Here is a 57476-nt window from a genome sequence, read left to right as displayed (position 1 = left end):
GACGAGGATACCTTGCGCATCGCTCCGAGCATCATGCGCAATGTGGACCTCGAGGGAAGTTTGATGACCGAAGAGATTTTCGGTCCTATCCTGCCGGTGATCGAGGTGGAAACCTTCGAGGAAGCCCTCGAATTCATTGCCCGGCGGCCATCACCGCTGGCCGCTTACCTGATGAGCGAAAGTCCGCGCCTGCAGTCGATTTTCTCTGATCGGGTGCGGGCCGGCTCCATAGTGCACAATGCTCCGTTGGCCCAGATGATCGTTCCAACCCTGCCTTTTGGTGGCGTCGGACCGAGTGGAATGGGGGCTTACCACGGCAAACATGGATTCGAACGGCTTTCGCAGATGCGCTCGGAACTCAACAAAACGACCGTAGTTGACACCTTGAGCGCAATATATCCTCCGTATTCATGGGCTAAGCGAAAGATTATTGATCGCTTACTGTAGCGCGGTTCATAGCGTTATGGCTTGTCAGGGTGCTTGGATGGATAGGTTGGAAATTTTCAAGCATCAGGAGATGTAACGCATGACTGAGCCCGCACCGTCCCAGGACGGTCTGAAGCGTGGCCTCAAAGCTCGCCATATGCAGATGATTGCCATTGGCGGCTCGATTGGTACCGGACTATTCGTCGCGTCCGGCGGCACCATTGCCCAAGCTGGCCCAGGCGGTTCGCTGGTGGCCTACGCGCTGATCGGCATGATGGTGCTGCTCCTGATGCAGTCGTTGGGAGAAATGAGCGCCCGCCTTCCGGTCGCTGGTTCCTTCCAGACCTACGCAACGGTCTTCGTGAACCGCCACTTCGGCTTCGCAATCGGCTGGAACTACTGGTTCAACTGGGCCATCACCGTGGCTGCCGAGCTGGTAGCCGCCGGCATCATCATGTCCTACTGGTTCCCTGATGCCCCGGGGTGGATCTGGGCGGCCATCTTCCTGGTGCTGCTCACCGGCTTGAACGCGCTGTCCGCCAAGGCCTTTGGCGAGGGCGAATACTGGTTGGCCGCGATCAAGGTCATCACCGTGGTGGTCTTCTTGATCTGCGGTGTCGCGATGATCTTCGGCATCCTGGGTGATTCCACCCCGGGCTTCAGCAATTGGACCGATGGCGAAGCGCCATTTGTTGGCGGCTGGCTGTCCATCGTCTCGGTCTTCATGATTGCCGGCTTCTCCTTCCAAGGAACCGAACTGATCGGCCTGGCCGCCGGCGAAGCCGAGAACCCCCAGCGCGATATCCCACGCGCCATCAAGGCGATCTTCTGGCGCATCATGCTCTTCTACATCGGCGCGATCTTCGTCATTGGCATGCTGATCCCGTATATGGATCCATCGCTGCTCTCTTCCGAGGCATCGGATATCACCACCTCGCCATTCACCCTGGTCTTCGAGCGTGCGGGCGTAGCATTCGCCGCGGCCCTGATGAATGCGGTGATCCTCTCGGCCATCCTCTCCGCAGGCAATTCCGGGCTATATGCCTCTGCACGCATGCTTTATTCGATGGCGTTGGACGGCAAGGCGCCAAAGATTTTCGCCCGCTTGAACAAGCGCGGCGTGCCCATGCCGGCAATGCTGCTAACCGCCTCGGTAGGCCTTTTCGGCTTCCTGACCGCCATCATCGGCCAAGGCTCGGCATATACCTGGCTGCTGAACGTTTCGGGCCTCTCCGGCTTCATTGCCTGGGTGGGTATCGCGGTGTGCCACTACAAGTTCCGCAAGGCATACATTGCTAGCGGACAGGATCTCGCGAACCTGCCGTACAAGGCGCCGCTATTCCCGCTGGGCCCGATTCTGGCTTTCGTGATCCTGATCGTGGTGATCGCAGGCCAGAACTACCAGGCGATCGTGGATGGAAACCTGCTGCAGATGGCTTCCAGCTACATTGGCCTGCCAATCTTCCTGCTGCTGTGGCTGGGCCACTGGCTGGCCACCCGCAAGCAGCCAGCCGTGGCCATCGACCCATGGACTGCAAAGCTGAACTAGCCAGCCAGCGCAGCATCAACAATCACCCGAGCTTCAGCCAGCACCTGCTGCAGATGCTCGGGTGATTTTGTTGATTCTGCATAGATCTTGTAGATGTCTTCTGTGCCCGATGGGCGCGCGGCAAACCATGCGTGCTCGCTGGAAACCTTCAAGCCGCCAATGGGGAAGCCGGCCGCTTGCGTGGCCTTGGCGGTAATCGGATCCGATGCCAGTTCGGTAGCGGTGACCATCGATGGGTCCAGCTTGCCCAGTACGGCCTTCTGCTCGCGATTTGCGGGCGCGTCAAAGCGGTCGTAGAAGCTGGGGCCGTGGCGCTCTACCAGTTCGGCATGCAGCTGGCTGGGGCTCTTGCCGGTTACTGCGCGGATCTCGCTGGCCAGCAGGGCCAGCATCAGGCCGTCCTTGTCGGTGCTGAACGCCTTGCCGGAGAAGTCCAAGAAGCTCGCGCCGGCCGATTCCTCGCCGCAAAAAGCGACCCTGCCGGAAGCCAGCGGTTCAACGAAGTACTTGAAGCCCACCGGTACCTCGCGCAGGGTCCGGCCGTGGGAAGCCACCACCTTGTCGATGAGCACCGAGGAGACCAGGGTCTTGCCGATCTGGGCATCAGCCGGCCACTGCGGACGGTGGGTGAGCAGGTAGTCGATGGCCACGGCCAGGAAATGGTTCGGATTCATCAGGCCGGCATCCGGGGTGACAATGCCGTGGCGGTCAGCATCGGCATCGTTGCCGGTCGCGATGTCGTACTTCTCGCGATTGGCCACGAGGGAGGCCATTGCATGGGCGGAGGAGCAATCCATGCGGATCTTCCCGTCCTTGTCCAAGGTCATGAAGCCGAAGCGCGGATCCACGGACTCGTTGACCACTTCGAGGTTCAGGCCGTATCGGCGGCCGATTTCGCCCCAGTAGTGCACCGAAGCCCCGCCCAGCGGATCTGCGCCAATGGAAATGCCGGACTCGGCGATGGCCTTGAAGTCGATGACTTCAGCCAAATTGGCGATGTACAGTTCGCGGAAGTCGAAAGGCCGGGCATTCGGCTCGCCGCGCTTGACCGCTCCGCTGGCCAGCAATTCGTTGGCCCGTGCAGCGATGGGTCCGGTGATTCCGGATTCTGCCGGTCCGCCATGCGGCGGGTTGTACTTGATGCCGCCGTCGGTTGGCGGGTTGTGCGATGGGGTGATGATCAGGCCATCGGCCTGTTCGCCGCCGCTAGCGTTATGTACCAGGATTGCGTGGCTGACCGCTGGAGTGGGAGTCAGTCCGTCATCGGCGAGCACGGTGACGCCGTTGCCTGCCAAGACTTCAAGGGCGGTGCGGTATGCGGGCGCGGAGAGTGCGTGGCTGTCCTTGCCCACGTACATCGGGCCGGTGATCCCCGCACCGTTGCGGTAGTCGACCACGGCCTGGGTGATCGCAGCGATATGCGTTTCATTGAAGGTGGTGTTCAGGGAGCTTCCGCGATGTCCCGAGGTGCCGAAAATGACGGCCTGGTCGGGGTTGCCGCTGGAAGGAACCAGGGTGCTGTAGGCATCGAGTACCTCCTGCAAATTGATCAGGTCTGATTCTTGGGCTGGCTGGCCAGCTCGGAGGTGTGCCACAGATTGCCTTTCAGATTGATGCGCTTATCGCAGTTTCGTAGAAGAATGGTAGGCAAATGAGCTACTACCAGTATCCGCAGAACCCCTACCAACGACCGCCTGAATCCGCCGGCCTCTCGGTGGCTTCCCTGGTGCTTGGCATCTTGTCGTTGCTAGGCTTCACTGTCATTATCCTTGTTCCGCTGGCCGGAGTCATTACCGGGCACCTGGCCTACCGGCGTGAACCCAGCTCCCGGGGCTTGAGCCTGGCCGGGCTAATTACCTCATGGATTGGATTGGCACTAGCCATAGTCATTTATGCGGTAGCCATCTGGTTCTTCTGGGCATTGTCAACCGGGTTCGGCTACGACTCGTATTACGACAACGTGACCTTCTCACAAGGGCTTCTTCGATAATCCCCGGGCATGAAAAAAGCGGTTGGTTCAAATGAACCAACCGCTTTTCGCATGATCGAACGCCTAGAGGATCGGGCCCATCAGCTTCTTCAAGGCCGGGGTAGCTGCCATCATGGCAATACCCAGGACAACAGCGGTGCCGCCCATGGCGATGAAGTACGGGATCTCGTTGCCCTCGGTGTAGTAGCCGGCCAGCACACCCGACAGGGTGGTGCCCAGCGAAACCGACAGGAAGAACAAGGCGATCATCTGGGTGCCGAAGGCGGCTGGAGCCAGCTTGGTGGCAATTGCCTGGCCCACTGGCGAGAGCAGCAGCTCGGCAAAGGTGCACAGCAGCAGGATGCCGACCAGCGCCAGCAGCGGGGTCTTCACGAAGGATTCCAGCGGGATGAACAGCAAGAAGGCCGCACCCACAACCACCAGTGCCAGGCCGAACTTCATTGATGTGCGTGGCTGGCGCTTGCCCAGTTTGGTCCACAATGCGGCGAAGATACCGGCGAAGATGATGATGAAGACCGGGTTGATCGAGGTAACCCAGCTCGGTGGCATTTCCCAGCTGCCCAGGTGGCGGTCCAGGCGCTGATCCGAGTAAGCGGCAATGAAGGTGAACTGCTGCTGGAACAGGGCCCAGAAGGCAGCCGAACCGATGTAGAACGGAATGAATGCCCAGACTTGCTTGCGCTCGGTGGCGTCAACCTTCTTGCTGCGCAGGATCAACGCGAAGTAGATGATCGAAGCGGCGATCACCACGTAGGCGATGGTGCTTGCCAAATTCTCCGGAGTCACGATCTTGGATGCGAAAGCGGCAATGATCAGAACGATCACGGCAGCGAAGATGACCACATAGCGGTTGCGCTCAGAGGCAGGCAGCGGGTTGCTTGGGATGCGGCCGGAGTCCGGCAGCTTCTTGCGTCCAAGGGCATAGATCCCCAGGCCGATAGCCATGCCGACCGCGGCAGCGGCGAAGCCGATGTGGAAGCCGTACTGGACCTGCAGCCAACCGGTGAGCAGTGGGCCGAGCAGCCCGCCGATGTTCACGCCCATGTAGAACAGGGAGAAGCCGGCATCGATGCGCGGATCTTCCTTGGAGTACAGGGAGCCCACCAGGGCTACAGCGTTGGCCTTCAGGCCGCCGGAACCGACGGCAACGAAGATCAGGCCGATAACCAGTCCGGCATAGCCGGGCAGGAGCGCCAGGCCAATATGGCCGATCATGATCGCGATAGCCGAGAAGAACAGGACGCGTTCCGAGCCGAACAGGCGGTCGGAGAGCCACGCGCCCAGGATGGTGGACAGGTAGACAGCGCCGCCGTAGGCGCCGACCAGCGACAGAGCCAGACCCTGGTCCATGCCCAGGCCGCCGTCGGTGACCGAGTAGTACATGTAGTAAGCCAGCAAGCCCTGCATGCCGTAGAAGGAGAATCGTTCCCACATTTCCACGCTGAAGAGGCTTGCGAGCGCACCGGGGTGACCGAAGAAGGTCTTTCCGGAAGCTTTGGTGCTCGTTGTTGCAGTAGACATACGTAATATTTTTCGCCCTTGCCCACCCGAGTACCTACTTATATGGGAAAGGTCACACCTGTATCTGGGCTGCCAGCGCGAGCAGCAGTCCTTCGTCCGAGCGCGGGGAAATCAGCTGAATACTCATTGGTAACCCCTCGTTGGAGTGGCCTACCGGAACGGTGATGGCCGCTACTGAGGCGACGTTCACCATGGAAGTGTAGGGGGTGTACTGGCACTGCAACATATAATCCACATCGGCTGTGGATTGTGTATAGTGCCCGATCTTCGGCGGGATCGAGGCCATGGCAGGGGTGGCCACGACATCGTAGGCGGACCATTGGCGCACGAAGTCGGCCGCAATCTGCTTCAACCTCGAACCTGCCTGCAGGCTCTGTTCCAGCGAGCGGTCGGCGGCACGTCGGCGGAAATCCCTTGCCAAATCGCCGAGCAGCGAATCATCCGCGACCGGAACGTCCTTCAGCCCATTGGTCCACACCGCCGCGAAGGTTTCCGGATAGTCCGTGGCGTAGTGCAGGTTGGCCGGCTGGACGCGATGCCGTTCTCCAAGGCGTTCAAGGCCCTGGGCAAATGAAGCCCGGGCTTCTTGCGCCAGGGTAATTTCATAGACCGGTTCAAACGGGGAATGGATGCTGTACCCAATCTTCAGCCCGTCCAGGCGCTGGGGGTAGCTTCCCTGCAGCAACGGCAGATAGTGGTCCTTGCCGCGCATGGCGTCAAGCAGCAAAGCCGCATCCAAGGCATCATGGGCCAACGGTCCGCTAACCGCTAGCTTCGGTGCGCCCATGGGATCGGTGTAGCCATCAAGGATGTCGCTGGGAACGCGGCCCAAAGAAGGCTTCAGGCCTACCAGCCCGCAGGCGGCCGCGGGGATGCGAACCGAACCGCCGCCATCAGAGCCCGGACCCAGCGGAATCATGCCGGCGGCAATCGCCGCGGCCTGCCCGCCAGAGGAACCGCCCGACGAGCGCGTGGGATCAAAGGGATTGCGTGATGGGGGCGCCACGAGGTTCTCTGAATAGCTGCTCAGCCCGAATTCCGGAACCTGCGTCTTGCCCAGGACCACCACGCCCTCGGCGCGCAGCCTGGCCACCAAGGAGTGATCACGTTCAGCGACCATCGCAGGCATCGCCGCAGTGCCATAGGTGGTAGGCATCCCGGCCACGTCATTGAGGTCCTTGAACGCGGTGGGGAGCCCATGCAGGCGGCCAATGTCGCCACGGGCATGCGCCTGGTCCGCCGCTGCCGCGGCCTCCATCGCATTTTCTGCCACGTGGACGAAAGCACCTAGGTCCGCCTGCTCTTCGATGCGCTTGAGGTAGTGCTCGGTGACCTCGCGGCTTGAACGCTCGCCGCGGGCCAGCTCGTCTCGCAATTTCAGGGCGCTTGAGGGAAACATGTCGGCTTTCGACGCAGGAAATGACTAGTCTTATAAGCAAACACCCTATGTGAGAGGAATGCTAGCCGTGAGCGATTTTGAGACTGTTTCGGTCAATGATGTCCCGAAGGATGCCTTCATCCTTGACGTGCGCGAAGACTTCGAATGGGAAGCCGGCCGTGCTGCCGGAGCAACCCATATTCCCCTTGGCTCCTTGCCAGAGAAGATTTCCGAGCTTGACCCGGATGTAGACACCTACGTCATCTGCCGTACCGGTGGCCGTTCGGCCCAGGCCGCATCGTGGCTCACCGTGATGGGCTACACCGCCTTCAACGTCGCCGGCGGTTCCGATGCGTGGATCGAAGCGGGCTTGCCAATGGAAGCGGATAACGGCCAGGAGCCAACCGTACGATGAACTATGCCTATCTGGGACCTGCTGGCACTTTCACCGAGTCGGCCCTGCTGCAGGTTCCCGGGGCTGCCGAGGCGCAGCGGATCGCGGCCTCCAACGTCAACGTGGCGCTGACCATGGTGCGCGAGGGGACCGCGGACGCGGCGATGGTCCCGATCGAGAACTCGGTAGAAGGCGGCGTTTCGGCCACCTTGGACGCCATTGCGCAGGGCGAAGCCCTGCAGATTGTTTCCGAAATCCTGGTTCCGATCACTTTCGTGCTGGCGGTACGCCCCGGCATCGACTCGCTGGAGCAGATAAGGCAGATCTCCACCCACGGGCATGCCTGGGCGCAGTGCCGCTTATGGGCCGAAGCGAATATTCCCGGGGCCGCATTCACCCCGGCTTCTTCCACGGCAGCCGGCGCCCTGGCTCTCGAAGAGGACGAACCGCCGCATGATGCGGCGATCTGCTCTCCGCTGGTAGCCCAGGAGCGCGGCCTGAAGGTGCTGGCCAGCGGGGTCGAGGACAATATCGGCGCGGTGACCCGCTTCATCCTCGTGACTCGTCCGGGAAGGATTCCGCAGCCTACCGGCGTGGACAAGTCAACGCTGATCCTGCCGCTGCCCGAGGACCGTCCCGGTGCGCTGATGGAAATTCTTGAGCAATTCACCGCCCGCGGCGTGAACCTCTCGCGCATCGAATCGCGTCCTACAGGCAAGAGCCTGGGCGAGTACTTCTTCTCCGTCGATATCGAAGGCCACGTGGCCGAGGAACGCGTTGCCGCCGCCTTGTCGGGGCTGCACCGGCTGTCCCCGCACCTGCGCTTCCTCGGTTCCTACCCAGCCGCCCAAGGCCTGGAGCCGGCCGTGGATACCCATAATTCAGATGCGGCATTCAGTGAAGCCCGTGCCTGGGTGCAGTCGCTGCGCGACCGGCTTTAAGCAGGCAGCGCGAAGGCCCGGCCTAGCTCCCCGCAAGGGGAAATCGGCCGGGCCTTCGGCATGCGCTACGGGGTGCGCAGGCGCAGGGCGCTCGGGTTCACGGACACCTGCAGTTCGTTGACCTGGCCGGTGGGGTCCCCGTCGATCTGGGTATTCATCGGCTCATCGCAACGCAGCGATACGCCAGAGGTCTGGTAGAAGCTCATCACCGGAATCTTGTTCTTGGCGCGGAATGCGGTCTTGAGCAGGATCCAGGTCCAGCCGGCGGCCGAGCGGGGAGAAAGGATCACTGCGTCGAGCACGCCGTCGTCGATCTTGGCGTCGGGCACGAAATCCAGGCCCTGCAGCTTTCCGCAGTTGGCGAAGAGCACCGAACGGACCTTGCGGGTCTGCCAGCTCTCGTCGCCCGAGAGCTTGAAGCTGACCTTCTTGCGCTGGCCCGGCAACTGGCGCAGGCCGGCTTCCGAGTAGGCCAGCCAGCCAACCTTGGATTTCAGCTCTTCGTTGGTGTCGTCAAACAGGTCGGCGTCGGTGCCCACGCCGGCGATGACCAGGAAAGCATGATCCGCCTCCTTGCCGTCCAGCAGCTGCAGCTTCATGTGCCCGACGTCGATCCGGCGAACCATCCCGCGCACTGCCACCAGCGCCGCGGTGTGCAGGTCATCGAGCGGAATATCCACGTTGCGGGCCAGCAGGTTGCCAGTGCCCAGCGGCAGGATTCCCAGGGATGCGCCGGTGCCTTCGAGCACTTCCGCGACGGCGCGGATGGTTCCGTCGCCACCTGCGGCAATAATTGTGTCGCATTGCGCATCGAGTGCTTCACGGGCTGCATCCTGGCCGGCGTTGTCCTTGGTCGTTTCAAGGACCAGCGGTGCTTCCAGGCCCGCTTCAGCGCAGACGCGGACCACGGCTTCCCTTGCTTCGTCAGCACCTGACTTGGAAGGATTGATGACCAGGGCCACCTTGGTAGCCGCTGCCTGTTCAGCCGCTTCGGGCTGCTTGATCAGCGGTTTGCTGTAGTTCGAAAGCTTGCGCACCGAATACCAACTGGTCGCCGCGGCGGCAGCTGCAGCAGCCACGGCAGAGAAAACGATCACACGATTTGTCTGCATAATGCTCTCATCGTACTCATGATTGCTACCCTTAACATGTGATCGACCTGAAAATGCTCACCGAAAATCCGGATTTGTACCGTGCCTCGCAACGCGCGCGCGGTGCCGACGAGTCGTTAATTGACCAGCTGCTGGCAGCTGACACGGCACGTCGTGAAACCATCGCCACCTACGAGCGCCTGCGTGCCGAGCAGAATGCGTTCTCCAAGAAGGTCGGCAAGGCCAAGGGCGACGAGCGCGCCGCCCTGCTTGCCGAGGTCAAGGAGCTCGCTGCCGCGGTGAAGTCCGCCCAGGCCGAGTCCGACGCGGCCTCCGCCAAGTGCACCGCACTGCAGCGTTCCATCCCCAACCTGATCATCGACGGCATCCCGGCCGGCGGCGAGGATGACTTCACCGTCGTCAAGCACGTGGGCACCGCCCGCGACTTCAAGGCCGAGGGCTTCGAGCCGCTGGACCACCTGCAGATCGCCGAGAAGCTGGACGCCATCGACATGGAACGCGGCGCCAAGGTTTCCGGCTCGCGCTTCTACTTCCTCAAGGGCATCGGCGCCCGGCTGGAAATCGCGATGATGAACATGGCCCTGGATGTGGCCATGGCGCACGACTTCATCCCGATGATCACCCCGACCCTGGTCCGCCCCGAAACCATGCAGGGCACCGGCTTCGATGTCGAGCACGACGACGAGATCTACAAGCTCGAGCGCGACAACATGTACCTGGTCGGCACCTCGGAGGTGGCCCTGGCCGGCTACCACGCGGACGAGATCATGGATCTGGCCGACGGCCCGATCCGCTACGCCGGCTGGTCCTCCTGCTACCGCCGCGAGGCTGGTTCGGCTGGCAAGGACACCCGCGGCATCATCCGCGTGCACCAGTTCAACAAGCTGGAGATGTTCGTCTACGCCAGCGTCGAGGACGCCGAAGCAGAGCACCAGAAGCTGCTGGCCATGGAAGAGGACATGCTCGGGCGCATGGAACTTCCCTACCGCGTGATCGACACCGCCGCCGGGGATTTGGGCATGAGCGCCGCGCGCAAGTTCGACTGCGAAGCCTGGGTTCCTACCCAGGGCACCTTCCGCGAACTGACCTCGACCTCGAACTGCACCACCTTCCAGGCCCGCCGCCTGAATATCCGCGAACGCGAGATTATCGACGGCAAGGCCGGCAAGACCCGTTCGGTGGCGACGCTGAACGGCACCCTGGCGACCACCCGCTGGCTCGTGGCGATTCTGGAAAACCACCAGAACCCGGACGGTTCGGTCAACGTGCCCAAGGCGCTGCAGCCTTACCTTGGCGGACTCGAAGTACTCAAGTAGCCAATGACCGGCCATTTGCCGGCTGCCCCTCGCGGGCAGCCGGCAAATGCTTTTAACCGGTTGTTCACTTGGCGCTGTGCCTTGGGTCATCGCCAAAAACCCGCGGTGGTGGTTAACTTGAGCCATGACTGTTATGACTAAGCTCGGCAACGATGACCGGCTGACCAAGCAAAAATTGATGATTTGCCTTGACGTGGATGGCACCATCGTCAACCACCAGGGGGAAATGAGCCAGCGCGTGCGCGATGCCGCGCGGGCTGTAGTGGCCCAGGGCCATGAGGTAATCATCTCCACCGGCCGCTCCTTGGGTGCGGCCCTGCCCATCATGGCGGAACTGGGCATCGACCATGGCTATGTCGTGGTCAGCAACGGCGGCGTGCTCGCAAAGGTGTGCCAGGATGAAGTCGAGATCCTGCACCGCGAGATCTTCGACCCGTCGACAGCGCTCAAGGCGCTGCGCGACCAGCTTCCCAAAGCCAAGTACGCCTTGGAAAACGAGCGCGGCGAATTCCTTTCCAGCGAAACCTTCGGCGACATGAGCTTTGGCGCCGAGAGCAAGGTCGTTGATTTCGGCGAGCTGGTCAACAGCAAGGCCGTGCGCGTGGTGGTTTTCTCCACCGACAACACCGCCGAGGAATTCGGGCATGCCGTGCAGAGCCTGGGGCTCTCCGGGGTGACCTACTCGGTGGGCTGGACCGCTTGGCTGGATATTGCCGCCGAGGGTACCACCAAGGCCAGCGGCCTGGAGCGGCTGCGGGCGATCCTGAAGTTCGATTCGAAGGACTCGCTGGCAGTAGGCGATGGCCGCAATGACGTCGAAATGCTGCAGTGGGCCGGACATGGCGTGGCCATGGGCCAAGCGCCGGATGAGGTCAAGGCAGCGGCCGACGCCGTGACTGAAGGCGTTGACCAGGATGGCCTGGCCATCGTCCTGGAAGGGCTGCTGGGCAGCTAGCACCAGGGTCTAGAGCTGGTCGGTGTATTCCAGCAGCCGGGCGATCGCTGCCCGCGCGCCCAGCTCGTCGTTGTAGCCCGAACGCACGATCGCCGCAGATACTGCCTGGGGAGTGATTCCCAGGATCCCGGCGACCGCTTTTTGCTGCCCGCGCACACCGGGAGTCAACAGGTCAACGACGGACCATTCGGCCTCGGTGCGGGTGCGGATCCACTGTCCGAGCATGCGCAGCAGGCCCTCGAGCTCGCCGTCCATCTCGTCATTGCCCGAGGAAACGCAGATCGGGACCCTTTCGCCGCGGTGGCTGGCCGCCTCCAGCGCGCCGAGCGCGCGCCGCGCCGCCCTGCCCTCGACCAGGTCGGCCTCTGCGGGCACCGGCTCGTACAGGCTGCCGATGCCCAGCCCGATATTGCAGAAGTTCAGCCGTGCCACGCGCAGCAGCGCGTCGACGGCGGCATCGGGGTCACTGGGCACTCCGAGCAGCAGCTGCCCGCTGAGCGCGGTGAACGGCGCGTGGGTGTCGACTTGTTCCAGCTGGTGCCAGAGCTGCTCGCTGGCGGCGGCAACATCGGTGACCGAGCGGGGCCGGGGGCTGAGCGCAACGACAAACATGATTCAAGTATTGCGTGTGCAACCGGGTTTGTCGTGCACTGTGCGGCACTTGGCGGCTAACGGTGCTGCTCCAGCCTGATGCTGGTCCGCCGGCTGGCGGGATCAGGAGGAACTAGGACAGGGTGCTGCTGGGCGCGCCCTGCTGGGCGGGCAGCGCAACGGTCGTGTACTTGAAGAAGAACTGCGTAGCGGGGCCAATCAGCAGCGCATAAGCCACCGTGCCCACGCCCACCGGACCGCCGAGCAACCAGCCGATCCCCAGCACGCACACCTCGATAATGGTGCGCAGCAGGCGGATCGATTTGCCGGTGCGCAAATGCAGCCCGGTCATCAGGCCGTCGCGCGGGCCGGGGCCGAAATGGCAGCCGATGTACAGGGCGCCGCCAAGGCCATTGACGGCGATGGCGCCAACCAGGGTCAGGATCTGCCAGCCCAACCCGTGGACATCAGGGATGAGCCAGAGAAAGAAGTCCAGGCCAAGCCCGATGAGCAGCACATTGGCGACGGTGCCCAATCCTGGCCACTGCTTGAGCGGAATCCAGGCCAGCAGCACCACGACGCCGACGATGATCACTATCGTTCCCAGCGACAGCGGAATGTAGTTGGCCAGGCCCAGGTGAAGCACATCCCACGGATCCACGCCGAGCTGGGCGCGGATCAGCAGTGCCATGGCCAGCGCAAAAAGCATGAGGCCGATGAACAGATTTGCAAGACGCAGGGGGAGCTTTCCGGCACGCAGCTGATCGAGCGGAGTGAGATTATGCAGGGTCATGATGCTTCAAGGCTAGCCCTGCGCTGAACCCCGGCAGTAATCCCGCAAGTATCAGATGGTCACATTCCTAGTCCCAGTCCAGCCATGGTGCAGCGAGCCCCGAGACAACCAGGGCGAAAGCTCCGATGAAAAGAAAGCCGATGGCAAGCGAAAAAAGAACCATCCAGCGGGTGGGACTGCTATTCATTATCGGATCCAGGCTTTCGTTTCATCATGATCCCGGTCAAGCGGGCCACCGAGTAGACGGCGCCAAACAGGGGAATAGGCATGGCTAGGGCCAGCGGTATGGCGGTGCGCACACAGCGTTCGCGGAGGAACTGCACCAGCACAAAGAGCGTGCCCAGCGCCCACAGCACCAGAATGCCAACTTCCAGGCCGTCCAGTGCCATTACCGCTTCCATGAAAGCAGTCTATCCACCGGGGGCGAGGCTTCCCAGTATCGCAATGCCCAGGGCCGACGATAGCTGGCTCAGGTCCCCGGGCCGAGGTTGGCTGGCCGATGCGTCGGTTTCAGCACCAACCGTGGCTTGAACCCCTGGCGGGCGCAGTGCGGGAACATGGATGAACAATGCCGGGACCGGTTGGGAATACGCCAAATACGCAATGTGGTTGCACACGAAACGCCCGGCATCCTCGGAGACCCTTGCCTCATAGCCTGCGGCGAGCAGGGCGCGGACGGCCGCTGCTGGATCAAGTGTGGCATCCAAGCGTCCCGGCGCATTCGCCTTGATGGCCGCTGACCGTGGCTGGGCGCCATCATTGTCGGGGATGCGGGCATCATCTTCGTTAAAAGCCCATCGCTCCGGCGTGATTGCATTCCGGCCGCCGGCTTCGCCGACGCAAATCAGCGCATCGGGCTGGTGCTTCGCCAAGAGCGATTCGAGTGCTTTGCCGGAGGCCGCGAAGGACACCGGAAGCATGGCGGTGAGGACCTGATGCTCGCCCAGCTGCCTGGGAAGGCTGGAAACGGCTTCCTGGCTGGCATTGAATTCGTCGTTGCCGAACGGCTCGAAACCGGTGACCAAAATATGCATGGACCCATTATGGACCCAAACTGTCGGTGTCCGCTGATAGGACTGAGGCAATGGTCCGCTCGACAGTTCTTGGTTAGGTGCTCATGGTAATCGCGGTTTTTGTACTCGTCATCCTGAATATTCTGGCAACGGCATGTATTGCCTTGCTGCTGGTGCGCAGGACATCCGGCTCTGATGGCACCCAGATCCAGGACTCGGTGCGTGCTGCTAATGCGGAGCTCCGGCAGGAACTGGGGACCCAGCGCACCGAACTGCGCCAGGGGATGGGCGAAGTGCGTACCGAGATCGACGCCAAGCTGACCGCGATGGCAGAAGCCAATGCGAACCGCCATCTGCAGGTCCAGGGGCTGCTCCAGCAGGAAATGGAGAAACTGCGCTCGGGCAATGAAGCCAAACTCGAGAAGATGCGCGAGACGGTGGACGAGAAGCTCCAGGGGACCTTGGAGAAGCGGCTGGGCGAATCCTTTGAACTGGTCAGCAAGCGGCTGGAAATGGTGCAGAAGGGGCTGGGGGAAATGCAGAGCCTGGCCCAGGATGTCGGCGGGCTGAAACGCGTGCTCACCAACGTGAAGAGCCGTGGTTCATGGGGCGAAGTGCAGCTTTCGCGCCAGCTGGAAGACATCCTCACCGCAGAGCAGTACGAGCAGAACGTGGCGGTCGTGCCCGGCAGCCGCGAGGTCGTGGAGTTCGCGGTGATCCTGCCCGGGCGGGATGCCGGAACGATCTATCTGCCAATCGACTCCAAGCTGCCGCAAGAGGACTACCAGCGCCTGCTCGATGCCCAGGAGCACGGCGACAAGGCCGTCATCGCCGCTGCGGGCAAGGCGCTGGACCGGGCGATCCTTGAGCAGGCCAAGCTGATCTCCAGCAAGTACATCGCCCCGCCGTACAGCACCGACTTCGCCATCATGTACCTGCCCACCGAGGGGCTGTTCGCCGAGGTTGTGCGCAGCCCGGGGCTGGCCAGCAAGCTGCAGGCCGAGCACCGGGTGCTGGTCACGGGGCCGACCACCCTGATGAGCCTGCTGAACTCCTTGCAAATGGGTTTCCGGACACTGGCCATTGAGAAGCGCAGCAGCGAGGTATGGCAGGTGCTCTCGGCGGCCAAGGAAGAGTTCCGCAAGTACGGAGATGTCTGGGACAAGCTGGGCAAGCAGCTGGCCACAGCGCAGAACACGGTGCGCGATGCCGGTACCCGGACCCGTGCGGTGGAGCGGAAACTCAAGGACGTGCAGACCCTGGAAGTTTCCGCGCAGGAAGATGTGCTCAGCGGAATGCTGCCTGAAGCCTAGCGCCGGGCAGGTCCGGGTCTCCGGCAGTGAACCGGCAGCAAAAGCAATGGCGGCGACCCCCGATTCGGGGGTCGCCGCCATGTTCGGCTTGAGCCTAGTGGCTAGGCCTTGAAACGCTCGATGGAGCGAGCCAGCTCGGCTTCGGCAGCCTCGCGGCCTTCCCAACCCTCGGCCTTGACCCACTTGCCTGGTTCCAGGTCCTTGTAGCGGGTGAAGAAGTGCTCGATCTCCTTGATCAGCCATTCGTCGATGTCTTCAAGTTCCTTGATGTGGTCAAAGCGCTTGTCGGCAGGAACGCACAGCAGCTTGGCATCGCCACCGCCATCGTCGGTCATGTTGAATACGCCAATTGGGCGTGCTTCGACAACAACACCTGGGATCAGGTCAACACCCGGGATGAAGACCATGGCGTCCAATGGATCGCCATCTTCGCCCAGAGTATCGTCGAAGTAGCCGTAGTGGGTTGGGTACTGCATCGAGGTGAACAGCACGCGATCCAGGCGCAGGCGGTGGGTCTCGTGGTCGATCTCGTACTTGACGCGCGATCCGGTGGGGATCTCGATGGTCACGTCGTGGCTCATGAAAAGCACACTCCTAAACTAGTCTTAGGGATATCCGCTAATAAGGGTATCGCCCCATTGCGCCTGATGGATAAAACTGCGAGAGGAATGTAACCATATGAACACTGCCGCCCGACGCGCTATTACGCTGGGGGTGGCGATTGTTGCCATGGTTGCAGTGATTGCCGCGATGCTGCTGGCCCCGCGATTCTTCACCGGAGAGCCCGAGGCTTCCTACACCCCGGCCAGCGCGCAGCTGGCCGATAAATCCCCAGTCGCCGTGCGGGACCTGGACCCCAACGCCGCGCAACCGGACCCCGGGATCCTCGCCGCGAAGCTGGATGGCATCCTGGCGGACAAGCCCGACCGGACGTCCTTCAACGCCCAGGTGGTCGACGTGGCCACGGGCACAGTCCTGTATGACAGGAACTCCGAAATAAATGGCACCCCGGCCTCCAGCCTGAAGGTAGTCACCGCCATCGCGGCCCTCGATGCCCTCGGCGGCGACACCCAGCTGTCCACCAGCGTGCTGCTCGATGGCGGCACATTGATCCTGCGCGGCGGGGGAGATGTGCTGCTGGGCGACGGGGAATCGGACCCGGCGCACCCCAAGGGCTATGCAGGACTGGCAACCCTGGCTAAGCAGACCGCCGAAGAACTTGAAAAGCGCGGCATCAGCGAGGTCAAGCTGTGGCTGGACGACTCGCTGTTCGGCGATGCGCACAGCAACCCCGCCTGGGACAAGTCGCTGTTCACCTCCAATAACATTGGCCAGGTCTACCCGATTGCGCACTACGCCGGGCGTGCCGGGGAAAGCACCAGCACCGCCTACCAGTCCGACCCGGCCGCGCAGGTCCGCAAGGTCTTCGCCCAAGCCCTGGGCGAGCAGGTCAAGGTGGATGAGGGTGGCCGCGGCCCCTATGCGGGGGGCGAGCAGATCACCGAGGTGAAGTCGGCACCGCTGCGCGATGTCATCAAGCACATGCTGCTGGTTTCGGATAACTACATTGCCGAATCCATGGGCCGCCTGGTGGCGCTGGACCGCCAGATGCCCGGGGAGCAGGCAGGGGCCGCCGTCGCTGCTGTGGCCCAGGCCCATGGGGCTGCTGGCCACACGCTCGTGGACACCAGCGGCCTGGCTGCCAGGAACCGGATTTCGCCCGCGGCGCTGACCGCGGTACTGCGCTCGGCCGCCACCAGCAAGAAGCCGGAATTGCGCGAGGTCGTCTACTCGCTGCCGGTCGCCGGCTACAACGGCACCTTGATGAACCGCCTGGGCGGTGCCGGAACACTTGGCCTGGTCCGCGCCAAGACCGGCTCGCTCACCGGCGTGGCCACGCTGACGGGCATGGCCATGACCGAAGACGGGCGCCTGCTCGCCTTCTCGATCTATGCCGATCAGCCCAACGGAACACTCGCACCCCACAAGCCAACCATTGACTCTGCTGTCACCGCCATCCGTGGCTGTGGCTGCCGGAGCTGAACGCCGCAGGAGCAGCAAATGAACCAGTTCGTCGATTGGAAGCTGGCGGCCAAGGCCGCGAAAACCCTGATGCCCGCCGGGCCGGGGATCCAGGCCCAGGATGCCGCGCGGATCATCGAGGAACTGCGCATCGCCGCCGGCGAAGGCCTGGTGGAGGCCGAGAAGGTTTCCAAGCTGGCTGCTTCCGCGCCCTCGCAGACCCTGGTGGTGGACCGGTCCGGCTGGGCCAAGGCCGTCAGCCAGAATTTCGCGGCCCTGCTCCCGGCAGCGCGTCAGGACGTCCCCGGGGTGGTCCCCTTGATTGCCGGCGCAGAACTTGGCGCGGTGCTCTCGGTGCTGGGCACCCGGGTGCTGGGCCAGTTCGACCCGTTCGTCGGCCCGCGCCTGCTGCTCAACGCCCCGACCATCACCCAGATCCGCGGCGAGCTGAATGTGAACGCCCGCGACTTCTACCTGTGGATCGCCACCCACGAGCAGACCCACCGCCTGCAATTCGAGCACGCTGCCTGGATTCCCGGGGTCATGAAGCAGACCCTGGCCGAGGCTTTCGAGCCGCTGGCCGGCACCACCCACTCCATGGGCGAACTGGGTGAACGCCTGAAGTCCATGAAGTCCGAGGTCAGCGAACTGACCAGCATCATGTCGGTGCTCGAAGGCCACGCCATGGTCGTGATGAACGATGTCACCTCGATCCGCAGCATCAAGACCATCCGCCGCCGCTTCGAAGCCCGTGGCGAGAACCGTTCGGCCCTGGCGATCTTGCTGGGCAAGCTGCTGGGATTGGATGCCAAGGCGCTGCAGTACAAACGCGGGGCAAAATTCGTGCGGCATATCGTCGACGCGATCGGCTACGAGGGCTTCAACGAAATCTTCACCGCCCGCGAGATGTTCCCGAGCGCCGGGGAACTCGATGACCCGGAACGCTGGCTGGCCCGCACCCGATGAGCCGCGCCCTTCACCTTGCCCGCGCCGCCATCAGTGCCAGCAGCGCGCCCGGGCTGAACCTGATCGGGGTTTCCGGCGGTGCCGACTCGCTAGCCCTGGCCATTGCCGCGGCGACGCTGCCCGCTTCCTTCGGCGCCGTGGTTATCGATCACGGCCTGCAGCCCGGCAGCGCCCAGGCGGCCGAACGAGCCGCCGGGCAATGCCGCGAGCTGGGATTGGACCCGGTGGCGGTGCTCCAGGTCGAGACCTCGGATGACGAGGCTTCGGCCCGCACGGCCAGGTACCAGGCCTTTGAAGCAGCCCTGCAGCAGTTCAACGCGCAGGCATTGATGCTCGCCCACACCCGCGACGACCAGGCCGAGCAGGTGCTGCTGGGGCTGCTGCGCGGATCGGGAACCCGCTCGCTGGCCGGCATCCCTGCCCGGCGCGGAGCCTACCGGCGCCCCCTGCTGGAACTGTCCCGGGCGCAAACCGAGGAAATCTGCCGGCAGGCGGGGCTTGGCTACTGGGAAGATCCGAGCAACGCGGACACCGGGTACAAGCGCAACCTCATCCGCCATAGGATCCTGCCCTTCTTGCGCGAGGAACTTGGCGAGCATGTTCCCGAAGCACTGGCGCGCACCGCCAGCCTGGCCGCCGCCGACGCCCAAGCCCTCGACGAATGGGCCCAAGCGGCCAAGGACGAGCACGGGTTGGCGATCCCGGACCTGGCCAAGCTGCCGGTGGCCATCAGCTCGCGAGTATTACGCCTGGCCGCCATGGAAGCCGGGGCCAGGAATGTGGGCCATGAGCGAACGGCGGCGCTGTGCGCGCTGGCCGGGCTCGGCGTCCCCAAGTCCAAATCAGCTGGTCCTGTGCAGCTGGATGGCAGGATCAGCGCCTTCCGGCGGCAATCGGTGATCGTTTTCACCACAACCGGCTAAACAACCTTCCGCTAAATGTGGCACTCTAGGTAAGTACCACACCTCTAGAATCAGGAGAATTCTCGTGGATTCCAATGCAGTCAAAGCCGATCTTGCGCACGTTCTGTACACCAAGGAAGAAATCCAGGCCCGCGTGGAAGAACTTGCCGCGCAGATCGACAAGGATTACGAAGGCCGCGACATCCTCGTGGTAGGTGTGCTCAAGGGCGCCGTGATGATCATGGCTGACCTGGTTCGCGCACTGAACTCCCACCTGACCATGGACTGGATGGCAGTGTCCTCCTACGGTTCGGGTACCCAGTCCTCCGGTGTGGTGCGCATCCTCAAGGACCTGGATTCCGACCTCATGGGCAAGCACGTGCTGATCGTCGAGGACATCATCGATTCCGGCCTGACCTTGTCCTGGCTGAAGTCCAACCTGGAATCCCGCGGCCCGGCCTCGGTGGAAATCTGCACCCTGCTGCGCAAGCCGGAAGCAGCCAAGGTGGAAATCGACGTCAAGTACGTCGGCATGGACATCCCGAACGAATTCGTGGTGGGCTACGGCCTGGACTTCGCGGAAAAGTACCGCAACCTTGATTGCGTGGGCACCTTGGCCCCGCATATTTACCAGTAGGGAACTTTTCTCGCCAATGGGGCGTTGAGAAATATCGAAGGTGGCGTGACCCGGACGCCAGAGCAGTGCGTGAGGGGGATGCGCCAGGCGCGGGGCCTGTCGGATCAATGAAAACGAAGAAGCTTTTTAACAGCTGGATCATTTGGGTCCTGGTCGGCGTAGTCGCCGTGGTGTTGTTCCTGCCGATGGTCTTCGGCAATAACTCGGCCAAGGTGGACACTTCCGTAGGCCTGCACCAGCTCACCAGCGGCAATGTCACCGAAGCGAAGATGTTCGACGGCGACCAGCGCGTGGATCTGAAGCTGCGCGACTCGCTGAAGGTCGATGGCGTGGACAAGGGCACCTCGGTGAGCTTCTACTACTCCACCGCCCGTGCCGAACTGGTGGTCGATGAGATCAACAAGGCCAACCTGGGCAAGTTCACCGACCAGCCGGTGGAAAGCAACTGGCTGCTGTCGATGCTCGGGATCATCATCCCGTTCCTGCTGATCGCCGGCATCTTCTGGTTCATCCTCGCCCGCTCCCAAGGCGGCGGCTCCAAGGTCATGCAGTTCGGCAAGTCCAAGGCGAAGCTGATCACCAAGGATATGCCGCAGGTGACCTTCAAGGATGTCGCCGGCGCCGACGAGGCCGTGGAGGAACTCCACGAAATCAAGGAATTCCTTCAGGAACCAGTCAAATTCCAGGCCCTGGGCGCGAAGATCCCCAAGGGCGTGCTGCTCTACGGCCCTCCGGGCACCGGCAAGACCCTGCTGGCCAAGGCCGTAGCCGGCGAGGCGGCGGTACCGTTCTACTCGATCTCCGGTTCGGACTTCGTGGAGATGTTCGTCGGCGTGGGCGCCTCGCGCGTTCGCGACTTGTTCGAGCAGGCAAAGACCAACTCCCCGGCGATCATCTTCGTTGACGAAATCGACGCCGTCGGCCGCCATCGCGGCGCCGGCATCGGCGGCGGCAACGATGAGCGCGAGCAGACCCTGAACCAGCTGCTGGTGGAGATGGACGGCTTCGACGCCACCACCAACGTCATCCTGATTGCCGCGACCAACCGCCCCGACGTGCTGGACCCGGCGCTGCTGCGCCCGGGCCGCTTCGACCGCCAGATCCCGGTGGAGGCACCGGATCTGAAGGGCCGCGAGCAGATCCTGGCCGTGCACGTGAAGGGCAAGCCGATGGATGCCACCGTGGACCTGAACGCCGTCGCGAAGAAGACCCCGGGCTACACCGGTGCCGACTTGGCCAACGTGCTCAACGAGGCCGCGCTGCTCACCGCCCGCTCCAACGCTAACCTGATCGACGACCGCGCCCTGGACGAGGCCATCGACCGGGTCATGGCCGGCCCGCAGAAGCGCACCCGCCTGATGGACGAGCACGAGCGCAAGGTCACCGCCTACCACGAGGGCGGCCACGCGCTGGTGGCCGCGGCCATGAACCAGACCGCACCGGTCACCAAGATCACCATCCTGCCGCGCGGCCGCGCGCTGGGCTACACCATGGTGGTTCCCGAATCCGACAAGTACTCGGTCACCCGCAACGAGCTGCTGGACCAGATGGCCTACGCCATGGGCGGGCGCGTCGCCGAGGAGATCGTCTTCCACGATCCGTCCACCGGTGCCAGCAACGACATCGAGAAGGCCACCGCCACCGCGCGCAAGATGGTCACCGAATACGGCATGAGCGAGAAGGTGGGCGCCGTGCGCCTGGCCGGCTCGGCTGCCGAGCAGGGCATGGGCACCGCCTCCCGCGACTTCTCCGACGAAATGGCCCACCTGGTGGACCAGGAAGTGCGCGAGCTGATCGAGCAGGCGCACAACGACGCCTACCAGGCGCTGATGGCCAACCGCCATGTGCTCGACCGCCTGGCCCTGGCGCTGCTGGAGCGCGAGACGCTGAACCAGAAGGAGATCGCCGAGATCTTCTCCGACCTGGTAAAGCGCGACAAGCGCGAAGTCTGGCTGAGCAACGAGGCCCGTCCGGTGCACCAAGAGGGCCCGATATTAAGCCCCAAGGAGCGCGCAGCTTCCTCGACCGACTAGGATCGAAGCGTGAGTGAACTACAAGAGATTGATCAGCCGCGGATCGCGGCAGCCGTGCGCGAGATCCTGGAAGCCATTGGCGAGGATCCCGACCGCGACGGCCTGGTAGACACCCCGAAGCGGGTGGCCAAGGCCTATGCGGAGTTCTTCGCCGGCTTGCACCAGAAAGCGGCAGACCACTTGTCCACCACCTTCGACATCGAGCACGATGAGATGGTGCTGGTCAAGGACATCCCGTTCTACTCGACCTGCGAGCACCACCTGGTGCCCTTCTACGGTTCGGCGCATATCGGCTACATCCCGGGCAAGGGCGGCAAGGTCACCGGCCTGTCCAAGCTGGCCCGGCTGGTCGAGGTGTACGCCCGCCGCCCGCAGGTCCAGGAGCGCCTGACCACCCAGATCGTCGATGCCCTCGTGGAGCACCTGAACCCCTCCGGTGCGATCGTCGTCGTTGAATGCGAGCACATGTGCATGTCCATGCGCGGGGTGCAGAAGCCCGGCGCGAAGACCGTGACCAGTGCGGTGCGCGGGCAGCTGCGGGAAACCGCCACCCGTGCCGAAGCCATGAGCCTGATCCTCGGAAAGTAGGAACCCCCATGTCGCTTGGAGCGATCCCGGGCACCGGCCCGAACACCAGCCCATTGCCGGTGATCCGCAAGTCCAGCAAGAAGACCATGGCCGACCTGCCAACCGGCCGCACCCTGGTCATGGGCATCCTGAACGTCACCGAGGACTCCTTCTCGGATGGCGGGAAGTACCTGTCCGCCGATGCCGCGATCGACCAGGGCCTGAAGCTGCTGTACTCGGGTGCCGACATCATCGACGTGGGCGGCGAATCCACCCGCCCGGGCGCCACGAACGTGGATCCTGCCCTGGAGCGCGAGCGCATCATCCCGGTCATCGAAGCCCTGGTGAAGGCCGGCGCGGTGATCTCCGTGGACACCATGCATGTCTCCACCGCCCGCGCGGCCATCGCCGCCGGCGCGCACCTCATCAACGACGTTTCCGGCCTGACCTATGAGCCGGGCATGCCGGAGCTGATCGCGGAAACCGGCGTCCCCTACGTATTGATGCACCGCCGCGGCACCGCGCAGGACATGGTTTCCGAGGCGAACTACCAGGACGTGGTCACCGAGGTCATCGCAGAATTGCGCATGCTGCGCGATGAATTCGTCGCCAAGGGCGTGGCCCCGGAGCAGATCATCATCGATCCGGGACTGGGCTTCGCCAAGGATGCGCAGCACAACTGGGCGCTGCTGGCCAACGTCCCTGCCATCGAGAAGCTGGGCCACCGGGTGCTGATCGGCACCAGCCGCAAGCGCTTCCTGGGCGAACTGCTGGCCGAAGGCTCCAAGAGCCGCGCGCCGATGGAACGCGATTCCGCGACCGCCGCGACCACCGTGCTGGGCGCCCGCGACAAGGTCTGGGCAGTGCGCGTGCACGATGTCACCGGCAACCGCGACGCCATTGAAGTCGTGCAGGCCTATGGATCGCATTAGCATCTACGGAATTTCGGCCACCGGCTACCATGGCGTTTTCGACCATGAGAAGCGCGACGGCCAGGAATTCATCATTGACGTGGTGCTGCACGTGGATATCTCACGTGCGGCAGCCAGCGACAATGTTCTTGACACGGTGCACTACGGCGAAGTCAGCGAGCTGGTAGTCCAGCAGATCCAGGCCGGCCCGTGGGACCTGATCGAGAAGCTGGGCAGCGAAATCGCCGAGGCGATCCTCGCCGCCTACCCGGGCGTGTTCACCATCGACGTGGTGGTGCACAAGCCGCAGGCTCCAATCCCGGTACCGTTCACCGATGTCACCATCTCGCTGACGCGGCACCAGAAGCAGCACACCGCGATCATCGCGTTGGGCGCCAACCTGGGTGATCCGCAGGCTACCCTGGCCGCCGCGGTTCAGGACCTCGGCGCAGAAGTCGAGCTGCTCAAGGTTTCCCCGCTGGCCATCACCAAGCCGGTAGGCGGTCCGCCGGAACAGCCCGATTACACCAACCAGGTCGTCCAAGTGCGTACCCGGCTGGCCCCGCATGAGCTGCTGGATCTGTGCCAGTGGATAGAAGCCAAGCACCACCGCACCCGCGAGGTGCGCTGGGAAGCGCGCACGCTGGATCTGGACCTGATCGCCTACGACCAGCTGAACCTGGATGATGAGCGGCTGACCCTGCCTCATCCGCGCGCCGCGATCCGCGGCTTCGTGCTGGCCCCGTGGAGCTGGATGGATCCGGACGCGGTGCTGAACGGGCAACTGGTTTCCCGTTTGGCCGCCGAAGCTGCCGATACGAAGGACATCATCCGGCTATGGCCAAGCTGAAGCTGCGCTGGCTGCTCTGGTGCGCCGGGCTCGGGGCCGTGGCCGGCTGGATCGCGTTGCGCCTGCTCACCGCGGCAGGCAGGTACGCGCCGGTGCTGGACTACTCCGCCCTGTACTCGCTGGGCGCGGTCTGCGCGGTGATCCTGTTCCTGGGGATCCGCGTGAAGCGCTCCACCTTGGGCAAATCGGACTTCGAGCCGATCGCCGCAGCTCGTACCCTGGTTCTGGCCCAGGCCTCGGCGTATGCTGGTGCGGTGATTGCCGGTTGGCATGTTCCGGCCATCATCACCCTCTGGGCGGCCACTGGGATCACCCCCACCCTGACCCGCGGCCTGGTGCTGACTGGTGCTGGTGTCCTCATGGTGATTATTGGGTATATTGTTCAGCAACTGTGCAAACTACCTCCAGAGGATACCGATGGCAACAGCGACTCCGTGGTCACCGAATAAATTCACCCCAGCCCACCGGGACTACGCCAAGGTCAAGTTCACCACCTGGGCAATCACCTGGGGCCTGTTCCTGCTGGCGACCCTGGTCCCTGCCGTGCTGGCAGTCACCGGCGTCGGCATCCCGCTGTGGCTGGTGCTTTCCCCGGTCCTGCTGGTGCTGGCGATCGCGTTGCCGGCATTGCGCATCATCCGCCGCCAGGTCGCCGCACTGGGCTATCTCGAACGCGAAGAAGACTTCATCGTCCGCTCCGGGGTGATGTGGCGCAAGCAGGTGGTCATTCCCTACGGCCGCATGCAATACGTCGAGGTCAACAGCGGGCCGCTGGAGCGCCGCTATGGGCTATGCCAGCTAACGCTGAACACCGCCGGCAGCGCTGCCACCGCGCACGTCTACGGGTTGCCCGAGCGCGAAGGGCAGGCCCTGCGCGAACGGCTTGTGGCCGCCGGCGAAGAGAAAATGCTATGAGCCAGGCCGAAGAACTGGCCACCGGAGACAGTGCCGAGCCATGGCAGCGGGTGCATCCAGCCAGCCCGTTCGTCCACGGCTGGCTGGCCATCATCGGCCTGGGCTACATCTACTGGCAGAACACCGACGACCTGTCCTGGGCGGAGCGCTTCTCCGGCACCAGGCTGATGTGGACCGTCGCGGGCGCCGGCATCGCACTGGCCGTGGTGCTCATCTTCTACTTCCTTTCCTGGTACTTCACCCGCTATAAGCTCACCAGCACCCACGTGTACGTGAATTCCGGGATGCTATTCCGCAGCCAGAAGCAGGCGCGCATCGACAAGGTGCAAGGCATAGACATTGCCCAGCCACTGGTAGCCCGGCTGCTGGGTCTCGCCGAACTGCGCTTTGACGTGGCCGATTCCTCCGAGTCGGTGCTGCGCCTTTCCTTCCTGCGCAAGGCCGATGCCCACGCGCTGCGCGTGGTCATCCTGGAGCGGGCCCGCGGCGAAGAACCTGCCGCTGCCCAAGAAAGCGGCTCCCACGACGCGGCGGATCGCGCGGCAGCCCAGCCGCAGGCCGCCGCGGTCGCATTGCCGCTGATGGCCAACGTGCCCATTGGGCGCCTGATTGGCTCCATGTTCCTGCAATTGCCGGTGATGTTCGGGGTGCTCGCATGCCTGGCGATGCTGGTGCTTTGGCTTGCCGGGGTCGACGGAATCATCGCGGCCCTGGTCCCCGCGACCTTGGCCTTCGGCAGCTTCTACTACAAGCAGCTGAACCAGGGCTGGAACTTCACCGCCAGCGCCTCGGACACCGGCATGCGCATCAGCTACGGGCTGGCTGACACCCGCCAGCACTCCATTCCTGCCGGCCGCGTCCAGGCCATTTCGGTGACGGCACCCTTCTTCTGGCGGATGCTGGGCTGGTACAAGGTGGAAGTCAACGTGCTGGGCACCAAGAGCGATGACGCGGATAACCTGCAGGTGCTCCCGGTGGGCGACTTCGAGTCGGTCGCCCGGATCATGGGGATCCTGCTGCCGGATCTTGGCGTCGCCAACCAGCGCGAGGTGCTGGCCACCGCGGTGAGCACCGGATGCGAACACGGTTTCACCGGCTCCCCGGAACGCGCCAAGCCGCTATCGCCCGGGGCATGGAAGCACCAGGCGTTCCTGGCGACCGGCACCACGGTGATTTCCCGGTATGGCTGGCTGGCCCGGCAGGCCAGCTTCGTGCCGCATAACCGGGTGCAGGGCATGAGCTGGGGCCAGGGGCCGTGGGAGCAAGGACGTAAACTGGCCGGTGTCCGCTTGCACTGTGCCGGCGGAAACATCATCGGATACCTGCATCAGATTGATGCGGACACCGCAGCAGAATTTATTCGGGCGCAAACCCGGCGCCTGGTTGAAAGGTAGAAGTGGACGCACCACGCTTGGGAATCGGCATCATCTCCGCCGGCAAGGTAGGCACCGTGCTTGGTGCGGCGCTGGCAGCCAGTGGACACCGGATCACCGGAATCCACGCCGTCTCGGAGGATTCGCGCGATCGCGCCGACGCCTTGCTGCCCGGCGTGGAACTGCTGGACCCAGCAGAAATCCTGCGCCGCAGCGAACTGGTGCTCTTTGCGGTACCCGACGACGTGCTCGGCGAACTGGTGTCCGGACTGGCAGCGGGCGGCCATATCGCCGCCGGGCAGTTGATCGCGCACACCGCCGGGCGGTACGGCACCTCGATCCTGCAACCGGCCTTGGATGCTGGCGCCTTTGGACTGGCAATCCACCCGGCCATGACCTTCACCGGCATGAGCATGGACCTCCAGCGCCTGACCGACTGCGTCTTCGCGGTCACCGCGGACGAGGCCATCCTCCCGGTAGCCCAGGCGCTGGTGGTGGAAATGCGCGGGGAGCCGGTGGTGATCGCCGAGCAGGATCGTGCCAGCTACCACGCGGCCCTGGCCCATGCGGCAAACCACCTGAACACCATCACGGCGCAATCGGCGGACATCCTGCGCCGGATCGGCGTGGAAGAACCATCCAATACCCTGCGCGCCCTGATGTACGCGAGCCTGGATAATGCCCTGCGTTCCGGCGCGGGCGCACTGACCGGCCCGGTAGCACGAGGCGATAGCGGAACGGTCACCGCGCACCTGCAGGCGCTGGCCGACGCCCCGGCGGAAACCAACAATTCCTATCGGAGCCTCTCGCGCGCTACCGCGCTGCGCGCCGCAGAACGCGGACTGATCTCCCAAGGCACGCTGGAAGAGCTTCTGCGAGTTCTAGAATAGAAGCGTGAAAACCCCGAAGATTGTAAAGACCCGTGCCGAGCTGAAGGCTGCTATTGCCGCAGCTAACCCGGGATCGCTGGGCTTCGTGCCCACTATGGGAGCCCTGCACCGCGGACATGCTTCGCTGTTCAAGGCCGCCCGCGCAGAAAACGAACTGGTAGTCATCTCCGTATTCGTCAATGAGCTGCAGTTCAACGATGCCAGCGACTACGCCAACTATCCGCGCCAGCTCGACGCTGATGTGCAGCTGGCCGCGGCTGCCGGCGTCGATCTTGTCTTTGCCCCGGACGCTTCCGAGATCTACCATGCCGGCCTTCCGCTGGTGAAGTTGAGCTCCGGCGCGCTGGGCGAAATGTATGAAGGCGCCTCGCGTCCAGGCCACTTCGATGGCATGCTGGCCGTAGTCGCCAAGCTGCTGCACTTGACCGACCCGCGTCGGGGCGAATACCGCGCCTACTTCGGCCAGAAGGATGCCCAGCAGCTGATGCTGATCCGCCGCATGGTTGCCGACCTGGACTATCCGGTAGAACTGCGTGCGGTGCCGATCGTGCGCAGCCCGAAAGGCCTGGCGCTTTCCAGCCGCAATGCATTGCTCAGCGAGGAAGAGAAGGAAGCAGCCTTGGTGCTGCACCGTTCGATCCAGCTGGTTGCCGACCGTGCGGCACGCAATGAACCGCTGTACATCGAGGATGCCATCGGCATGTACCAGATGGCCCCGCTGGTGGAGCTGGACTACTTCGCCGTCGTTGACCCGGATACCCTGCAGGAACTGGCATTCAACTGCCAGGACACCCCCTTCACCGGCGAGGGCTTGATCCTTGTCGCGGCGAAGGTGGGCAACGTCCGTCTGATCGACAACCAGCCGATCTAGGCAAAGCGTCGAGCAGTCTGCCCGAGGACCTGGCGGAAGCCGCACAGCTCCTGCATGATTTCGGCGGCGGGCTGCTCGGCGCCAACGAACTGCACCGCCTCACCGGCATAGACCGGGGCTATGTCCGTCAGCGCTTCGGAGCGGGCCTGATCCATCTGCTCGCGCAGCGCATCGTTCGGCTCCCAGCTGGAAAGATCCGCGTGCTTGTCGCTGAACTCATTGCGCAGCGCCCGTCCGCCGAACTCGGGCGCCCATGGCAATTGCTGGGCGAGATCGAAGGCGCGGGTATAGATAGTGTCATCCAGGCCCGCATTGCGTGCTGCGCTCTTCATGTTCCCGTGCCCGCTGGACTCTGCTGCCGAGAGGAAACGGGTCCCGATCCAGGCAGCTTCCGCGCCAGCTGACAGCACCGCGGCGATACCTCGCGCAGTGCCGATGCCTCCGGCCGCCACCACAGGCTTCTGGTGCTGGGCGGTTGCCAGCTGCAGCAGCGGCAGAGTTCCGGCTTCATTGCGGCCATGTCCGCCACCTTCTGCGCCACGGGCAATGATGATGTCGATGTCATCAGCCATCGCGCGTTCCAGATCTGCCGCATTGCCTACCTGCATGGCGGTCAGAACTCCAGCCTCATGGGCTACCGCCGCGGCCCGGGTGACATCGCCGAAGCTCAAGGTCACCAACGAGGGCCCGAACTCCAAGAAGGCCTCTAGCGGGGAGAGATCCGTTTCCAGCGCCCAGGCCATGAAGCCGACGCCCCATGGAGTACTCAGGGATTCAACGAATTGCGTTTGCTGTTCAATCCAGTCAGCTGTGGGAGTTGCAGGCGAACCGATCATCCCTACACCTCCCGCGTGGGAAACAGCTGCAGCCAAGGCGCCGCCAGCCGCGCCAGCCATAGATGCATTGAAGATGGGTTCACGGTATCCAAGGAGTCTTTGCAGGTCGCTCATGAGCCCAGACTAGAACAGCGAAATGAATGTGACCTAGAACGCGGCCCTTCGATTTGTAAGTGCCCAAGAACCTGTGTATAGTTTTTATCTGTTGCCGGAACGGAAACAACACGGAATCTACCGATTGTTCACCCGGCAGCCAATCACTTTTCACTGAAGGTTTTCCGCCGATTTTGATCGGATCAGGAAGTCTGGTAAGTTGGAAAAGTTGCTCCGGAGCGAAGCAGTCATCGATGGATTGGTGGTTGTGGTGTCGAGAGTGTTTGTTGTTTGAGAACTCAATAGTGTGCCAAGTTTGTTGATACCGAATATTTTTTATTTGGTGAATACATAACATTTGCTTGAGGCATTGCACCCCCGTGCAGTGTTCTTGAGTGTTTTATTATTCGCCAGGACTTCATTGGCTTCGCCCTTATTTTCCAAGGGGTTGCCGGTGGCTTTTTATTTTTTTATGGAGAGTTTGATCCTGGCTCAGGATGAACGCTGGCGGCGTGCTTAACACATGCAAGTCGAACGATGAAGCCCAGCTTGCTGGGTGGATTAGTGGCGAACGGGTGAGTAACACGTGAGTAACCTGCCCCCGACTCTGGGATAAGCCCGGGAAACTGGGTCTAATACCGGATATTACCTTTGACCGCATGGTTGTTGGTGGAAAGATTTATCGGTGGGGGATGGACTCGCGGCCTATCAGCTTGTTGGTGAGGTAATGGCTCACCAAGGCGACGACGGGTAGCCGGCCTGAGAGGGTGACCGGCCACACTGGGACTGAGACACGGCCCAGACTCCTACGGGAGGCAGCAGTGGGGAATATTGCACAATGGGCGAAAGCCTGATGCAGCGACGCCGCGTGAGGGATGACGGCCTTCGGGTTGTAAACCTCTTTCAGTAGGGAAGAAGCGAAAGTGACGGTACCTGCAGAAGAAGCGCCGGCTAACTACGTGCCAGCAGCCGCGGTAATACGTAGGGCGCAAGCGTTATCCGGATTTATTGGGCGTAAAGAGCTCGTAGGCGGTTTGTCGCGTCTGCCGTGAAAGTCCGAGGCTCAACCTCGGATCTGCGGTGGGTACGGGCAGACTAGAGTGATGTAGGGGAGACTGGAATTCCTGGTGTAGCGGTGAAATGCGCAGATATCAGGAGGAACACCGATGGCGAAGGCAGGTCTCTGGGCATTTACTGACGCTGAGGAGCGAAAGCATGGGGAGCGAACAGGATTAGATACCCTGGTAGTCCATGCCGTAAACGTTGGGCACTAGGTGTGGGGGACATTCCACGTTTTCCGCGCCGTAGCTAACGCATTAAGTGCCCCGCCTGGGGAGTACGGCCGCAAGGCTAAAACTCAAAGGAATTGACGGGGGCCCGCACAAGCGGCGGAGCATGCGGATTAATTCGATGCAACGCGAAGAACCTTACCAAGGCTTGACATGTGCCAGACCGCCTCAGAGATGGGGTTTCCCTTCGGGGCTGGTTCACAGGTGGTGCATGGTTGTCGTCAGCTCGTGTCGTGAGATGTTGGGTTAAGTCCCGCAACGAGCGCAACCCTCGTTCCATGTTGCCAGCACGTAAAGGTGGGGACTCATGGGAGACTGCCGGGGTCAACTCGGAGGAAGGTGGGGATGACGTCAAATCATCATGCCCCTTATGTCTTGGGCTTCACGCATGCTACAATGGCCGGTACAATGGGTTGCGATACTGTGAGGTGGAGCTAATCCCTAAAAGCCGGTCTCAGTTCGGATTGGGGTCTGCAACTCGACCCCATGAAGTCGGAGTCGCTAGTAATCGCAGATCAGCAACGCTGCGGTGAATACGTTCCCGGGCCTTGTACACACCGCCCGTCAAGTCACGAAAGTTGGTAACACCCGAAGCCGATGGCCTAACCACCTTGTGTGGGGGGAGTCGTCGAAGGTGGGACTGGCGATTGGGACTAAGTCGTAACAAGGTAGCCGTACCGGAAGGTGCGGCTGGATCACCTCCTTTCTAAGGAGCTAACCATTATTGGTTGCCCATGCTGGACACGAGTGTTGTCCGGGTGGGTTGCTCATGGGTGGAATATCAATGGACTCAATACCGGAAAACGTGCTGGCTGATGCTGGTGCGGGGTATTGGCTGTGGCCGCGTGGTGCTTGGGCATCTGCTAGTACGCATTGCAGGGGTTTTCTTCTTGCGGTGCTGGAATGCGGTGTGTGGGTGTTGCGTGGTTTGTATGGTTTGGCATGCTGTTGGGTTTTGAGGCAACAAGCCTCCTTTCCTGGTGAATGGTTGCCGGGGTTCTTCCTGTGGGGAGGGTCCTGGTGGTGTTCGCTTGGGTGAGGGGTTCTTGGTGTTTCGGTGTTTGTCCTGTGTTTGCTGCAAGGATGTCCTGTTGGATTGATGCTGGCCTTTGGTTGGTGTTGGTTTTGGGGTGTTGTTGCGGGGGTGCGGGGTTGTTGTTTGGGAACTGTATAGTGAACGCGAGCATCTTGCAGATGAGATGAGCTGGGTAGTCCTTTTCCTTGGATTGCCTGGTGTTGGAGTCTTGTCTGCGTGATTTTGTTAGATTGTTTTATTGCTCATATCTTTTGACTTTGATGTTGTGTTGAAGTTTTTAAGGGCGCACGGTGGATGCCTTGGCATCAAGAGCCGATGAAGGACGTGGGAATCTGCGATAAGCCTGGTGGAGTCGATAACCGGACGTTGAGACCAGGATTTCCGAATGGGGGAACCCCGCACCATGTTATGTGGTGTGACCTGCAGCTGAATGTATAGGCTGTGTGGAGGGAACGCGGGGAAGTGAAACATCTCAGTACCCGCAGGAAGAGAAAACAACAGTGATTCCGTTAGTAGTGGCGAGCGAACGCGGATGGGGCTAAACCGGTTGGTGTGTGATAGCGGATAGGCGTTGCATCACCGGGGTTGTGGGGTCGGCATGTACCAGCGCTATCTTGCTGGTGGGATGAGGTGCAGGCGTATAGGTGAATCGGTTGGAATGCCGGACCATAGAGGGTGATAGTCCCGTAGGTGTAATGCGTGTCTGCCGTTCTAGTGTTGATACCCGAGTAGCACGGGGCCCGTGAAACCTTGTGTGAATCTGCCAGGACCACCTGGTAAGCCTGAATACTACTTGATGACCGATAGTGAATCAGTACCGTGAGGGAATGGTGAAAAGTACCCCGGGAGGGGAGTGAAATAGTACCTGAAACCGTGCGCTTACAATCCGTTAGAGCTGGGGACTTGTTCCCTGGTGATGGCGTGCCTTTTGAAGAATGAGCCTGCGAGTTAGTGTTACGTCGCGAGGTTAACCCGTGTGGGGAAGCCGTAGCGAAAGCGAGTCTGAATAGGGCGTTTGAGTGGCGTGATCTAGACCCGAAGCGAAGTGATCTACCCATGGCCAGGTTGAAGCGCGTGTAAGAGCGTGTGGAGGACCGAACCCACTTCAGTTGAAAATGGAGGGGATGAGCTGTGGGTAGGGGTGAAAGGCCAATCAAACTTCGTGATAGCTGGTTCTCCCCGAAATGCATTTAGGTGCAGCGTTGCGTGTTTCTTGCTGGAGGTAGAGCTACTGGATAGGCGATGGGCCCTACAAGGTTACTGACCTTAGCCAAACTCCGAATGCCGGCAAGTGAGAGCGCAGCAGTGAGACTGTGGGGGATAAGCTTCATAGTCGAGAGGGAAACAGCCCAGAACGCCAACTAAGGCCCCTAAGCGTGTGCTAAGTGGAAAAGGATGTGGAGTTGCTGTGACAACCAGGAGGTTGGCTTAGAAGCAGCCACCCTTGAAAGAGTGCGTAATAGCTCACTGGTCAAGTGATTCCGCGCCGATAATGTAGCGGGGCTCAAGCACACCGCCGAAGTTGCGTCATTCAAATATTAACCTGGTTTCGATTGGGTGTTTGGATGGGTAGGGGAGCGTCGTGTGGACGGTGAAGTCGCGGTGTAAACCAGCGGTGGAGGCCACACGAGTGAGAATGCAGGCATGAGTAGCGAATGACGGGTGAGAAACCCGTCCGCCGAATGATCAAGGGTTCCAGGGTTAAGCTAATCTGCCCTGGGTTAGTCGGGACCTAAGGCGAGGCCGACAGGCGTAGTCGATGGACAACGGGTTGATATTCCCGTACCGGCGAAGGACCGCCCATACTGAGCTGTGGATGCTAACCATGATTGACGCTAGCTGTTGGTGCCTTCGGGTATCTTGCTGGTTGATGTGGTGGGAACCGATGCAGTGAGGTCAGCGTATTAACAGGTGTGACGCAGGAAGGTAGCCGAGCCAGGCAATGGAATTGACCTGGTCCAAGGGTGTAGGAAGAGTGGTTGGCAAATCCGCCGCTCATATATTCTGAGACCTGATAGGCGCCCCGTTTTCGGGGTGATTCGGTGATCCTATGCTGCCTAGAAAAGCATCGGCGCGAGGTCCAAGTCCGCCCGTACCCCAAACCGACACAGGTGATCAGGTAGAGAATACTAAGGCGATCGAGAGAATCATGGTTAAGGAACTCGGCAAAATGCCCCCGTAACTTCGGAAGAAGGGGGGCCTGCCCCGTGATGAGAACTTGCTTCTCTGATGCGGGTGTGGGCCGCAGAGACCAGGGGGAAGCGACTGTTTACTAAAAACACAGGTCCGTGCGAAGTCGCAAGACGATGTATACGGACTGACTCCTGCCCGGTGCTGGAAGGTTAAGAGGACTGGTTAGCAGTAATGCGAAGCTGAGAATTTAAGCCCCAGTAAACGGCGGTGGTAACTATAACCATCCTAAGGTAGCGAAATTCCTTGTCGGGTAAGTTCCGACCTGCACGAATGGAGTAACGACTTCCCCGCTGTCTCAACCATGAACTCGGCGAAATTGCAGTACGAGTAAAGATGCTCGTTACGCGCAGCAGGACGGAAAGACCCCGAGACCTTTACTATAGTTTGGTATTGGTGTTCGGTGCAGCTTGTGTAGGATAGGTGGGAGACTGTGAAGCTTGGACGCTAGTTCAGGTGGAGTCATCGTTGAAATACCACTCTGGCTGTACCGGTCACCTAACTTCGGACCATGATCTGGTTCAGGGACAGTGCCTGATGGGTAGTTTAACTGGGGCGGTTGCCTCCTAAAATGTAACGGAGGCGCCCAAAGGTTCCCTCAGCCTGGTTGGCAATCAGGTGTCGAGTGTAAGTGCACAAGGGAGCTTGACTGTGAGAGTGACAGCTCGAGCAGGGACGAAAGTCGGGACTAGTGATCCGGCGGCACCTCGTGGAAGGGCCGTCGCTCAACGGATAAAAGGTACCTCGGGGATAACAGGCTGATCTTGCCCAAGAGTCCATATCGACGGCATGGTTTGGCACCTCGATGTCGGCTCGTCGCATCCTGGGGCTGGAGTAGGTCCCAAGGGTTGGGCTGTTCGCCCATTAAAGCGGTACGCGAGCTGGGTTTAGAACGTCGTGAGACAGTTCGGTCCCTATCCGCTGCGCGCGTTGGAAATTTGAGAAGGGCTGTCCTTAGTACGAGAGGACCGGGACGGACGAACCTCTGGTGTGTCAGTTGTACTGCCAAGTGCATCGCTGATTAGCTACGTTTGGAAGGGATAACCGCTGAAAGCATCTAAGCGGGAAGCCTGCTTCGAGATGAGATTTCCATGCACCTTGAGTGTGAGAGGCCCCCAGCTAGACCACTGGGTTGATAGGCAGGATGTGGAAGCAAGGACTAAAGACTTGTGTAGCTGACCTGTACTAATAGGCCGATGACTTTCAACACACAATAAAACAATATTTGAACTGATGATTTCAATGCTGTTCGCGTTCACTATGCGGTTACGAGACAACAACCTCTAGCCAGCAAATACGGATGAGTTACAAGACTTTGTAGCACCGGAAAACATTGACCAGGAAACGTTTTGGTTTGTGTGCTTCGTGATTGTTACGGCGGTCATAGCGTGGGGGAAACGCCCGGTCCCATACCGAACCCGGAAGCTAAGGCCCACTGCGCCGATGGTACTGCACTCGTGAGGGTGTGGGAGAGTAGGTCACCGCCGGACTTAACTTGAGTAGATGGTTTGAGGCCCTGGTACCGTTTGGTGCCGGGGCCTCACCTGTTTAACCAGAAGGGGAGGGGGAATTGGGCAGCTGGTGCTGCCTGGTTCCTCCTCCCCTTCTGCTTTAACGAGCTTGAGTGCTGGCCGCTAGCGCAGACCGCTCAAGGAACGACCAGGCAGGCATGGGGTTGTGAATGCAGCCATGGCTAAGCTGTGTCCCGATGTCGGACGCGCTTGAAGCGACTAAGCAGACGGCGTGGCCCTGGACCTCCGCGGCTCACTACGGGAGAGAACGCCCGCTCCGTTGCAGGTGCTTTATCCGATGGGTTCCGGTCCGCCAATCGGCAAGATCCTGCCTTTTGATGCCTCTGACAATCGATTGCTTGCACCTGGCTATCATTTCGGTAACTTGTTGCCGATTCTTGCTCCATGCTGAATGATAGTGAGCAGAATGTCGCCAATCGGCGAAATGCTGCCGGAAGAGGATCCTTCATGAATTCAGTGACTGAGCTAGGGGCCGAATTGCAGCGCGTTAGAAAACAGAATGGCCTGACGCAGGAACAGCTGGCTGAATTAGCTGGCATCTCCGAACGTACGCTGCGCTCCATAGAACGAGGGGCGGGAAACCCCTCCATTGAAGCGGTGCTCTCCGTCGCAAATGTACTCGGCCTTCGAATTCGCGTGGCCAAATGAAGCCGCAACTCCAAGAGCTCAAGCTTGTTACCAAGGCTGACGTCTACTGCAACGAAAACCTCGCCGGCACTCTAGCCAGACAGTCCGACGGAAGCGTGGCCTTCAGCTATAACAAGGACTACCTTGCACATGGTGGCGCGGGCATTGCGACATCTTTGCCAGCTTCTCCGGAGGCATACGTTGGGCCTGGGGGCGCGTTGCCATCGTTCTTCTCGGGACTATTGCCCGAAGGCCATCGCCTGACCGTTCTCAAGGACGCAACTAAGACCAGCATCTCTGACGAGTTGACTCTGCTGATGGCAGTGGGCGCCGATACTCCAGGCAATGTACGCGTTGTTCCGGAAGGATCAGCACTGGAGCAAACCCCCGTGGTTGCTGAATTCAGCAGCACGGCCGAACTCGACTTCTCGGTCCTCGCGCGCACCTTGGACCGCCACTCGATCCCCGGCGTGCAAGACAAGATCAGCGCAACCATGCTGACAACACCAGTGGAGTTCAAGAACAGCGCCTATCTGCTCAAGCTTGATCCCCGGGATCATCCGCATTTGGTCGTTAATGAGGCGCAGCACCTGAAAGCAGCGCGATTGCTCAAACTTCCGGTCGCAAACAATCGGCTAGTACTGGATTCCACTGGGAGTCCGGGGCTGCTGGTCGAGAGGTTCGATCGCGAGGGTGTCGAGGGGGAGGATAGTCCCACGCGTTTGGCGTTGGAAGATGCCATGCAGGTATTGAACCTTCCGCCGGCAAGCAAGTAAGCAGTGAGCACGGAACAAGCTATTGAAGCCTTAGCGCTGCAGTGCCAGGCTCCGGTGCTCGCCAGGCGCAATCTATACATTCAGTTCGTCTTTGCGTGGCTAACTGGCAACGGCGACTTGCATGGAAAGAACGTCTCGATTCTGGCGGACTTGCATGGACGGTTTAATGTAGCGCCCATCTACGACATCCCATGCACCCTGGTCTACGGCGATGACACCATGGCTTTGACTGTTGCCGGCAAGGCTAAGAATCTGAAGAAGAAGCACTGGGCGGAGCTTGCAAGGGTGCTCGGCTTGGCTGACCGGGCCACGCAGTCAGCGAACCAGTTGGCATTGAAAGCCGCATTGACTGTGGATCTCAGCGAGTTGCCTTTTGAAGGTTCACCTTTGCGTGGTGCGCAACGAGAACTCAGGTTCCGGCGCATGGAGCTGCAGTAGGCGTCTGAGCGGGACAAGTTAGTCTGCGAGCAACGTGAACGCAGGCAGCTGACTATTCTGGCTTTTCTTCGCTTGCCCCTTAAGGCCAGCCGTCCATGATGGATAGACGCGGAAACCGCGCTTGCCTGGAGCCGATGCTGAGGCGAAGACGCCCAGCTCCTCGAGGTGCTGTTGAGTAAAGCGGAAGACGCCGAAACAGCCGGCTTCCTCGATAAAGACCATAACTCCGCGCAGTCCCTCTTCGGATTCGTAGGGGGCAGTAGTCCCAGTTTCGTCCCGATGCCATATGGCTACGAACCCACCTGGCTTTGTTGGCGTGATCCTTGCGGTCCTGATCCGCCACCGCTGTCCGTCAAGCTCAGTTACCCCGGCTTGATAATCGCTCTGCTGTTCTTCGGGAGTCACCTCGCCATACGATTGCCCAGTGAGGTGGCAATAGCGTTCCAACGCCGTGAACTTCATAGACTTCATCCTGTATTCGGTAGATCATCAAGTGGAGTGGCAGCGATCGAAATATCGCTGCTATTCACCGTAGCCGAGGGTGGTGCTTACGTAGCACTGCAAGACCTGTATTGGGCCGGCATCAATGCCGACTGCTCTAGGTAGTCATTGCGCTGATGCCGCCTTGGCCGTCACGCGCATGGAACCTCCAGATGCATCGTTTCGCCATGTGCGTTCTCTTCTTGTGCCTTGCTCAGACGCACGCATGCGCCCGCATCGTCTAATCGGCTGATGTGGGCACAATTCATTGGGTTCGCGTATATGCGTACGCTTCTCAAGGGTTCAATAAACTCGCTAGGTACAGGCGCTGATGCTCTGTGCAGCTGCGAAATAATGTTTACGCGCTCAGCCCTAGCTCGGTAATAATTGCCAGCGATTGGGCACATGGAAAGAGCCGAATCAGCAGTTCAGGAATTAAGTGTGCACGGTCACCGTCAAAAACCACCCACCCGATTTGCAGGACCCCCAAAACCTGTGTATAGTTTTTCCTTGTCGCCGAGAACAAAACGGAAGAAATAACCGGATGTGAAACGGCGGCAGAACCCCAGAAAATCAAGGTTTTTCCACAGTCTTGTGGACAACAATTGAAAAGAATGGGAACTGAGAATACTGGTTCAAATCACAAACAATGGATTTGACTTTCAGGAATTCGAAGTTATAGAATATGAATATAACGCTGGACGAAATTACCGCCTGGAATGGTGGGTAAAGAACCGGTAAGTGTTTGTTGTTTGAGAACTCAATAGTGTGCCAAGTTTGTTGATACCGAATATTTTTTATTTGGTGAATACATAACATTTGCTTGAGGCATTGCACCCCCGTGCAGTGTTCTTGAGTGTTTTATTATTCGCCAGGACTTCATTGGCTTCGCCCTTATTTTCCAAGGGGTTGCCGGTGGCTTTTTATTTTTTTATGGAGAGTTTGATCCTGGCTCAGGATGAACGCTGGCGGCGTGCTTAACACATGCAAGTCGAACGATGAAGCCCAGCTTGCTGGGTGGATTAGTGGCGAACGGGTGAGTAACACGTGAGTAACCTGCCCCCGACTCTGGGATAAGCCCGGGAAACTGGGTCTAATACCGGATATTACCTTTGACCGCATGGTTGTTGGTGGAAAGATTTATCGGTGGGGGATGGACTCGCGGCCTATCAGCTTGTTGGTGAGGTAATGGCTCACCAAGGCGACGACGGGTAGCCGGCCTGAGAGGGTGACCGGCCACACTGGGACTGAGACACGGCCCAGACTCCTACGGGAGGCAGCAGTGGGGAATATTGCACAATGGGCGAAAGCCTGATGCAGCGACGCCGCGTGAGGGATGACGGCCTTCGGGTTGTAAACCTCTTTCAGTAGGGAAGAAGCGAAAGTGACGGTACCTGCAGAAGAAGCGCCGGCTAACTACGTGCCAGCAGCCGCGGTAATACGTAGGGCGCAAGCGTTATCCGGATTTATTGGGCGTAAAGAGCTCGTAGGCGGTTTGTCGCGTCTGCCGTGAAAGTCCGAGGCTCAACCTCGGATCTGCGGTGGGTACGGGCAGACTAGAGTGATGTAGGGGAGACTGGAATTCCTGGTGTAGCGGTGAAATGCGCAGATATCAGGAGGAACACCGATGGCGAAGGCAGGTCTCTGGGCATTTACTGACGCTGAGGAGCGAAAGCATGGGGAGCGAACAGGATTAGATACCCTGGTAGTCCATGCCGTAAACGTTGGGCACTAGGTGTGGGGGACATTCCACGTTTTCCGCGCCGTAGCTAACGCATTAAGTGCCCCGCCTGGGGAGTACGGCCGCAAGGCTAAAACTCAAAGGAATTGACGGGGGCCCGCACAAGCGGCGGAGCATGCGGATTAATTCGATGCAACGCGAAGAACCTTACCAAGGCTTGACATGTGCCAGACCGCCTCAGAGATGGGGTTTCCCTTCGGGGCTGGTTCACAGGTGGTGCATGGTTGTCGTCAGCTCGTGTCGTGAGATGTTGGGTTAAGTCCCGCAACGAGCGCAACCCTCGTTCCATGTTGCCAGCACGTAAAGGTGGGGACTCATGGGAGACTGCCGGGGTCAACTCGGAGGAAGGTGGGGATGACGTCAAATCATCATGCCCCTTATGTCTTGGGCTTCACGCATGCTACAATGGCCGGTACAATGGGTTGCGATACTGTGAGGTGGAGCTAATCCCTAAAAGCCGGTCTCAGTTCGGATTGGGGTCTGCAACTCGACCCCATGAAGTCGGAGTCGCTAGTAATCGCAGATCAGCAACGCTGCGGTGAATACGTTCCCGGGCCTTGTACACACCGCCCGTCAAGTCACGAAAGTTGGTAACACCCGAAGCCGATGGCCTAACCACCTTGTGTGGGGGGAGTCGTCGAAGGTGGGACTGGCGATTGGGACTAAGTCGTAACAAGGTAGCCGTACCGGAAGGTGCGGCTGGATCACCTCCTTTCTAAGGAGCTAACCATTATTGGTTGCCCATGCTGGACACGAGTGTTGTCCGGGTGGGTTGCTCATGGGTGGAATATCAATGGACTCAATACCGGAAAACGTGCTGGCTGATGCTGGTGCGGGGTATTGGCTGTGGCCGCGTGGTGCTTGGGCATCTGCTAGTACGCATTGCAGGGGTTTTCTTCTTGCGGTGCTGGAATGCGGTGTGTGGGTGTTGCGTGGTTTGTATGGTTTGGCATGCTGTTGGGTTTTGAGGCAACAAGCCTCCTTTCCTGGTGAATGGTTGCCGGGGTTCTTCCTGTGGGGAGGGTCCTGGTGGTGTTCGCTTGGGTGAGGGGTTCTTGGTGTTTCGGTGTTTGTCCTGTGTTTGCTGCAAGGATGTCCTGTTGGATTGATGCTGGCCTTTGGTTGGTGTTGGTTTTGGGGTGTTGTTGCGGGGGTGCGGGGTTGTTGTTTGGGAACTGTATAGTGAACGCGAGCATCTTGCAGATGAGATGAGCTGGGTAGTCCTTTTCCTTGGATTGCCTGGTGTTGGAGTCTTGTCTGCGTGATTTTGTTAGATTGTTTTATTGCTCATATCTTTTGACTTTGATGTTGTGTTGAAGTTTTTAAGGGCGCACGGTGGATGCCTTGGCATCAAGAGCCGATGAAGGACGTGGGAATCTGCGATAAGCCTGGTGGAGTCGATAACCGGACGTTGAGACCAGGATTTCCGAATGGGGGAACCCCGCACCATGTTATGTGGTGTGACCTGCAGCTGAATGTATAGGCTGTGTGGAGGGAACGCGGGGAAGTGAAACATCTCAGTACCCGCAGGAAGAGAAAACAACAGTGATTCCGTTAGTAGTGGCGAGCGAACGCGGATGGGGCTAAACCGGTTGGTGTGTGATAGCGGATAGGCGTTGCATCACCGGGGTTGTGGGGTCGGCATGTACCAGCGCTATCTTGCTGGTGGGATGAGGTGCAGGCGTATAGGTGAATCGGTTGGAATGCCGGACCATAGAGGGTGATAGTCCCGTAGGTGTAATGCGTGTCTGCCGTTCTAGTGTTGATACCCGAGTAGCACGGGGCCCGTGAAACCTTGTGTGAATCTGCCAGGACCACCTGGTAAGCCTGAATACTACTTGATGACCGATAGTGAATCAGTACCGTGAGGGAATGGTGAAAAGTACCCCGGGAGGGGAGTGAAATAGTACCTGAAACCGTGCGCTTACAATCCGTTAGAGCTGGGGACTTGTTCCCTGGTGATGGCGTGCCTTTTGAAGAATGAGCCTGCGAGTTAGTGTTACGTCGCGAGGTTAACCCGTGTGGGGAAGCCGTAGCGAAAGCGAGTCTGAATAGGGCGTTTGAGTGGCGTGATCTAGACCCGAAGCGAAGTGATCTACCCATGGCCAGGTTGAAGCGCGTGTAAGAGCGTGTGGAGGACCGAACCCACTTCAGTTGAAAATGGAGGGGATGAGCTGTGGGTAGGGGTGAAAGGCCAATCAAACTTCGTGATAGCTGGTTCTCCCCGAAATGCATTTAGGTGCAGCGTTGCGTGTTTCTTGCTGGAGGTAGAGCTACTGGATAGGCGATGGGCCCTACAAGGTTACTGACCTTAGCCAAACTCCGAATGCCGGCAAGTGAGAGCGCAGCAGTGAGACTGTGGGGGATAAGCTTCATAGTCGAGAGGGAAACAGCCCAGAACGCCAACTAAGGCCCCTAAGCGTGTGCTAAGTGGAAAAGGATGTGGAGTTGCTGTGACAACCAGGAGGTTGGCTTAGAAGCAGCCACCCTTGAAAGAGTGCGTAATAGCTCACTGGTCAAGTGATTCCGCGCCGATAATGTAGCGGGGCTCAAGCACACCGCCGAAGTTGCGTCATTCAAATATTAACCTGGTTTCGATTGGGTGTTTGGATGGGTAGGGGAGCGTCGTGTGGACGGTGAAGTCGCGGTGTAAACCAGCGGTGGAGGCCACACGAGTGAGAATGCAGGCATGAGTAGCGAATGACGGGTGAGAAACCCGTCCGCCGAATGATCAAGGGTTCCAGGGTTAAGCTAATCTGCCCTGGGTTAGTCGGGACCTAAGGCGAGGCCGACAGGCGTAGTCGATGGACAACGGGTTGATATTCCCGTACCGGCGAAGGACCGCCCATACTGAGCTGTGGATGCTAACCATGATTGACGCTAGCTGTTGGTGCCTTCGGGTATCTTGCTGGTTGATGTGGTGGGAACCGATGCAGTGAGGTCAGCGTATTAACAGGTGTGACGCAGGAAGGTAGCCGAGCCAGGCAATGGAATTGACCTGGTCCAAGGGTGTAGGAAGAGTGGTTGGCAAATCCGCCGCTCATATATTCTGAGACCTGATAGGCGCCCCGTTTTCGGGGTGATTCGGTGATCCTATGCTGCCTAGAAAAGCATCGGCGCGAGGTCCAAGTCCGCCCGTACCCCAAACCGACACAGGTGATCAGGTAGAGAATACTAAGGCGATCGAGAGAATCATGGTTAAGGAACTCGGCAAAATGCCCCCGTAACTTCGGAAGAAGGGGGGCCTGCCCCGTGATGAGAACTTGCTTCTCTGATGCGGGTGTGGGCCGCAGAGACCAGGGGGAAGCGACTGTTTACTAAAAACACAGGTCCGTGCGAAGTCGCAAGACGATGTATACGGACTGACTCCTGCCCGGTGCTGGAAGGTTAAGAGGACTGGTTAGCAGTAATGCGAAGCTGAGAATTTAAGCCCCAGTAAACGGCGGTGGTAACTATAACCATCCTAAGGTAGCGAAATTCCTTGTCGGGTAAGTTCCGACCTGCACGAATGGAGTAACGACTTCCCCGCTGTCTCAACCATGAACTCGGCGAAATTGCAGTACGAGTAAAGATGCTCGTTACGCGCAGCAGGACGGAAAGACCCCGAGACCTTTACTATAGTTTGGTATTGGTGTTCGGTGCAGCTTGTGTAGGATAGGTGGGAGACTGTGAAGCTTGGACGCTAGTTCAGGTGGAGTCATCGTTGAAATACCACTCTGGCTGTACCGGTCACCTAACTTCGGACCATGATCTGGTTCAGGGACAGTGCCTGATGGGTAGTTTAACTGGGGCGGTTGCCTCCTAAAATGTAACGGAGGCGCCCAAAGGTTCCCTCAGCCTGGTTGGCAATCAGGTGTCGAGTGTAAGTGCACAAGGGAGCTTGACTGTGAGAGTGACAGCTCGAGCAGGGACGAAAGTCGGGACTAGTGATCCGGCGGCACCTCGTGGAAGGGCCGTCGCTCAACGGATAAAAGGTACCTCGGGGATAACAGGCTGATCTTGCCCAAGAGTCCATATCGACGGCATGGTTTGGCACCTCGATGTCGGCTCGTCGCATCCTGGGGCTGGAGTAGGTCCCAAGGGTTGGGCTGTTCGCCCATTAAAGCGGTACGCGAGCTGGGTTTAGAACGTCGTGAGACAGTTCGGTCCCTATCCGCTGCGCGCGTTGGAAATTTGAGAAGGGCTGTCCTTAGTACGAGAGGACCGGGACGGACGAACCTCTGGTGTGTCAGTTGTACTGCCAAGTGCATCGCTGATTAGCTACGTTTGGAAGGGATAACCGCTGAAAGCATCTAAGCGGGAAGCCTGCTTCGAGATGAGATTTCCATGCACCTTGAGTGTGAGAGGCCCCCAGCTAGACCACTGGGTTGATAGGCAGGATGTGGAAGCAAGGACTAAAGACTTGTGTAGCTGACCTGTACTAATAGGCCGATGACTTTCAACACACAATAAAACAATATTTGAACTGATGATTTCAATGCTGTTCGCGTTCACTATGCGGTTACGAGACAACAACCTCTAGCCAGCAAATACGGATGAGTTACAAGACTTTGTAGCACCGGAAAACATTGACCAGGAAACGTTTTGGTTTGTGTGCTTCGTGATTGTTACGGCGGTCATAGCGTGGGGGAAACGCCCGGTCCCATACCGAACCCGGAAGCTAAGGCCCACTGCGCCGATGGTACTGCACTCGTGAGGGTGTGGGAGAGTAGGTCACCGCCGGACTTAACTTGAGTAGATGGTTTGAGGCCCTGGTACCGTTTGGTGCCGGGGCCTCACCTGTTTAACCAGACTATTTAAGCCGTACGCGCATCGGCGGTCCTCACCCTTCCTATCTTCATGGAAGTAGATAGGGTGTGTAGTAGAAATAACAAGATCTTCTACACGAGGGGCTTTCCTTGACCACCGAGACTACGAGTCCACTGACATACCGCGACGATTCAATTCGTCCCCAGGACGATCTCTACCGCCATAGCAATGGCAAGTGGTTCGAGACAGCAACAATTCCAGGAGATCAAGGAATTTACGGTTCCTTCATGGAACTCCGCGACCAGGCTGAGGCTGCGGTCCACGGAATCATTAATGAAGCAGTGCAGAAGGTTGATTCCGGTGCAGAAACTGACGCCGCCACCCAGCGCATTGCCCGTCTCTACAGCTCATTCATGAATGAAGCCGTTATCGAAGAACGCGGTGCAGATCCGGTTGCTGTCTTCCTGAATACTATTTCGGATATCCAGAACACCGAACAGCTGCTCGAAGTATGCGGTTTCTTCCAGCGCAAAGGCATCAGCGGCTTCATGGATATCGGCGCGATGAACGACGCCGGCAATCCGGACCGGAACCTGCTGACCTTCCTGCAAGGCGGCCTGGGCCTGCCTGATGAGTCCTACTATCGCGAAGAGCAGTTCGCTGAAACCGTATCCGACTACCAGGACCACCTTGGCCGCCTGCTGGCCCTTGGCGGTATTGCTGATGCCGAAGCCGCGGCCGCACATGTCGTAGCGCTCGAGAAGGCCATGGCCTCGCATCACTGGGACCGGGTCAAGGTCCGCGATGCTCAGGCACGCTACAACCTGATGTCCGATGAGGAGCTTTCCGCGCTTTTCCCGGGTGTGAGGACCTGGCTGGCAGGCGCCGGCATTGAGCCGAAGTACTACAGCGAAGTTGTCGTCTGGCAGCCAAGCTACCTTCAGGGATTGTCTGAGCTATTCGGCTCCCAGCCGCTGGATGCCTGGAAGAACTGGTTGCGGGTCCAGGTGCTGCGCTCGTTCGCTCCCTACTTGTCCAGCGCATTCGTCAATGAGAATTTCTCCTTCTACTCGGCCAAGCTCGGTGGCGTGGAACAGCTCAAGGAACGCTGGAAGCGAGGTGTCGCATTCACCGAAGGTGCTGTAGGCGAAGACATCGGCCAGCTGTACGTGGCTGAGCACTTCCCTGCAGAGGCCAAGGACGCCATGGACGCGCTGGTTCAACGGCTCATCGAGGCTTACCGCATCTCGATCAGCGAACTGTCCTGGATGGGCCCGGAGACCATCGAAAAGGCACTGGATAAGCTTTCCAAGTTCCGTCCGAAGATCGGCTACCCGAACCAATGGATCGACTACTCTGCCATCCAGGCTGATGAACTGGACGTCATCGCGAATATTGCCTCGGCGAACGAATTCGAGTTCGCTCGTGAATTGAAGAAGATCGATGACGGGGTGGATCGCGAACTGTGGTTCATGTTCCCCCAGACGGTGAACGCCTACTACCACCCGCTGCTGAACGAAATCGCGTTCCCAGCGGCAATCCTGCGCCCGCCATTCTTCGACGTGAACCGCGACATCGCCTCGAATTTCGGCGGCATCGGCGCGGTCATCGGCCACGAAATCGGCCACGGCTTCGATGACCAGGGCTCGCAGTTCGATGGCACTGGCCAGTTGACCAATTGGTGGACCGATGAGGACCGGGCTTCCTTCGAGAAGCTGACCGCCAAGCTGGTGGACCAGTACAACGCGCTGTCCCCTTCAGAAGCCCCGGAACACAACGTCAACGGTGCACTGACCTTGGGCGAGAACATCGGCGACCTCGGTGGCCTGGGCATTGCCTACAAGGCCTACAAGCTCGAGTTGGCCGCCCTTGGCATACAGGAAGATGAAGTGATCGACGGCATCACCGGAGACCAGCGCTTCTTCTACTCCTGGGCCGAATGCTGGCGCACGCTGATTCGTCCGGAGACCGCGGTGGTACGCGTGACCACCGACCCGCATGCACCCGGGGAGTTCCGCTGCAACCAGGTTCCGAAGAACCTGGCATCCTTCCACGAGGCCTTCGGCACCAAGCCCGGCGATGGCATGTGGCTGGATCCAGCTGACCGCGTAGAAATCTGGTAAACCGCATAACTGAATGGATAGGGCAGGGGCAAAGCCAGCTTTGCCCCTGCCCTATCCTGCGTTGCGGGCCAACATCACTGTGTAAGGCTGATCATGAAGGGCTTCAACTGCACGCCATGACACGTAGAATGGTCTATTGTGACTTCCGAAAATAATTCCGCACAGGCCCCAGATCCAAACGACCAGCGACAGGTGCGCACCGATAAGCGCAACCAGCTGCTGGCCAAGGGCGAGGAAGCCTACCCGGTAGGCATAGCTCGCACCCACTCGTTGCAGGAAATCCGCGACAAGTACGAGCACCTCGAAGCTGGTGAAGAGACCGAAGACGTCGTCGGCATCGTCGGCCGCATCGTTTTCATGCGCAACACCGGCAAGCTGTGCTTCGCCACCTTGCAGGAAGGCGGCCAGAAGGGCGAAGGGGTTCGCCTGCAGGTCATGCTCTCGCTTGCCAACGTTGGCGAAGAGCGCCTGGCCCAGTGGAAGTCGCTCGTCGATCTGGGCGACCATGTGTTCGTGACCGGCAAGGTCATCTCCTCGCGCCGCGGCGAGCTGTCCATCATGGCAGACGCTTGGGAAATGGCTTCCAAGGCCCTGCGCCCACTGCCGGTGCTGCACGCCGATCTGAATGAAGAGACCCGCGTGCGCCAGCGCTACGCCGATTTGATCGTGCGCAACGAGGCCCGCGAAATGGTCTACAAGCGCGCCGCGATCGTCCGCGCCGTACGCAACACCCTGGAGAACCGTGGCTATGTCGAGGTTGAGACCCCGATGCTGCAGCTGGTTCACGGTGGCGCTTCGGCCCGTCCATTCAAGACGCACCTGAACGCCTTTGACCAGGAAATGACCCTGCGCATCGCAACCGAGCTGTACCTCAAGCGGTGCGTCGTTGGCGGTGTTGACCGTGTCTTCGAAGTGGGGCGCATCTTCCGCAACGAGGGTGTCGACTCGACCCACTCGCCGGAATTCACCACCTTGGAATCCTACGAAGCCTACGCCGACCAGTACGTCATGGCCGATCGCATCAAGGAAATCATTCTCAATGCCGCTGATGCCATTGGTGCCGGCCGCACCATCGAGACCCCCAAGGGCACCGCTAACCTGGACGGCGAATGGCGCTGGGTCAGCGTCTACCCTGGCCTGTCCGAAGCTGTCGGCGTGGAGATCACCCCGGAAACCGAAGCTTCGGTGCTGCGCGAAGTCGCTGCGAAGCACGAAGTGAAGATCGATCCAGCCTGGGGCGCCCAGAAGCTGGTCATCGAGCTGTTCGGCGAAATCGTCGAGCCGACCTTGATCGATCCGACCTTCGTGTGCGACTACCCGCCACTGGCACAGCCGCTGGCACGCCCGCATCGCTCGAAGCCGGGAGTCATCGAGGCCTGGGACCTGATCATCGGCGGCATGGAGCGCGGTACCGCGTTCTCCGAGCTGATTGACCCGGTGATCCAGCGCGAGCGCCTGACCGAGCAGTCCCTGATGGCTGCTGGCGGCGATCCGGAAGCAATGCAGCTTGACGAAGACTTCCTTCGTGCATTGGAATACGGTGCACCGCCGATGGGCGGTATCGGTTTGGGTATCGATCGTCTGGTTATGCTTTTCACCAACGTCGGTATTCGTGAAACTATTCTGTTCCCACTCCTAAAGCCGGAGGCATAGGAATGCCATATATTGAGGCGATCGTCCCGACAATCGGCCTGGCGCTGCTTTTCTGGTACGTGATGAAAGCAATTACAAACGCGGATCGAAAAGAACGCCAAGCTGAAGCTGAAGCTGATGCGCTAATTCAAAATCGCTCGGATTCTAATAATCCAGTAAACGAGAATTAGTCTTTCCTGAAAGAACCTTGTGAATTCTGATGATAATTAGAGTTTAGTGCGGCTATTTGTATATGCTTGTTGTTTGAAATGGGCTGATGATCGAATGTCAGTTGGTCCAGTACATTCAAGCTCGGAGGAATTCCTAAATGGCACGTCAGGTTCAAATTGCCCTGATCGACGATATTGATGGTAGCGAGGCGACTGAATCTATTGCATTCAGCGTCGCTGGTCAGCATTTTGAAATCGACCTGAACGACGAGCATGCTGCTCAGTTCCATGCAGCCATCGAGCCGTACATCGATGCGGCGCGCTCGTCGAAGCAGACTGCAGCGAGCGAAGCTCCAGCAATCCGCGCATGGGCGAAGGAAAACAACATCAAGGTCAACGCACGCGGACGCCTTAATGCAGAAGTTGTAGATGCCTACAATGCTGCAATGCGCAAGGGCGGACGAAACCGCGCGAAGTAATTTGCGAGGTTTTCAACAAGTCTCAATATAAGAGCCGGCACGCAATGCGTGCCGGCTCTTATTCTTATAACGACGTTCGTAATTCATCCAATACTTTCATTGAACATCGCAATATTGGCGAGCCAAGTAAATCTGGAAATTAATTGCACCTCAATTACGGATTTCCGGTACCAGGGGACCGCTTCGGTTATCCCTGTGGCGAACAAGGGCGCATTGCCGGCGCTTGGTGCGTAGCATCGAATTATTGGTAAGCAAGGAGTGTGCCGAAGATGTTTGAGAGATTTACCGACCGTGCCCGTCGAGTTGTCGTGCTCGCCCAAGAAGAGGCGCGCATGCTCAACCACAACTACATCGGCACCGAGCACCTGTTGCTCGGTCTAATCCACGAAGGCGACGGTGTCGCCGCAAAGGCGCTTGAGTCGCTGAATATTTCGCTGGGTGCCGTTCGTGAGCAGGTTCAGGAGATTATCGGCAAGGGCCAGCAGGCGCCTTCCGGTCATATCCCGTTCACTCCTCGCGCCAAGAAGGTTTTGGAGCTCTCGCTGCGCGAAGCGCTGCAGCTGGGGCATAACTACATTGGTACCGAGCACATCCTGCTCGGCCTGATCCGCGAGGGCGAGGGCGTCGCAGCCCAGGTACTGGTGAAGCTGGGCGCTGACCTCGGTCGCGTGCGCCAGCAGGTCATCCAGCTGCTCTCGGGCTACCAGGGCGGCAAGGAAACTGCCTCCGCTGGCGTCAGCTCGGGCGGACAGCAGGAAGGCACCCCGGCAGGCTCGGCGGTGCTCGACCAGTTCGGCCGCAACCTCACCGCAGCTGCCCGCGAGGGCAAGCTCGATCCAGTGATTGGCCGCGAGCACGAGATGGAACGCGTCATGCAGGTCCTCTCGCGCCGTACCAAGAACAACCCGGTGCTGATCGGCGAGCCTGGTGTCGGCAAGACCGCAGTCGTCGAGGGCCTGGCCCAGTCGATCGTGCGCGGCGATGTGCCCGAGACCATCAAGGACAAGCAGCTGTACACCCTGGACCTCGGTTCCCTGGTGGCCGGCTCCCGCTACCGCGGTGACTTCGAGGAACGCCTGAAGAAGGTCCTCAAGGAAATCCGCACCCGTGGCGATATCATCCTGTTCATCGACGAGATCCACACCCTCGTTGGTGCTGGTGCCGCCGAGGGCGCCATCGATGCCGCGTCGATCCTCAAGCCGATGCTGGCTCGTGGCGAACTGCAGACCATCGGTGCCACCACCTTGGATGAGTACCGCAAGAATATCGAGAAGGATGCAGCGCTTGAGCGCCGCTTCCAGCCGATCCAGGTCAAGGAGCCTTCGGTGGAGCTGACCACGCAGATCCTGCGTGGCCTGCGCGACCGCTACGAGGCGCACCACCGCGTGACCATCACCGATGGTGCACTGCAGGCCGCTGCCACGCTGGCGCACCGCTACATCTCCGATCGCTTCCTGCCGGACAAGGCCGTGGACCTGATCGACGAGGCGGGCGCACGCCTGCGCATCCAGCGCATGACCGCTCCTCCGGCCTTGAAGGAAATGGACGAGGAAATCGCCACCGTGCGCCTGGAGAAGGAAGCTGCGATTGACGCGCAGGACTTCGAAGGGGCGGCCTCGCTGCGCGATAAGGAATCCAAGCTGATTGAGGCCCGCAACGAGAAGGAGAAGTCCTGGCGCAATGGCGACATGGACGAAGTCTCCGAGGTGACCGAGGACCTTATTGCCGAGGTACTTGCCAACTCCACCGGCATCCCGGTTGTGAAGCTGACCGAGGAAGAGTCCACGCGCCTGCTGAATATGGAAGACGAGCTGCACAAGCGCGTCATCGGCCAGGACTCGGCGATCAAGGCCATCTCCCAGGCGATCCGCCGTACCCGTGCAGGCCTGAAGGATCCGAACCGCCCAGGTGGTTCGTTCATCTTCGCCGGCCCAACCGGTGTAGGCAAGACCGAGCTGGCCAAGGCGCTGGCAGAGTTCCTCTTCGGTGAAGAAGACGCGCTAATCACCCTGGACATGTCCGAATACTCGGAGAAGCACACCGTTTCCCGGCTCTTCGGTGCTCCTCCGGGCTACGTCGGCTACGAAGAGGGCGGGCAGCTGACCGAGAAGGTCCGCCGCCGTCCGTTCTCCGTAGTGCTCTTCGACGAGGTCGAGAAGGCGCATGCCGACTTGTTCAACTCATTGCTGCAGATCCTGGAAGACGGCCGCTTGACCGACTCCCAGGGCCGTGTGGTGGACTTCAAGAACACCATCATCATCATGACCACCAACCTCGGTACCCGCGACATCTCCAAGGGTGTGATGACCGGCTTCCAGTCGGCCGCGGATACCAAGACCGGTTACGAGCGCATGCAGGCCAAGGTCCAGGAAGAACTGCGTCAGCATTTCCGCCCTGAATTCCTGAACCGTGTTGATGACACCGTGGTCTTCCCGCAGCTGAACCAGGACGAGATCGAAGAAATCGTCGACCTGTTCATCGCACGCCTGGCCAAGCGCCTGGAAGAACGCGAGATCACCATCGAGCTGACCCAGGCTGCCCGCAGCCTGCTGGCCCAGCGCGGTTACGATCCAGCAATGGGTGCCCGCCCGCTGCGCCGCACCATCCAGCGCGATATCGAGGACCAGCTCTCCGAGCGCATCCTCTTCAGCCAGATCGTTGCGGGCCAGAAGGTCACCGTCGACGTCGAGGGCGAAGGCGAGAGCCGCAAGTTCGTCTTCCACGCTGAAGGCGGCACCGGCCAGCTGGAAGGCGAGCCGGCACCGGCAGCACTGGAAAGCTAGGCCGCAGAGGCATAACCCATAGCCGTGGAACTGACAACGTTCAGTTCCACGGCTATTGGCTTTAATCCGGCCATGTCGTAGGCTCAACACATGAAGAAGCGAAGCAAAGGGCAACAGCTGATTGCCGCTTCCTGCCTCGCAGTCATGGCCTATTCAGCCTTGTACCTTCTCCTCCGTCCCCAGCTTCCTGGACAATTGGTGCGCCATGCCGGCACCGACGGAGCCGGATACGGCCCAACGTGGCTGGTGGTGCTGGTGATTGGTGCCGCGGGCACGCTCAGTATTGCCATCGGCATCATTGCCTACCGCGACTTCACCTCATTGGGGCACTGGAACCCGGGACCGAAATCGATTGTGGTCTGCTTCCTGGCCGCTGGCTTCGGAATCCTCGGACTGGGCGCTGCCATGCTTCTCGCTGCCATGGGAGAAGACGCCGCGCAGCAAGGCACCCTGCCTATTGGCATGGGACTGCTTGGGCTGATCGGGGTCTTCGCGCTTTCCGCCTCGCTGCTGGCAAAGGCATTGCCCCAGGCGGAGCAAGAAAGCCTCGACGCCTGAAGAGCAATCGATTCCCTCCGGGCGTGCTGGGCTTAGCGGGCCACCGCCTTGGCTACCAACTCGGCAAGCATTTCTTCGAGCTGCCCATCAAGCGCGGTAATGGCGAACGAGGTGGGCCATAGGGTGCCCTCATCCAGCTGCGCAACATCGTTGAAGCCGAAAGTCAGGTAGCGGGTACCGAACTTCTTGGCATCCTGCATGAAGCACAAGATCTTGCCGTCCAAAGCGTAAGCGGGCATGCCATACCAGGTTTTCGGCTCCAATTCCGGAGCCGTCTCGGTGATGATCCGGTGCAGCTTCTGCGCAAGCACCTTGTCGTTGCCCTCGAAGGAAGCAATCTTCTCTTCCACTTCCTTGCGGGCCTGTTCCGCCTTCTCGGCTTTGGTCATGCGCTTCTTCGAAGTGCGCACCTCAGCGGCCCGCTCTTTCATCGCGGCCTTCTCGGCGGCTGAAAAGCCTTCTTGTTCTGAACTGCTCATGCTTCTTCTCCCTGAACTGCTTGGTTGATACGGACCATATTTCCCGAAGGATCGCGGAAGGCGCAATCGCGCGGACCCCACGGTTGGTCCATTGGCTCCTGCAGGACTTCAGCGCCCGACGCGCTCAAAGTTTCAAAGACCTTGTCCAGATCATTGGTGGACAGCACCAGCGGCCCGATCGCGCCCTTGGCTACCAGCTCGGCCAAGGCCTGCGCATCGGCAGCTGACCGGCCAGCGCCCGGAGCCGAAAGCACCAGGCTGGTGCCGGCGCCGTCGGAGCCGCCAAGGGACACCCAGCGGAAGCCGCCGTTGGCGACATCGGAGAGGACCGTGAAGCCCAGCGCATCGCGGTAGAACGCGAGCGCCTCATCCACATCGAGCACGGTCAAAGGGACATGATTGATTGAAATGCTTGCCATGGCTCCAGCCTAGGGAGCGCCGACCAGATAGCGCTTCTTCAAAACTGCTCAGAATCTCTCGGGACGCAAAAGGATCTTGGCGATGCAGGCAGGGATCGGCTCGGTGGCTGAATGGTCCCGTTCCCGGTATGACGAGGGAGTTTCGCCGACCACTTCGGTGAAGCGCGTGCTGAAGGAACCCAGAGAAGTCCATCCCACTTGCATGCAAGCATCTGTTACCGAGACCGATGCGCGCAGCAGATGCATGGCGCGCTCGATACGGCGGGTGAGCAAATAGGCATGCGGGGTCTCGCCATAGGCCCGCTTGAACTCCCTGGAAAAATGAGCAGGAGACATGGAAGCACGCTGGGCCAACGCAGGCACATCCAATGGTTCCGCATAGTGCCGGTCCATCAGGTCCCTGGCCCGGCGCAGGTGCGCCAGGGTTTTCAGCGCTTCGGCATCCACCGGCTAGCCCCGGTTCCTGGCTCGCAGGACAAGGAATGCACCCAGCACCGTTGAGCACAGGTAGATCCCGGTGACGGTGATCCAGCCCGCGGTGAAGCCACCGGCCGAGCCGACCAGCAGGCCCATGGCCAAGGGCCCCACGGTGAAACCGCCAAACTGGCCCGCCGAGACGATTCCGCTGGCACTTCCCAGGCGGCTTGCGGGGATCACCCGCAGCAAGCCCGCCATCAGCACTACCGAAACTCCCAGGGCCGAGGCGCCGTGCAGGCAGACCGCTAGCCAGAGCAAGGCCACCGAGTGCAGCTGCTGGGCCATCAGGAAGCTGGCACCGCCCGCCGTGGCCAGCGACGCCAGCAGCAGCAAGAGCTTAGGAGCTGATACGCCGCGTGACATCATCTGCCCCCATCCGACGCGGGCGGAAACGCCAATGACGCCAGCGACCGCGGCGGTCAGGCCGCCAGCGACCAAGGAGAAGTCCAGCTCGCGGACCGCAAAGAGCGCCAGGTAGACGTTGGTCGCCTGTACGCCGACACCGTTGATGAAACCGAATAGGGCCAGCGCAAAAATGACGAACTTCGTGGAGGGGGTGGCCGCAGCCACCGGCTGGCTCGCGCCCGTTGCCGCCTTCTGCGGGGCAGGCGCGGCGAGCATGGGGGTTGCGCGGATAACCCGTACAGCGATCACCGCGAGGACCGCGGCGAGCACGGCGCCGGCCAGCGATGCTCCGTTCCAGCCAATGAATGCAGCCAGCAGCGGGAACCCCACGCTGCCTACGAGCTGTGAAACCTGCACGCCAGACTGCTTGATGCCGGTCCACGTGATGCGCTGGGCACTAGGGACGCGCTGGGCCAGAATGCGGTTGGTGACCCCGTTGGGGAATGACTGGGCGAAGCCGGCCAAACCGGAAGCCGCCAGGAGCAAGACGTAGCCTGCGGGAATGGCTGCCAAGCCCAGCGCGACCGCCGTCGTGCCGAAGATCAGCAGGACCAGCCTGGTATCCGGTTGCCTGTCGGAGAACTTCCCGAAGACGGCGTTACCCAGTGCGGCGCAGCCGAAGCACACTGTCGCCAACAGGCCGAACTGGGATTCGGTGATTCCCAAATCCCTGATGACCAGGTCGCTGGTGGCGTTCAACCCGTAATTAAGCAGGGGAGCGATGCCGACGGCGGATAGGAGGATGGCAAGCAACCCGAATCCGGGGCGTGCTGTTCTAGCTGGCATCCTCATCCTTGCTCCAGTGCGACTTCAATGTTCAAGTTTATCTTGGCACACCGTGTTGCGGGATGTTCCTTCAATGACATATCCGGCATCTGCTTCGATTCTGCAAACGGTGGGGCATAGGATTTAGAACGTGAACTCTTTTACCGTCCGCTCAGCCAGAACCAGTGATGTCAACGCTATCCGCAATCTTGTGCGCCCGTTGGCCGAGGAACGGATCCTGCTGGATAAGGAAGCGGTCACCTACTACGAGTCCATCCAGGAATTCCTGGTCGCCGAGGACGCGGACGGCAATGTTGTCGGCTGCGGCGGTTTGCACGTCATCTGGGAAGACATCGCCGAAATCCGTACCTTGGCGACCTCGGGCGAGCTGCGTGGCAAGGGCGTAGGCCATGTCCTGCTCTCCGAACTCTTGGAACGTGCCCGGGAAGTCGGGGTTGGCCGCGTCTTCTGCCTGACCTTCGAAGTGGATTTCTTCATACGCCAAGGCTTCAAGGTGATGGCTGACCAGAGCGCCGTGGATCCAGCGGTATACCAGGAGATCCTGCTCTCCCGGGATGAAGGCGTTGCTGAATTCCTGGACCTCGCCCGCGTGAAGCCGAATACCTTGGGCAACACCCGGATGATCATTACGCTGGACTGATACTTCTAGTCCATCCGGTCGTAGCGCGCACGGAATACCAGGTACAGCGCGTAGCAAACCAGGCCCGCACCGATAGCAACCAGGGCAACCGGCCCAAACGGCTGATCCTGGATGGCCTTCAGCGCGCCATCGATGCCGCTGGCCTCTTCCGGGTCGCGCTGTACCGTGGCCACGATGAAGAGCAGGCCCACGGCACCGAGGACTACGCCTTTGGCAGGATAGCCCAGCATGCCCGAGTACTTGATCGCGCGCGATACCTCGGTATTTCCGGAACCGGAGAGATCCTTCAAGAACTTCCGGGTGGCACCCTTGTAGATGTAGTAGCCGGCCATGGCCAGCAGCCCCAGGCCCAAGGCGATCAGCAACCCCCGGCCAAGTCCGGTCTTCATCATTTCTCCGCTGAAGCTGGTGGCAGTCTTTCCCGAATCACTGGGAATTCCCACCGCAAACCGCCCAAAGGTGAAGCCGACAGCCAAGAAGGACACCGAGATGGCCGCGGACTTGAGCCTGCCCTTCAGCTCGTTTTCGGGCAAGAAGGCCTGCGCCAAGGACCATAGGCCCAGCAATAGTGCGCCGATTGCGCAGATCCACAGCAAGACCATGCCGAAAGGCTGCTCTGCCAAGGCGCCCATGGCTCCGCCCTGATCGGCTTCCGCCTTGCCGCCGGCAGCGACGAAAGCTGCGAGGATTCCCACGGTTGCGTGAAGTACGCCGTTGGCGACGTATCCCAGGCGTGCGGCGCGTTCGAACCATGGGTGCTTGGCTACGTGGCGAACAGCAGCGGCCGGATCAACTGAAGCGTTCATGGGCTAAGCATAGGTAGGCATCAGGGCATAAAGCTAGCCGCTTCTGGCTCGTTCCGGGCCGATGCTACGAAGGCAGGCGGATTCCATCTTCTTCGGCGATCGCCAGGCCATCTTTGAGCAGCCCGGCCAGTGCCCGTTCACGCTGCTCCAATGGTGATTGCAATTGGTCAAGCGCCACATACCTTGCATGCGATTCATGGGACAGCTCGGCCAGGAAGGACTGCTCTGGCACCGCCTGCTCATGCTCGCGCAGGATCGCCATGATGGCGCCGCGGACCTGCCGGTCCGTACCCTTCCAAGCTTGTCCCTTCGGGATGTAGTGCGGGGCCGGCTGCCCCTGGGCAATCCATGCGCACTGCTGGAAGACCGGGCATTGCTCGCACTTCGGGCTGCGAGCGGTGCACACCAGGGCACCGAGTTCCATTACCGAAATATTCCACAGATTCGCTGCCTGATGATCCTCGGGCTGGACTTCTGCAGCCCGGGCGAATTCACTGGCACGCGGGCTTGGCTCGGGCAATGCCATGCCGCCAAAGAGCCGTGCATGCACGCGGCGAATGTTCGTGTCCACGACAACGGTGCGCTCGCCGAAGGCAAAGCAGGCAATGGCGGCCGCGGTGTAGGAGCCGATGCCCGGCAAGGCCAGGAGCTCGGCTTCGGTGCGCGGGACTTCGCCGTTGTACTCGGTGGTGATCTCCACGGCGGCGGCATGCAAGCGCTGCGCGCGCCGCGGATAGCCCAGCCGTCCCCACGCTTTCAGTGCTTCGGACAGCGGTTCCGCAGCCAGATCCTGCGGCCGTGGCCAGCGGCGCATCCATTCTTCCCAAACCGGCAAGACACGAACTACCGGAGTCTGCTGGAGCATGAACTCGCTGACCATGACTTCCCAGCCGCTCACTCCGGGGCGTCGCCAAGGCAGGTCGCGGGCGTTCTCTAGGTACCAGGTGTTGATGGTGTTGTGGATTTGCTGCACCCCACCACTCTAAGCCAGCGCACCGTCCGCCCGGAATCAGCGGGAATGGATTGCAGAACGTGATTTGCCCTGGATCCTACGCCATTACCGGCTTCGGGCAGGCAAATGAATTAGCCTTAAGCCATGAGCAACGCATCAGGGGGGAAACCATCGGCCAGCGTCTACCGGCGCAGGCGGATCACCGTGGCAGTACTTGCCCTGGTGCTCGTCGGCCTGCTTGTCTGGGGCGTCGTTGCGCTGGCCGGATTGTTCTCCCCTGATGAGAAGAAAACTGCAGGCAATGAGCCAAGCGCCCAGCAAACCCAGTCGGTTCCTTCGCCATCGCCAGAGCCGGAAGACGACGAAGCTGCGGCCAAGAAGTGCAAGAGCGACGAGGTCGAGATTACTGCGACTACCGATGCGAAAAGCTACGCCTCGGACAAGAAGCCGACCTTGCTGCTGGGCATCGAAAATGTTTCCAAGCGCGAATGCGAATTGAACGTCGGAACCATGCAGCAGGAGTTCCTGGTTTCCAGCGGCGCGGACCGCATCTTCTCCACCATCGATTGCCTGGATGGCGCAGAAGATGTGAACCTGGCCTTCAAGCCGGGGCAGAAGGAGAACGCGCGCTTCACCTGGAACCGCGAGCGTTCGGCTCCCGGGTGCAAGTCGGTCAGCGTGCAGCCGCGTCCGGGAACCTACAAGTTCACCGCCGCTATCGGCGACTTCGTTTCGGAGCCGGTCACCTTCA

General features: G+C 60.4%; 47 protein-coding genes, 6 rRNA genes and 1 pseudogene (2 of these 54 cut by a window edge). 37 read left to right on the top strand and 17 right to left on the bottom strand.

The window, feature by feature from the left end:
* Window positions 1–447, top strand: the 3' end of a protein-coding gene (locus ACP3TE_RS06910) for an aldehyde dehydrogenase family protein (RefSeq protein ID WP_402741385.1). It extends 987 nt beyond the left edge of the window; the window shows 447 of its 1434 coding nt (coding positions 988–1434); its start codon lies beyond the left edge, outside the window; it ends in the stop codon at window positions 445–447.
* Window positions 448–526: 79 nt separating this feature from the next.
* A complete protein-coding gene (locus ACP3TE_RS06905; RefSeq protein ID WP_426735842.1) occupies window positions 527–1975 on the top strand; it encodes an amino acid permease in 1449 nt (482 codons plus the stop codon).
* Here ACP3TE_RS06905 and pgm read toward each other — a convergent pair.
* The gene (pgm, locus tag ACP3TE_RS06900; protein ID WP_332728476.1) at window positions 1972–3570 is read right to left on the bottom strand and encodes a phosphoglucomutase (alpha-D-glucose-1,6-bisphosphate-dependent); all 1599 of its coding nucleotides are present in this window, start codon (window positions 3568–3570) and stop codon (window positions 1972–1974) included. The genes ACP3TE_RS06905 and pgm overlap by 4 nt on opposite strands.
* A 56-nt stretch (window positions 3571–3626) precedes the next feature.
* Here pgm and ACP3TE_RS06895 point away from each other — a divergent pair, with 56 nt between their 5' ends.
* Window positions 3627–3965 (top strand): DUF4190 domain-containing protein, encoded by a 339-nt coding sequence (locus ACP3TE_RS06895; RefSeq protein WP_105658645.1) that lies wholly within the window; start codon window positions 3627–3629, stop codon window positions 3963–3965.
* A gap of 63 nt (window positions 3966–4028) precedes the next feature.
* Here the strand turns inward: ACP3TE_RS06895 and ACP3TE_RS06890 are convergent, their stop codons facing one another.
* Together ACP3TE_RS06890 and ACP3TE_RS06885 are read right to left on the bottom strand one after the other, a co-directional pair.
* Window positions 4029–5486 (bottom strand): peptide MFS transporter, encoded by a 1458-nt coding sequence (locus ACP3TE_RS06890; protein WP_105658644.1) that lies wholly within the window; start codon window positions 5484–5486, stop codon window positions 4029–4031.
* Between the two features lie 52 nt (window positions 5487–5538).
* Window positions 5539–6885, bottom strand: a complete 1347-nt coding sequence (locus ACP3TE_RS06885) for an amidase (RefSeq protein ID WP_332498965.1) — start codon at window positions 6883–6885, stop codon at window positions 5539–5541.
* Between the two features lie 67 nt (window positions 6886–6952).
* Here ACP3TE_RS06885 and ACP3TE_RS06880 point away from each other — a divergent pair, with 67 nt between their 5' ends.
* Both ACP3TE_RS06880 and pheA read left to right on the top strand, forming a co-directional pair.
* Window positions 6953–7279 carry a rhodanese-like domain-containing protein gene (locus tag ACP3TE_RS06880; RefSeq protein WP_105658642.1) on the top strand — a complete coding sequence of 109 codons (327 nt, stop codon included), beginning with the start codon at window positions 6953–6955 and terminating at the stop codon, window positions 7277–7279.
* The gene (gene pheA, locus ACP3TE_RS06875) at window positions 7276–8199 is read left to right on the top strand and encodes a prephenate dehydratase (protein WP_105658641.1); all 924 of its coding nucleotides are present in this window, start codon (window positions 7276–7278) and stop codon (window positions 8197–8199) included. The genes ACP3TE_RS06880 and pheA overlap by 4 nt, the downstream gene beginning before the upstream one ends.
* Before the next feature lie 65 nt (window positions 8200–8264).
* Here pheA and ACP3TE_RS06870 read toward each other — a convergent pair whose 3' ends face one another.
* Window positions 8265–9311 (bottom strand): diacylglycerol/lipid kinase family protein, encoded by a 1047-nt coding sequence (locus ACP3TE_RS06870; protein ID WP_105658640.1) that lies wholly within the window; start codon window positions 9309–9311, stop codon window positions 8265–8267.
* Between the two features lie 38 nt (window positions 9312–9349).
* Between ACP3TE_RS06870 and serS the strand changes: the two genes are divergently transcribed.
* Together serS and ACP3TE_RS06860 are read left to right on the top strand one after the other, a co-directional pair.
* Window positions 9350–10627 carry a serine--tRNA ligase gene (gene serS, locus ACP3TE_RS06865; RefSeq protein WP_105658639.1) on the top strand — a complete coding sequence of 426 codons (1278 nt, stop codon included), beginning with the start codon at window positions 9350–9352 and terminating at the stop codon, window positions 10625–10627.
* Window positions 10628–10751: 124 nt separating this feature from the next.
* Window positions 10752–11582 (top strand): HAD family hydrolase, encoded by an 831-nt coding sequence (locus ACP3TE_RS06860; protein WP_105662175.1) that lies wholly within the window; start codon window positions 10752–10754, stop codon window positions 11580–11582.
* A gap of 9 nt (window positions 11583–11591) precedes the next feature.
* Here the strand turns inward: ACP3TE_RS06860 and ACP3TE_RS06855 are convergent, their stop codons facing one another.
* The 4 genes from ACP3TE_RS06855 to ACP3TE_RS06840 all read right to left on the bottom strand — a co-directional run bounded on the left by ACP3TE_RS06855 (window position 11592) and on the right by ACP3TE_RS06840 (window position 14000).
* The gene (locus ACP3TE_RS06855; RefSeq protein ID WP_105658637.1) at window positions 11592–12194 is read right to left on the bottom strand and encodes a hypothetical protein; all 603 of its coding nucleotides are present in this window, start codon (window positions 12192–12194) and stop codon (window positions 11592–11594) included.
* A 112-nt stretch (window positions 12195–12306) separates the two neighbouring features.
* Window positions 12307–12966, bottom strand: a complete 660-nt coding sequence (locus tag ACP3TE_RS06850; protein ID WP_105658636.1) for a YczE/YyaS/YitT family protein — start codon at window positions 12964–12966, stop codon at window positions 12307–12309.
* Window positions 12967–13145: 179 nt separating this feature from the next.
* Window positions 13146–13367 carry a hypothetical protein gene (locus ACP3TE_RS06845; RefSeq protein ID WP_133833724.1) on the bottom strand — a complete coding sequence of 74 codons (222 nt, stop codon included), beginning with the start codon at window positions 13365–13367 and terminating at the stop codon, window positions 13146–13148.
* A gap of 9 nt (window positions 13368–13376) precedes the next feature.
* Window positions 13377–14000 carry a pyroglutamyl-peptidase I gene (locus ACP3TE_RS06840; protein ID WP_332487018.1) on the bottom strand — a complete coding sequence of 208 codons (624 nt, stop codon included), beginning with the start codon at window positions 13998–14000 and terminating at the stop codon, window positions 13377–13379.
* A gap of 83 nt (window positions 14001–14083) precedes the next feature.
* Between ACP3TE_RS06840 and ACP3TE_RS06835 the strand changes: the two genes are divergently transcribed.
* Window positions 14084–15292, top strand: coding sequence for a DNA recombination protein RmuC (locus ACP3TE_RS06835; RefSeq protein ID WP_426735836.1), 1209 nt, complete (start codon window positions 14084–14086; stop codon window positions 15290–15292).
* Window positions 15293–15393: 101 nt separating this feature from the next.
* On the opposite strand, the gene ACP3TE_RS06830 is transcribed toward ACP3TE_RS06835, so the two are convergent.
* Window positions 15394–15873: an inorganic diphosphatase gene (locus tag ACP3TE_RS06830; RefSeq protein WP_105658632.1), complete on the bottom strand. Its 480-nt coding sequence runs from the start codon at window positions 15871–15873 to the stop codon at window positions 15394–15396.
* 97 nt (window positions 15874–15970) lie between these two features.
* Between ACP3TE_RS06830 and dacB the strand changes: the two genes are divergently transcribed.
* The 13 genes from dacB to panC all read left to right on the top strand — a co-directional run bounded on the left by dacB (window position 15971) and on the right by panC (window position 28229).
* The gene (dacB, locus tag ACP3TE_RS06825; protein ID WP_105658631.1) at window positions 15971–17335 is read left to right on the top strand and encodes a D-alanyl-D-alanine carboxypeptidase/D-alanyl-D-alanine endopeptidase; all 1365 of its coding nucleotides are present in this window, start codon (window positions 15971–15973) and stop codon (window positions 17333–17335) included.
* A gap of 18 nt (window positions 17336–17353) precedes the next feature.
* A complete protein-coding gene (locus ACP3TE_RS06820) occupies window positions 17354–18280 on the top strand; it encodes a zinc-dependent metalloprotease (RefSeq protein ID WP_105662169.1) in 927 nt (308 codons plus the stop codon).
* Window positions 18277–19203 carry a tRNA lysidine(34) synthetase TilS gene (gene tilS, locus ACP3TE_RS06815; protein ID WP_286134349.1) on the top strand — a complete coding sequence of 309 codons (927 nt, stop codon included), beginning with the start codon at window positions 18277–18279 and terminating at the stop codon, window positions 19201–19203. The genes ACP3TE_RS06820 and tilS overlap by 4 nt, the downstream gene beginning before the upstream one ends.
* 64 nt (window positions 19204–19267) lie before the next feature.
* The gene (hpt, locus tag ACP3TE_RS06810) at window positions 19268–19819 is read left to right on the top strand and encodes a hypoxanthine phosphoribosyltransferase (RefSeq protein WP_105658629.1); all 552 of its coding nucleotides are present in this window, start codon (window positions 19268–19270) and stop codon (window positions 19817–19819) included.
* 107 nt (window positions 19820–19926) lie between these two features.
* The gene (ftsH, locus tag ACP3TE_RS06805; RefSeq protein ID WP_426735833.1) at window positions 19927–21852 is read left to right on the top strand and encodes an ATP-dependent zinc metalloprotease FtsH; all 1926 of its coding nucleotides are present in this window, start codon (window positions 19927–19929) and stop codon (window positions 21850–21852) included.
* Window positions 21853–21861: 9 nt separating this feature from the next.
* On the top strand, window positions 21862–22440 hold the full coding sequence (gene folE / locus ACP3TE_RS06800) for a GTP cyclohydrolase I FolE (RefSeq protein WP_286134348.1): 579 nt from the start codon (window positions 21862–21864) through the stop codon (window positions 22438–22440).
* Between the two features lie 8 nt (window positions 22441–22448).
* The gene (gene folP, locus ACP3TE_RS06795; protein ID WP_426735830.1) at window positions 22449–23351 is read left to right on the top strand and encodes a dihydropteroate synthase; all 903 of its coding nucleotides are present in this window, start codon (window positions 22449–22451) and stop codon (window positions 23349–23351) included.
* The gene (gene folK, locus ACP3TE_RS06790; protein ID WP_166650737.1) at window positions 23338–24180 is read left to right on the top strand and encodes a 2-amino-4-hydroxy-6-hydroxymethyldihydropteridine diphosphokinase; all 843 of its coding nucleotides are present in this window, start codon (window positions 23338–23340) and stop codon (window positions 24178–24180) included. Before folP ends, folK begins: the two co-directional genes overlap by 14 nt.
* Window positions 24168–24629 (top strand): DUF3180 domain-containing protein, encoded by a 462-nt coding sequence (locus ACP3TE_RS06785; protein ID WP_105658625.1) that lies wholly within the window; start codon window positions 24168–24170, stop codon window positions 24627–24629. The genes folK and ACP3TE_RS06785 overlap by 13 nt, the downstream gene beginning before the upstream one ends.
* The gene (locus ACP3TE_RS06780) at window positions 24598–25095 is read left to right on the top strand and encodes a PH domain-containing protein (RefSeq protein ID WP_426735828.1); all 498 of its coding nucleotides are present in this window, start codon (window positions 24598–24600) and stop codon (window positions 25093–25095) included. The genes ACP3TE_RS06785 and ACP3TE_RS06780 overlap by 32 nt, the downstream gene beginning before the upstream one ends.
* Window positions 25092–26489, top strand: coding sequence for a PH domain-containing protein (locus ACP3TE_RS06775; RefSeq protein WP_426735826.1), 1398 nt, complete (start codon window positions 25092–25094; stop codon window positions 26487–26489). The genes ACP3TE_RS06780 and ACP3TE_RS06775 overlap by 4 nt, the downstream gene beginning before the upstream one ends.
* Window positions 26490–26491: 2 nt before the next feature.
* A complete protein-coding gene (locus ACP3TE_RS06770; protein ID WP_332595340.1) occupies window positions 26492–27358 on the top strand; it encodes a Rossmann-like and DUF2520 domain-containing protein in 867 nt (288 codons plus the stop codon).
* A gap of 4 nt (window positions 27359–27362) precedes the next feature.
* Window positions 27363–28229 carry a pantoate--beta-alanine ligase gene (panC, locus tag ACP3TE_RS06765; protein WP_400289634.1) on the top strand — a complete coding sequence of 289 codons (867 nt, stop codon included), beginning with the start codon at window positions 27363–27365 and terminating at the stop codon, window positions 28227–28229.
* On the opposite strand, the gene ACP3TE_RS06760 is transcribed toward panC, so the two are convergent.
* Window positions 28226–29179, bottom strand: a complete 954-nt coding sequence (locus ACP3TE_RS06760) for an NAD(P)H-dependent flavin oxidoreductase (RefSeq protein WP_133833718.1) — start codon at window positions 29177–29179, stop codon at window positions 28226–28228. The genes panC and ACP3TE_RS06760 overlap by 4 nt on opposite strands.
* A gap of 448 nt (window positions 29180–29627) precedes the next feature.
* On the opposite strand from ACP3TE_RS06760, the gene ACP3TE_RS06755 reads away from it, so the two are divergent.
* From ACP3TE_RS06755 to ACP3TE_RS06735, 5 genes and pseudogenes are all read left to right on the top strand, one after another.
* Window positions 29628–31153 (top strand): 16S ribosomal RNA (locus tag ACP3TE_RS06755).
* 597 nt (window positions 31154–31750) lie between these two features.
* Window positions 31751–34883: ribosomal RNA gene (locus ACP3TE_RS06750) — 23S ribosomal RNA — on the top strand.
* A 163-nt stretch (window positions 34884–35046) separates the two neighbouring features.
* A 5S ribosomal RNA gene (gene rrf, locus ACP3TE_RS06745) occupies window positions 35047–35163 on the top strand.
* The 16S, 23S and 5S rRNA genes sit together here, the layout of an rRNA operon.
* A 489-nt stretch (window positions 35164–35652) precedes the next feature.
* Window positions 35653–35853 (top strand): helix-turn-helix transcriptional regulator, encoded by a 201-nt coding sequence (locus ACP3TE_RS06740; protein ID WP_105662736.1) that lies wholly within the window; start codon window positions 35653–35655, stop codon window positions 35851–35853.
* A pseudogene (locus ACP3TE_RS06735) lies at window positions 35850–37046 on the top strand (type II toxin-antitoxin system HipA family toxin). The gene ACP3TE_RS06740 and the pseudogene ACP3TE_RS06735 overlap by 4 nt, the downstream one beginning before the upstream one ends.
* Window positions 37047–37064: 18 nt before the next feature.
* On the opposite strand, the gene ACP3TE_RS06730 reads toward ACP3TE_RS06735, so the two are convergent.
* Window positions 37065–37508, bottom strand: coding sequence for a MepB family protein (locus tag ACP3TE_RS06730; protein WP_038993720.1), 444 nt, complete (start codon window positions 37506–37508; stop codon window positions 37065–37067).
* A gap of 948 nt (window positions 37509–38456) precedes the next feature.
* Here ACP3TE_RS06730 and ACP3TE_RS06725 point away from each other — a divergent pair.
* From ACP3TE_RS06725 to ACP3TE_RS06685, 9 genes are all read left to right on the top strand, one after another.
* Window positions 38457–39982 (top strand): 16S ribosomal RNA (locus tag ACP3TE_RS06725).
* A gap of 597 nt (window positions 39983–40579) precedes the next feature.
* Window positions 40580–43712 (top strand): 23S ribosomal RNA (locus ACP3TE_RS06720).
* Between the two features lie 163 nt (window positions 43713–43875).
* Window positions 43876–43992, top strand: a 5S ribosomal RNA gene (gene rrf, locus ACP3TE_RS06715).
* Window positions 43993–44165: 173 nt separating this feature from the next.
* Complete coding sequence (locus tag ACP3TE_RS06710; RefSeq protein WP_332488539.1) at window positions 44166–46139, top strand: M13 family metallopeptidase; 1974 nt, start codon at window positions 44166–44168, stop codon at window positions 46137–46139.
* A gap of 138 nt (window positions 46140–46277) precedes the next feature.
* Complete coding sequence (lysS, locus tag ACP3TE_RS06705; RefSeq protein ID WP_332488537.1) at window positions 46278–47792, top strand: lysine--tRNA ligase; 1515 nt, start codon at window positions 46278–46280, stop codon at window positions 47790–47792.
* Window positions 47793–47794: 2 nt separating this feature from the next.
* Window positions 47795–47962: a hypothetical protein gene (locus ACP3TE_RS06700; protein WP_166650875.1), complete on the top strand. Its 168-nt coding sequence runs from the start codon at window positions 47795–47797 to the stop codon at window positions 47960–47962.
* Window positions 47963–48099: 137 nt separating this feature from the next.
* A complete protein-coding gene (locus ACP3TE_RS06695; protein WP_105659017.1) occupies window positions 48100–48420 on the top strand; it encodes a histone-like nucleoid-structuring protein Lsr2 in 321 nt (106 codons plus the stop codon).
* A gap of 269 nt (window positions 48421–48689) precedes the next feature.
* Window positions 48690–51203 carry an ATP-dependent Clp protease ATP-binding subunit gene (locus ACP3TE_RS06690; protein ID WP_105659016.1) on the top strand — a complete coding sequence of 838 codons (2514 nt, stop codon included), beginning with the start codon at window positions 48690–48692 and terminating at the stop codon, window positions 51201–51203.
* 90 nt (window positions 51204–51293) lie between these two features.
* Window positions 51294–51761, top strand: coding sequence for a hypothetical protein (locus ACP3TE_RS06685; RefSeq protein WP_105662701.1), 468 nt, complete (start codon window positions 51294–51296; stop codon window positions 51759–51761).
* Window positions 51762–51793: 32 nt separating this feature from the next.
* On the opposite strand, the gene ACP3TE_RS06680 is transcribed toward ACP3TE_RS06685, so the two are convergent.
* From ACP3TE_RS06680 to ACP3TE_RS06665, 4 genes are read right to left on the bottom strand one after another with little or no spacing between them, the layout of a single operon-like run.
* Window positions 51794–52240: an iron chaperone gene (locus tag ACP3TE_RS06680; RefSeq protein ID WP_105659014.1), complete on the bottom strand. Its 447-nt coding sequence runs from the start codon at window positions 52238–52240 to the stop codon at window positions 51794–51796.
* Window positions 52237–52659, bottom strand: coding sequence for a VOC family protein (locus ACP3TE_RS06675; RefSeq protein ID WP_105659013.1), 423 nt, complete (start codon window positions 52657–52659; stop codon window positions 52237–52239). Before ACP3TE_RS06675 ends, ACP3TE_RS06680 begins: the two co-directional genes overlap by 4 nt.
* Before the next feature lie 48 nt (window positions 52660–52707).
* Window positions 52708–53052, bottom strand: a complete 345-nt coding sequence (locus tag ACP3TE_RS06670; protein ID WP_402741983.1) for a helix-turn-helix domain-containing protein — start codon at window positions 53050–53052, stop codon at window positions 52708–52710.
* 57 nt (window positions 53053–53109) lie between these two features.
* The gene (locus tag ACP3TE_RS06665) at window positions 53110–54327 is read right to left on the bottom strand and encodes an MFS transporter (protein WP_286134409.1); all 1218 of its coding nucleotides are present in this window, start codon (window positions 54325–54327) and stop codon (window positions 53110–53112) included.
* Between the two features lie 130 nt (window positions 54328–54457).
* Between ACP3TE_RS06665 and ACP3TE_RS06660 the strand changes: the two genes are divergently transcribed.
* Entirely contained in the window at window positions 54458–54967 is a 510-nt protein-coding gene (locus tag ACP3TE_RS06660; RefSeq protein WP_105659010.1) for an amino-acid N-acetyltransferase, read from the top strand.
* Window positions 54968–54972: 5 nt separating this feature from the next.
* On the opposite strand, the gene ACP3TE_RS06655 is transcribed toward ACP3TE_RS06660, so the two are convergent.
* Window positions 54973–55773 (bottom strand): DUF1206 domain-containing protein, encoded by an 801-nt coding sequence (locus ACP3TE_RS06655; RefSeq protein WP_105659009.1) that lies wholly within the window; start codon window positions 55771–55773, stop codon window positions 54973–54975.
* Between the two features lie 64 nt (window positions 55774–55837).
* Window positions 55838–56746: an A/G-specific adenine glycosylase gene (locus ACP3TE_RS06650; RefSeq protein ID WP_105659008.1), complete on the bottom strand. Its 909-nt coding sequence runs from the start codon at window positions 56744–56746 to the stop codon at window positions 55838–55840.
* Between the two features lie 123 nt (window positions 56747–56869).
* Here ACP3TE_RS06650 and ACP3TE_RS06645 point away from each other — a divergent pair, with 123 nt between their 5' ends.
* Window positions 56870–57476, top strand: the 5' portion of a protein-coding gene (locus tag ACP3TE_RS06645; protein ID WP_426735819.1) for a hypothetical protein. It continues 11 nt past the right edge of the window; only the first 607 of its 618 coding nucleotides appear in the window; the start codon lies at window positions 56870–56872; its stop codon lies beyond the right edge, outside the window.

Source organism: Glutamicibacter sp. 2E12, from assembly GCF_050030965.1.
In the GTDB taxonomy this organism is placed as follows: Bacteria; Actinomycetota; Actinomycetes; order Actinomycetales; family Micrococcaceae; genus Glutamicibacter.
This window is presented reverse-complemented; position numbering and strand designations above follow the sequence as displayed.

What these genes read in the sequence shown, in the direction of transcription:
- ACP3TE_RS06905 (WP_426735842.1), top strand. Translation starts at nt 527, where the DNA reads ATGACTGAGCCCGCACCGTCCCAGGACGGTCTGAAGCGTGGCCTCAAA.
- ACP3TE_RS06895 (WP_105658645.1), top strand. Translation starts at nt 3,627, where the DNA reads ATGAGCTACTACCAGTATCCGCAGAACCCCTACCAACGACCGCCTGAA.
- ACP3TE_RS06890 (WP_105658644.1), bottom strand. Translation starts at nt 5,486, where the DNA reads ATGTCTACTGCAACAACGAGCACCAAAGCTTCCGGAAAGACCTTCTTC.
- ACP3TE_RS06885 (WP_332498965.1), bottom strand. Translation starts at nt 6,885, where the DNA reads ATGTTTCCCTCAAGCGCCCTGAAATTGCGAGACGAGCTGGCCCGCGGC.
- pheA (WP_105658641.1), top strand. Translation starts at nt 7,276, where the DNA reads ATGAACTATGCCTATCTGGGACCTGCTGGCACTTTCACCGAGTCGGCC.
- ACP3TE_RS06870 (WP_105658640.1), bottom strand. Translation starts at nt 9,311, where the DNA reads ATGCAGACAAATCGTGTGATCGTTTTCTCTGCCGTGGCTGCTGCAGCT.
- ACP3TE_RS06860 (WP_105662175.1), top strand. Translation starts at nt 10,752, where the DNA reads ATGACTGTTATGACTAAGCTCGGCAACGATGACCGGCTGACCAAGCAA.
- ACP3TE_RS06855 (WP_105658637.1), bottom strand. Translation starts at nt 12,194, where the DNA reads ATGTTTGTCGTTGCGCTCAGCCCCCGGCCCCGCTCGGTCACCGATGTT.
- ACP3TE_RS06850 (WP_105658636.1), bottom strand. Translation starts at nt 12,966, where the DNA reads ATGACCCTGCATAATCTCACTCCGCTCGATCAGCTGCGTGCCGGAAAG.
- ACP3TE_RS06845 (WP_133833724.1), bottom strand. Translation starts at nt 13,367, where the DNA reads ATGGAAGCGGTAATGGCACTGGACGGCCTGGAAGTTGGCATTCTGGTG.
- ACP3TE_RS06840 (WP_332487018.1), bottom strand. Translation starts at nt 14,000, where the DNA reads ATGCATATTTTGGTCACCGGTTTCGAGCCGTTCGGCAACGACGAATTC.
- ACP3TE_RS06835 (WP_426735836.1), top strand. Translation starts at nt 14,084, where the DNA reads ATGGTAATCGCGGTTTTTGTACTCGTCATCCTGAATATTCTGGCAACG.
- ACP3TE_RS06830 (WP_105658632.1), bottom strand. Translation starts at nt 15,873, where the DNA reads ATGAGCCACGACGTGACCATCGAGATCCCCACCGGATCGCGCGTCAAG.
- dacB (WP_105658631.1), top strand. Translation starts at nt 15,971, where the DNA reads ATGAACACTGCCGCCCGACGCGCTATTACGCTGGGGGTGGCGATTGTT.
- ACP3TE_RS06820 (WP_105662169.1), top strand. Translation starts at nt 17,354, where the DNA reads ATGAACCAGTTCGTCGATTGGAAGCTGGCGGCCAAGGCCGCGAAAACC.
- tilS (WP_286134349.1), top strand. Translation starts at nt 18,277, where the DNA reads ATGAGCCGCGCCCTTCACCTTGCCCGCGCCGCCATCAGTGCCAGCAGC.
- ftsH (WP_426735833.1), top strand. Translation starts at nt 19,927, where the DNA reads ATGAAAACGAAGAAGCTTTTTAACAGCTGGATCATTTGGGTCCTGGTC.
- folP (WP_426735830.1), top strand. Translation starts at nt 22,449, where the DNA reads ATGTCGCTTGGAGCGATCCCGGGCACCGGCCCGAACACCAGCCCATTG.
- folK (WP_166650737.1), top strand. Translation starts at nt 23,338, where the DNA reads ATGGATCGCATTAGCATCTACGGAATTTCGGCCACCGGCTACCATGGC.
- ACP3TE_RS06785 (WP_105658625.1), top strand. Translation starts at nt 24,168, where the DNA reads ATGGCCAAGCTGAAGCTGCGCTGGCTGCTCTGGTGCGCCGGGCTCGGG.
- ACP3TE_RS06780 (WP_426735828.1), top strand. Translation starts at nt 24,598, where the DNA reads ATGGCAACAGCGACTCCGTGGTCACCGAATAAATTCACCCCAGCCCAC.
- ACP3TE_RS06775 (WP_426735826.1), top strand. Translation starts at nt 25,092, where the DNA reads ATGAGCCAGGCCGAAGAACTGGCCACCGGAGACAGTGCCGAGCCATGG.
- ACP3TE_RS06760 (WP_133833718.1), bottom strand. Translation starts at nt 29,179, where the DNA reads ATGAGCGACCTGCAAAGACTCCTTGGATACCGTGAACCCATCTTCAAT.
- ACP3TE_RS06740 (WP_105662736.1), top strand. Translation starts at nt 35,653, where the DNA reads ATGAATTCAGTGACTGAGCTAGGGGCCGAATTGCAGCGCGTTAGAAAA.
- ACP3TE_RS06730 (WP_038993720.1), bottom strand. Translation starts at nt 37,508, where the DNA reads ATGAAGTTCACGGCGTTGGAACGCTATTGCCACCTCACTGGGCAATCG.
- ACP3TE_RS06700 (WP_166650875.1), top strand. Translation starts at nt 47,795, where the DNA reads ATGCCATATATTGAGGCGATCGTCCCGACAATCGGCCTGGCGCTGCTT.
- ACP3TE_RS06695 (WP_105659017.1), top strand. Translation starts at nt 48,100, where the DNA reads ATGGCACGTCAGGTTCAAATTGCCCTGATCGACGATATTGATGGTAGC.
- ACP3TE_RS06690 (WP_105659016.1), top strand. Translation starts at nt 48,690, where the DNA reads ATGTTTGAGAGATTTACCGACCGTGCCCGTCGAGTTGTCGTGCTCGCC.
- ACP3TE_RS06685 (WP_105662701.1), top strand. Translation starts at nt 51,294, where the DNA reads ATGAAGAAGCGAAGCAAAGGGCAACAGCTGATTGCCGCTTCCTGCCTC.
- ACP3TE_RS06680 (WP_105659014.1), bottom strand. Translation starts at nt 52,240, where the DNA reads ATGAGCAGTTCAGAACAAGAAGGCTTTTCAGCCGCCGAGAAGGCCGCG.
- ACP3TE_RS06675 (WP_105659013.1), bottom strand. Translation starts at nt 52,659, where the DNA reads ATGGCAAGCATTTCAATCAATCATGTCCCTTTGACCGTGCTCGATGTG.
- ACP3TE_RS06670 (WP_402741983.1), bottom strand. Translation starts at nt 53,052, where the DNA reads ATGGACCGGCACTATGCGGAACCATTGGATGTGCCTGCGTTGGCCCAG.
- ACP3TE_RS06665 (WP_286134409.1), bottom strand. Translation starts at nt 54,327, where the DNA reads ATGCCAGCTAGAACAGCACGCCCCGGATTCGGGTTGCTTGCCATCCTC.
- ACP3TE_RS06655 (WP_105659009.1), bottom strand. Translation starts at nt 55,773, where the DNA reads ATGAACGCTTCAGTTGATCCGGCCGCTGCTGTTCGCCACGTAGCCAAG.